This is a genomic window from Oribacterium sp. KHPX15, assembly GCF_900107835.1.
Lineage (GTDB): Bacteria > Bacillota > Clostridia > Lachnospirales > Lachnospiraceae > Oribacterium.
This window is the reverse complement of the sequence record NZ_FNRG01000026.1, coordinates 1-56,918: the sequence shown is the minus strand read 5'-3', so window position 1 is coordinate 56,918 and position 56,918 is coordinate 1. Positions and strand designations below refer to the sequence as shown.

The 56,918-nt window shown below is 42.0% G+C and carries 49 protein-coding genes and 1 riboswitch; of the genes, 27 read left to right on the top strand and 22 right to left on the bottom strand.

Annotation, left to right across the window (positions count from 1 at the left end; genetic code table 11):
- The 3 genes from BLV86_RS13725 to tnpA all read right to left on the bottom strand — a co-directional run.
- Window positions 1-228, bottom strand: a 228-nt coding sequence (locus BLV86_RS13725) for a helix-turn-helix domain-containing protein (protein ID WP_175456564.1), incomplete at its 3' end; no start/stop codon positions are given.
- Window positions 206-397: a helix-turn-helix domain-containing protein gene (locus tag BLV86_RS13720; RefSeq protein WP_044915878.1), complete on the bottom strand. Its 192-nt coding sequence runs from the start codon at window positions 395-397 to the stop codon at window positions 206-208. The genes BLV86_RS13720 and BLV86_RS13725, both read right to left, overlap by 23 nt.
- Before the next feature lie 44 nt (window positions 398-441).
- A complete protein-coding gene (gene tnpA, locus BLV86_RS18695; protein WP_090818533.1) occupies window positions 442-858 on the bottom strand; it encodes an IS200/IS605 family transposase in 417 nt (138 codons plus the stop codon).
- Between the two features lie 263 nt (window positions 859-1,121).
- Here tnpA and BLV86_RS13710 point away from each other — a divergent pair, with 263 nt between their 5' ends.
- Both BLV86_RS13710 and BLV86_RS13705 read left to right on the top strand, forming a co-directional pair.
- The gene (locus BLV86_RS13710) at window positions 1,122-1,871 is read left to right on the top strand and encodes an SDR family NAD(P)-dependent oxidoreductase (protein WP_090818529.1); all 750 of its coding nucleotides are present in this window, start codon (window positions 1,122-1,124) and stop codon (window positions 1,869-1,871) included.
- A gap of 186 nt (window positions 1,872-2,057) precedes the next feature.
- Complete coding sequence (locus tag BLV86_RS13705) at window positions 2,058-4,478, top strand: ribonucleoside triphosphate reductase (protein WP_090818526.1); 2,421 nt, start codon at window positions 2,058-2,060, stop codon at window positions 4,476-4,478.
- 192 nt (window positions 4,479-4,670) lie between these two features.
- On the opposite strand, the gene citF is transcribed toward BLV86_RS13705, so the two are convergent.
- Both citF and BLV86_RS13695 read right to left on the bottom strand, forming a co-directional pair.
- Window positions 4,671-6,245, bottom strand: coding sequence for a citrate lyase subunit alpha (citF, locus tag BLV86_RS13700; protein WP_090818523.1), 1,575 nt, complete (start codon window positions 6,243-6,245; stop codon window positions 4,671-4,673).
- Between the two features lie 127 nt (window positions 6,246-6,372).
- Window positions 6,373-7,290 carry a magnesium transporter CorA family protein gene (locus BLV86_RS13695; protein ID WP_090818521.1) on the bottom strand — a complete coding sequence of 306 codons (918 nt, stop codon included), beginning with the start codon at window positions 7,288-7,290 and terminating at the stop codon, window positions 6,373-6,375.
- 174 nt (window positions 7,291-7,464) lie between these two features.
- Here BLV86_RS13695 and BLV86_RS13690 point away from each other — a divergent pair, with 174 nt between their 5' ends.
- The gene (locus BLV86_RS13690) at window positions 7,465-7,785 is read left to right on the top strand and encodes a TIGR04076 family protein (RefSeq protein WP_090818518.1); all 321 of its coding nucleotides are present in this window, start codon (window positions 7,465-7,467) and stop codon (window positions 7,783-7,785) included.
- Between the two features lie 71 nt (window positions 7,786-7,856).
- Here the strand turns inward: BLV86_RS13690 and BLV86_RS13685 are convergent, their stop codons facing one another.
- Window positions 7,857-8,435 carry a hypothetical protein gene (locus BLV86_RS13685; RefSeq protein WP_090818515.1) on the bottom strand — a complete coding sequence of 193 codons (579 nt, stop codon included), beginning with the start codon at window positions 8,433-8,435 and terminating at the stop codon, window positions 7,857-7,859.
- A complete protein-coding gene (locus BLV86_RS13680) occupies window positions 8,436-8,627 on the bottom strand; it encodes a hypothetical protein (RefSeq protein ID WP_090818512.1) in 192 nt (63 codons plus the stop codon). It lies immediately after the preceding gene.
- A gap of 174 nt (window positions 8,628-8,801) precedes the next feature.
- Between BLV86_RS13680 and BLV86_RS18690 the strand changes: the two genes are divergently transcribed.
- Window positions 8,802-9,065 (top strand): TIGR04076 family protein, encoded by a 264-nt coding sequence (locus tag BLV86_RS18690; RefSeq protein ID WP_334292867.1) that lies wholly within the window; start codon window positions 8,802-8,804, stop codon window positions 9,063-9,065.
- 43 nt (window positions 9,066-9,108) lie between these two features.
- Here BLV86_RS18690 and BLV86_RS13670 read toward each other — a convergent pair whose 3' ends face one another.
- The 3 genes from BLV86_RS13670 to BLV86_RS13660 form a co-directional block, all read right to left on the bottom strand.
- Window positions 9,109-10,260, bottom strand: a complete 1,152-nt coding sequence (locus BLV86_RS13670; protein WP_090818506.1) for a hypothetical protein — start codon at window positions 10,258-10,260, stop codon at window positions 9,109-9,111.
- A 109-nt stretch (window positions 10,261-10,369) separates the two neighbouring features.
- The gene (gene fliB / locus BLV86_RS13665) at window positions 10,370-11,530 is read right to left on the bottom strand and encodes a flagellin lysine-N-methylase (protein ID WP_139297928.1); all 1,161 of its coding nucleotides are present in this window, start codon (window positions 11,528-11,530) and stop codon (window positions 10,370-10,372) included.
- Window positions 11,531-11,643: 113 nt separating this feature from the next.
- On the bottom strand, window positions 11,644-12,255 hold the full coding sequence (locus BLV86_RS13660) for a DUF6935 domain-containing protein (protein ID WP_242873317.1): 612 nt from the start codon (window positions 12,253-12,255) through the stop codon (window positions 11,644-11,646).
- A gap of 205 nt (window positions 12,256-12,460) precedes the next feature.
- Here BLV86_RS13660 and BLV86_RS13655 point away from each other — a divergent pair, with 205 nt between their 5' ends.
- A complete protein-coding gene (locus BLV86_RS13655) occupies window positions 12,461-13,462 on the top strand; it encodes an amidohydrolase family protein (RefSeq protein ID WP_090818501.1) in 1,002 nt (333 codons plus the stop codon).
- 34 nt (window positions 13,463-13,496) lie between these two features.
- Entirely contained in the window at window positions 13,497-13,796 is a 300-nt protein-coding gene (locus BLV86_RS13650) for a hypothetical protein (RefSeq protein ID WP_207647476.1), read from the top strand.
- Between the two features lie 88 nt (window positions 13,797-13,884).
- On the opposite strand, the gene ribH is transcribed toward BLV86_RS13650, so the two are convergent.
- The 5 genes from ribH to BLV86_RS13625 form a co-directional block, all read right to left on the bottom strand.
- Window positions 13,885-14,358, bottom strand: coding sequence for a 6,7-dimethyl-8-ribityllumazine synthase (gene ribH, locus BLV86_RS13645; protein ID WP_090818498.1), 474 nt, complete (start codon window positions 14,356-14,358; stop codon window positions 13,885-13,887).
- Between the two features lie 141 nt (window positions 14,359-14,499).
- On the bottom strand, window positions 14,500-15,729 hold the full coding sequence (locus BLV86_RS13640) for a bifunctional 3,4-dihydroxy-2-butanone-4-phosphate synthase/GTP cyclohydrolase II (RefSeq protein WP_090818496.1): 1,230 nt from the start codon (window positions 15,727-15,729) through the stop codon (window positions 14,500-14,502).
- A gap of 120 nt (window positions 15,730-15,849) precedes the next feature.
- Window positions 15,850-16,575: a riboflavin synthase gene (ribE, locus tag BLV86_RS13635; protein ID WP_090818493.1), complete on the bottom strand. Its 726-nt coding sequence runs from the start codon at window positions 16,573-16,575 to the stop codon at window positions 15,850-15,852.
- A gap of 145 nt (window positions 16,576-16,720) precedes the next feature.
- Window positions 16,721-17,950: a bifunctional diaminohydroxyphosphoribosylaminopyrimidine deaminase/5-amino-6-(5-phosphoribosylamino)uracil reductase RibD gene (gene ribD / locus BLV86_RS13630; protein ID WP_090818490.1), complete on the bottom strand. Its 1,230-nt coding sequence runs from the start codon at window positions 17,948-17,950 to the stop codon at window positions 16,721-16,723.
- 281 nt (window positions 17,951-18,231) lie between these two features.
- A riboswitch (FMN riboswitch) is annotated at window positions 18,232-18,345 on the bottom strand.
- Window positions 18,346-18,512: 167 nt separating this feature from the next.
- Window positions 18,513-19,055, bottom strand: a complete 543-nt coding sequence (locus BLV86_RS13625) for a prolyl-tRNA synthetase associated domain-containing protein (RefSeq protein WP_031550240.1) — start codon at window positions 19,053-19,055, stop codon at window positions 18,513-18,515.
- A 246-nt stretch (window positions 19,056-19,301) separates the two neighbouring features.
- Here BLV86_RS13625 and BLV86_RS13620 point away from each other — a divergent pair, with 246 nt between their 5' ends.
- Window positions 19,302-19,577 carry a DUF1292 domain-containing protein gene (locus tag BLV86_RS13620; protein ID WP_031550244.1) on the top strand — a complete coding sequence of 92 codons (276 nt, stop codon included), beginning with the start codon at window positions 19,302-19,304 and terminating at the stop codon, window positions 19,575-19,577.
- A 53-nt stretch (window positions 19,578-19,630) separates the two neighbouring features.
- On the opposite strand, the gene recQ is transcribed toward BLV86_RS13620, so the two are convergent.
- A complete protein-coding gene (recQ, locus tag BLV86_RS13615; RefSeq protein ID WP_242873316.1) occupies window positions 19,631-22,009 on the bottom strand; it encodes a DNA helicase RecQ in 2,379 nt (792 codons plus the stop codon).
- A 275-nt stretch (window positions 22,010-22,284) separates the two neighbouring features.
- Between recQ and BLV86_RS13610 the strand changes: the two genes are divergently transcribed.
- Window positions 22,285-23,013 carry a GNAT family N-acetyltransferase gene (locus BLV86_RS13610; protein ID WP_090818487.1) on the top strand — a complete coding sequence of 243 codons (729 nt, stop codon included), beginning with the start codon at window positions 22,285-22,287 and terminating at the stop codon, window positions 23,011-23,013.
- A gap of 46 nt (window positions 23,014-23,059) precedes the next feature.
- Here the strand turns inward: BLV86_RS13610 and BLV86_RS13605 are convergent, their stop codons facing one another.
- The gene (locus tag BLV86_RS13605; protein WP_090818483.1) at window positions 23,060-24,460 is read right to left on the bottom strand and encodes an ATP-binding protein; all 1,401 of its coding nucleotides are present in this window, start codon (window positions 24,458-24,460) and stop codon (window positions 23,060-23,062) included.
- Between the two features lie 347 nt (window positions 24,461-24,807).
- Here BLV86_RS13605 and BLV86_RS13600 point away from each other — a divergent pair, with 347 nt between their 5' ends.
- On the top strand, window positions 24,808-26,475 hold the full coding sequence (locus BLV86_RS13600; protein ID WP_175456563.1) for an autotransporter outer membrane beta-barrel domain-containing protein: 1,668 nt from the start codon (window positions 24,808-24,810) through the stop codon (window positions 26,473-26,475).
- Window positions 26,476-26,820: 345 nt separating this feature from the next.
- On the opposite strand, the gene BLV86_RS13590 is transcribed toward BLV86_RS13600, so the two are convergent.
- The 4 genes from BLV86_RS13590 to BLV86_RS13575 all read right to left on the bottom strand — a co-directional run bounded on the left by BLV86_RS13590 (window position 26,821) and on the right by BLV86_RS13575 (window position 30,381).
- Window positions 26,821-27,216, bottom strand: a complete 396-nt coding sequence (locus BLV86_RS13590) for a hypothetical protein (RefSeq protein ID WP_031550263.1) — start codon at window positions 27,214-27,216, stop codon at window positions 26,821-26,823.
- A gap of 39 nt (window positions 27,217-27,255) precedes the next feature.
- Window positions 27,256-27,519, bottom strand: coding sequence for a DUF1294 domain-containing protein (locus BLV86_RS13585; protein WP_175456562.1), 264 nt, complete (start codon window positions 27,517-27,519; stop codon window positions 27,256-27,258).
- 81 nt (window positions 27,520-27,600) lie between these two features.
- Window positions 27,601-29,526: a carboxylesterase family protein gene (locus tag BLV86_RS13580; protein WP_090818477.1), complete on the bottom strand. Its 1,926-nt coding sequence runs from the start codon at window positions 29,524-29,526 to the stop codon at window positions 27,601-27,603.
- A gap of 3 nt (window positions 29,527-29,529) precedes the next feature.
- Complete coding sequence (locus BLV86_RS13575; protein ID WP_090818474.1) at window positions 29,530-30,381, bottom strand: SDR family NAD(P)-dependent oxidoreductase; 852 nt, start codon at window positions 30,379-30,381, stop codon at window positions 29,530-29,532.
- A 266-nt stretch (window positions 30,382-30,647) separates the two neighbouring features.
- On the opposite strand from BLV86_RS13575, the gene BLV86_RS13570 reads away from it, so the two are divergent.
- From BLV86_RS13570 to BLV86_RS13545, 6 genes are all read left to right on the top strand, one after another.
- On the top strand, window positions 30,648-33,752 hold the full coding sequence (locus tag BLV86_RS13570; protein WP_090818471.1) for an amino acid adenylation domain-containing protein: 3,105 nt from the start codon (window positions 30,648-30,650) through the stop codon (window positions 33,750-33,752).
- The gene (locus tag BLV86_RS13565; protein ID WP_090818470.1) at window positions 33,739-35,097 is read left to right on the top strand and encodes an MATE family efflux transporter; all 1,359 of its coding nucleotides are present in this window, start codon (window positions 33,739-33,741) and stop codon (window positions 35,095-35,097) included. Before BLV86_RS13570 ends, BLV86_RS13565 begins: the two co-directional genes overlap by 14 nt.
- A gap of 1,235 nt (window positions 35,098-36,332) precedes the next feature.
- Window positions 36,333-37,163 (top strand): ParA family protein, encoded by an 831-nt coding sequence (locus BLV86_RS13560; protein ID WP_090818467.1) that lies wholly within the window; start codon window positions 36,333-36,335, stop codon window positions 37,161-37,163.
- A 114-nt stretch (window positions 37,164-37,277) separates the two neighbouring features.
- On the top strand, window positions 37,278-38,498 hold the full coding sequence (locus tag BLV86_RS13555; RefSeq protein ID WP_031550283.1) for a coiled-coil domain-containing protein: 1,221 nt from the start codon (window positions 37,278-37,280) through the stop codon (window positions 38,496-38,498).
- Window positions 38,499-39,848: 1,350 nt separating this feature from the next.
- On the top strand, window positions 39,849-41,138 hold the full coding sequence (locus BLV86_RS13550; RefSeq protein ID WP_090818464.1) for a replication initiation protein: 1,290 nt from the start codon (window positions 39,849-39,851) through the stop codon (window positions 41,136-41,138).
- A 1-nt stretch (window position 41,139) separates the two neighbouring features.
- On the top strand, window positions 41,140-41,493 hold the full coding sequence (locus BLV86_RS13545) for a hypothetical protein (RefSeq protein WP_090818462.1): 354 nt from the start codon (window positions 41,140-41,142) through the stop codon (window positions 41,491-41,493).
- Between the two features lie 67 nt (window positions 41,494-41,560).
- Here BLV86_RS13545 and BLV86_RS13540 read toward each other — a convergent pair whose 3' ends face one another.
- Window positions 41,561-42,037 (bottom strand): hypothetical protein, encoded by a 477-nt coding sequence (locus BLV86_RS13540; RefSeq protein WP_031550291.1) that lies wholly within the window; start codon window positions 42,035-42,037, stop codon window positions 41,561-41,563.
- Window positions 42,038-42,311: 274 nt separating this feature from the next.
- On the opposite strand from BLV86_RS13540, the gene yfbR reads away from it, so the two are divergent.
- The 12 genes from yfbR to BLV86_RS13480 all read left to right on the top strand — a co-directional run bounded on the left by yfbR (window position 42,312) and on the right by BLV86_RS13480 (window position 56,462).
- Window positions 42,312-42,914, top strand: coding sequence for a 5'-deoxynucleotidase (gene yfbR / locus BLV86_RS13535; protein WP_090818459.1), 603 nt, complete (start codon window positions 42,312-42,314; stop codon window positions 42,912-42,914).
- Between the two features lie 122 nt (window positions 42,915-43,036).
- A complete protein-coding gene (locus BLV86_RS13530) occupies window positions 43,037-45,511 on the top strand; it encodes an amidohydrolase family protein (protein WP_090818456.1) in 2,475 nt (824 codons plus the stop codon).
- A 99-nt stretch (window positions 45,512-45,610) separates the two neighbouring features.
- On the top strand, window positions 45,611-46,510 hold the full coding sequence (locus BLV86_RS13525; protein WP_090818454.1) for a L,D-transpeptidase: 900 nt from the start codon (window positions 45,611-45,613) through the stop codon (window positions 46,508-46,510).
- A gap of 67 nt (window positions 46,511-46,577) precedes the next feature.
- Window positions 46,578-47,672, top strand: coding sequence for a polysaccharide deacetylase family protein (locus tag BLV86_RS13520; RefSeq protein WP_139297927.1), 1,095 nt, complete (start codon window positions 46,578-46,580; stop codon window positions 47,670-47,672).
- Window positions 47,673-47,955: 283 nt separating this feature from the next.
- Entirely contained in the window at window positions 47,956-49,248 is a 1,293-nt protein-coding gene (locus BLV86_RS13515) for a DUF3798 domain-containing protein (RefSeq protein ID WP_031550314.1), read from the top strand.
- Window positions 49,249-49,411: 163 nt separating this feature from the next.
- Entirely contained in the window at window positions 49,412-50,998 is a 1,587-nt protein-coding gene (locus BLV86_RS13510) for a sugar ABC transporter ATP-binding protein (RefSeq protein ID WP_031550317.1), read from the top strand.
- A gap of 13 nt (window positions 50,999-51,011) precedes the next feature.
- Entirely contained in the window at window positions 51,012-52,082 is a 1,071-nt protein-coding gene (locus BLV86_RS13505; RefSeq protein WP_090818448.1) for an ABC transporter permease, read from the top strand.
- Entirely contained in the window at window positions 52,079-53,182 is a 1,104-nt protein-coding gene (locus BLV86_RS13500) for an ABC transporter permease (RefSeq protein ID WP_090818445.1), read from the top strand. Before BLV86_RS13505 ends, BLV86_RS13500 begins: the two co-directional genes overlap by 4 nt.
- Complete coding sequence (locus BLV86_RS13495) at window positions 53,175-53,666, top strand: DUF6672 family protein (RefSeq protein ID WP_044916397.1); 492 nt, start codon at window positions 53,175-53,177, stop codon at window positions 53,664-53,666. The genes BLV86_RS13500 and BLV86_RS13495 overlap by 8 nt, the downstream gene beginning before the upstream one ends.
- A gap of 282 nt (window positions 53,667-53,948) precedes the next feature.
- Window positions 53,949-54,806 carry a DUF3737 family protein gene (locus BLV86_RS13490; protein WP_090818442.1) on the top strand — a complete coding sequence of 286 codons (858 nt, stop codon included), beginning with the start codon at window positions 53,949-53,951 and terminating at the stop codon, window positions 54,804-54,806.
- Window positions 54,807-54,903: 97 nt separating this feature from the next.
- Window positions 54,904-55,278, top strand: a complete 375-nt coding sequence (locus BLV86_RS13485; protein WP_031550334.1) for a MerR family transcriptional regulator — start codon at window positions 54,904-54,906, stop codon at window positions 55,276-55,278.
- A 17-nt stretch (window positions 55,279-55,295) separates the two neighbouring features.
- On the top strand, window positions 55,296-56,462 hold the full coding sequence (locus BLV86_RS13480; RefSeq protein ID WP_031550337.1) for an iron-containing alcohol dehydrogenase: 1,167 nt from the start codon (window positions 55,296-55,298) through the stop codon (window positions 56,460-56,462).
- Window positions 56,463-56,918 lie beyond the last annotated feature (456 nt).

Here is a 56,918-nt window from a genome sequence, read left to right as displayed (position 1 = left end):
CAAGGCAATAGAATCAACTTCTTTAAGCCATGAATACTCTTCAGTTTTCTTCATGGAAGTGAGCATGGAATTAGTTTCTTTATATCCAACAGAATTACCATTCTTGTATTCTTCAATACGAAGAGCAAGACCTGAGTTATATACAACTCTTGAGCAGCCAAATGTTTTTTGGATAATGGTTTCTTGTATTCTGTTTGGATAGATTCTAAATTCCATCCCTTTTGGCATTTACTATTTCCTCCAATTCAATCACTTTAGTTATTAGCCATATTACATAATCCGGCGTTTTACGAGTACCTTGTTCCCATGTTTGTACTGTGCGCACATTAAGATGGAAACGTTTAGCAAATTGACTTTGTGAAAGTCCTGTTTTTTGACGTAACTCTAAAATTGTCATAAGTATTACCTCTTGAGATCATCATACAACATTGTTGTATATTATCAAGTGTTCTTTCCTTGATTCTCTATGTAATGTTTAAGAGTATCACTACTCACTTCACCAATACTACTTATGAAATATCCATCTGACCAAAATGTTTTCTCTTTCCAAAAGCATTTGCCGAGATAGGGAGAATATTTCTTCCAAATGTGAAATGTAGTGTACGATTTTAAAGTTCTTACATAATCTGACAAATTAATATTAGGTGTTGTTTCTATCATCATATGTAAGTGATCTTTGTCAACTTCCATATAATGTATCAGAACATTATGTTTGTTAGAGATGGTTTTAGTAAGTGTCTTCATATCTGAAGAGATATTATTAGCACTTAGCAAATGTCTGCGATATTTACATACTAAAATTAAGTGGTAACGAAGTAGATATTTATTTCGATTTCCATGTTTATATCCTTTATTCATGGGATAGAATTATATCTTGTTTATCTCGCTTAGGCGAGATGTTAATTTAGCAAAGCGGCTTTCATCCTCGGAGCTAAAGCTCCAAGGTTTTCAGCCGTGGGAGATTTTATAAATCTTTTCAGATCAAGAAATATGCAGTCATTATAACATAGAGAATTTTAATTATTAAAGTAACCTTATCTTTTGTCTGTGGCACAGCGTAATAATCCAAAACGTGCCGCCATATAAAATACATCATTCGCAAATCAGGAGGTAATTAAATCATGGGTGAACTTACAGGATATGCCGGAATCGTAACAGGCGGTTCAAGCGGCATCGGTCTTGACATTGCAAATATGCTGGCTTTTCAGGGTGCGACGGTCTACATAATTTCCAGAACCGGCAAAGTTAAGGATGGTTTCCCTGACAGTGTGGCCGGCACCATACATATCAAAGGTGACATTAACGATAAAGCCGCCATGACAAAGATTATTGCAGAACTTGCAGATAAACACGAAGGACATCTTGATTTCCTCGTCAACAACGCAGGAACCACTTATAAGTGTGTTGCTCAGGAAGTACCCGAAGAAGAATTTGATCGTGTTCTGGATACTAATGTTAAATGCGTCTTCACCATGTCACAGCTCTGTTATCCTTATCTGAAAAAAAGTCCTTTCAAAGGCAGGATCATCAATATCTCCAGCATGAGTGCACATCTTGGATTCTCACTGGTTGTCCCCTACTGTACAAGTAAAGCTGCAGTTTGTGGATTAACAAGAGGTCTTGCCATAGAATGGGCAAACGATAACATCTGTGTAAACTCCATTGCTCCCGGCTGGTTCCACTCCAAGATGCTGGATGAGGTTATGGATGACAAACGAAGACAACAGATCCTGAACCGCATCCCTGTACATGATTTCGGTGACACCAAAGACTTAGGTGCAATGGCAGCTTTCCTGATCGGCCCTCACGGAAAATATATCACAGGACAGGACTATGCACTCGACGGCGGCGCACTTGCATTCGGATACTAAAGATGACCGGATATGATACACATTTTTTGCGTATCATATCCGCTTTTTTATGTCTTTTTCCATCTGATCAAAATGTCGTTAACCACAATATCTTGCGTTTTACTTACAATGCACTTCTACATATTGAACCTTCGATCCCTTTGTGTTATCGTTAAATTATCACAAAAACACAGGGGGAGGGATCCTATGTATCAGGTAGTTAAAAGAGATGGCGCTATAGTTGAGTTCAATATTTCCAAAATATCAGCAGCCATCACAAAGGCATTTGAAGCTTTAGAGAAGGAATATCATTCAAGCGTTATTGACCTTATATCACTTAGAGTAGCTTCAGATTTCGAGACCAAGGTCAGGGATGGCAAGATCACCGTGGAAGAGATTCAGGACAGTGTAGAGAAGGTTCTCTCCGAGTCCGGTTACTCCGATGTTGCAAAGGCATATATTCTCTATCGTAAGCAGCGTGAGAAGGTACGTAATGTCAATTCCACCCTCCTTAACTACAAGGATATCGTGGATGACTATTTAAAGATCAATGACTGGCGAGTAAAAGAGAATTCAACTGTCACCTATTCTGTTGGCGGTCTCATTCTTTCAAATTCAGGTGCCATCACGGCCAATTACTGGCTTTCAGAAGTATACGATGATGAAATTGCCAAGGCTCACAGAAGCGCTGCCATTCATATCCACGATCTCTCCATGCTGACCGGCTATTGCGCAGGATGGTCACTGAAACAGCTTATTATGGAAGGTCTCGGCGGTATTCCGGGTAAGATCACATCTTCACCTGCAAACCATCTTTCTACTCTCTGCAATCAGATGGTTAACTTCCTTGGAATCATGCAGAACGAGTGGGCAGGCGCACAGGCTTTCTCATCATTCGATACTTATCTGGCTCCTTTTGTAAAGGTGGATAATCTTTCCCAGAAGGAAGTCAAGCAGTGCATACAGTCCTTTGTTTATGGCGTAAATACTCCAAGCCGCTGGGGAACACAGGCTCCTTTCACAAATATCACTTTGGACTGGACAGTTCCTTCCGATCTCAGAAACCTTAACGCCATTGTTGGCGGAAAAGAACTTGATTTCACCTACGGCGACTGTCAGAAGGAAATGGATATGGTAAACAAGGCATTTATCGAGATCATGATCGAGGGCGATGCCAACGGACGCGGTTTCCAGTATCCTATCCCGACATATTCCATCACACGTGATTTCGACTGGTCTGAGACAGAGAACAACAAGCTTCTGTTTGAAATGACTGCCAAATACGGAACACCTTATTTTTCAAACTACATAAACTCTGATATGGAGCCTTCAGATGTCCGTTCAATGTGCTGCAGACTCCGCTTGGATCTGAGAGAGCTTCGTAAAAAGAGCGGCGGTTTCTTTGGTTCCGGAGAGTCAACAGGCTCTATAGGAGTTGTTACTATCAATATGCCGCGTATAGCATATCTTGCCTCTGACGAAGCAGACTTTTATAAGAGACTCGATCATCTTATGGATATCGCAGCAAGATCACTCCACACCAAGAGACAGGTCATCACAAAGCTTCTGGAGCAGGGTCTGTACCCATACACCAAGAGATATCTCGGCACATTTGCAAACCACTTCTCTACCATAGGTCTTATCGGTATGAACGAAGTCGGCCTCAACGCAAACTGGATCGGTGCAGATATGACTGATGAACGTACACAGATGTTCTCACAGGATGTTCTCAACCACATGAGAAACCGCCTGTCAGAGTATCAGGTTCAGTATGACGGTGAGCTCTACAACCTGGAAGCAACTCCTGCAGAGTCCACAACCTATCGTTTTGCAAAGCATGACAAGGAGCTTTATCCTGAGATCATCACAGCAAACATGGACGGAACTCCTTACTACACCAACTCATCACACCTTCCTGTTGGATATACTGAGGACATTTTCTCAGCACTTGATATCCAGGATGAGCTGCAGACTCTTTACACCTCAGGAACCGTGTTCCACGCATTCCTTGGTGAGAAGCTTCCTGACTGGAAAGCAGCTGCCAGCCTTGTAAGAAAGATTGCAGAGAACTACAAACTACCTTACTACACCATGTCACCGACATATTCAGTATGCAAGGAGCATGGTTACCTTACAGGCGAACAGACAGTATGTCCTCACTGCGGTGCAAAGACAGAGGTTTACAGCCGTATCACCGGCTACTACAGACCTATCGCCAACTGGAATGACGGAAAGGCTCAGGAGTACAAAGACCGCAAGGTTTATAATCTCGGAAATTCCAAGCTGACTCACGAAGGACTTAAGATGAAGCCAAAGGCTGAGACCAATGCTATCAAGCCGGAAAATGAAACAAACACAATTTCATCTCCTGCTGCCGAAGATACCATCATGCTGTTCAAGACTCCTACATGTCCTAACTGCAAGATTGCCGGATCACTTCTTGACGAAGCAGGCGTACATTATGAGATCATGGATGCAATGGAAAATCCTACACTTGTAGAAAAGTTTGGAATCAAACAGGCTCCTACTCTTGTTATCTCATCCGGCAACAGCTACGAGAAACTTCTCGGAGTATCAGACATCAGAAGCTGGTTAAGCAGCGGCAAGGTATTTAAGGCCGGGGCTTAAAACGGTTTCTACCAGGCAGAGTTTATACAATCTTTTAAAATCATTAATCACGAATCGTTTCATATTCTTTGAAACACTTAAAGCCACCCCCCGTTTCTTCTGATTAAGAAGAAACGGGGGGGTGGCTTTTATTTCACTTCCGAGAATTCCGACACTATATTAATGGTCCTTACATATTCACCGTTTGCCCTATCACCCTATGATCTCATGTATCTCTGTTTGCGGTTTTATGCGTCTGACCACATCCATTATTGTACCATCCCGGCTTTCAATTATTCCTACTATATCATCTTCAAAATGAATGGGTTCAGGTTTCCCGACGATGTTTAATGCAGTCGAAAGCAATTCCTGAATAGTCATGATATGAAGCCCTGACGCAGAAAGACATTCTATAAGATCCTTCCTTTTTGGATTAATGGCTACACCATAATCCGTAACCAGAACATCAACGGCTTCACCCGGGGTGGTGACATTGACAACCCTTTCAACCACTGTGGGTATGCGTCCTCTTATAAGAGGCGCAACAATGATTGAACATCTGCTTCCGGCTGCCGTATCCGGATGTCCTCCCGGTGCCCCTCGCAGCACACCATCTGAGCCTGTTGTGACATTTACATTAAAACCGGTATCTATCTCCAGGGCTCCAAGGATCACAAAATCCAGCTTATTGACGAAGGCTCCCTTGTTAAGAGGATTTGCGTACTCTGAGGTTGAAATCTCATAATGCCTCGGATCATTTTTTACCGATTCTATAGCTGTTTTATCAAAACACTGGGCATCGACAACGGTTCTGATATAACCCTTTTCCAAAAGGTCACACATGGGCTTCGTTATACCGCCGATGGCAAAAGACATTTTAATGTTTCTCTCCTCCATCAGTGGCTCCAGGAATCGTGTAACCGCAAGGGAAGCTCCGCCTCCTCCGGTCTGGAAAGAAAAACCATCTTTAAAAAACGGCGTTGCTGCCATGACCTTTGCACAGTCTTCCGCCATCATAAGTTCTCTTACATCCTGAGTCATCCGGATAACATTGCTGGCTATTTTTGCAGGATTTCCTATCTCATCCACCACGCAGACATAGTCCACATCAGTCATTGGGATAGATGGCGGATAATTGGGGAACGGTACAAGAGTGTCTGTAATTGCCACAGTGTAGTCTGCATATTTTGCATCCACCATAGAGTATGACAGAACACCGCAGTCACTCTTTCCGCCTACTGCCCTTAAATTCCCGTATTCATCCGCTGTAGGAGCCCCGATAAATGCGATGTCTATATGTACATCACCTTCCTCAATAGCTCTCACACGTCCACCGTGAGAACGGATAATGGCAGGCGTCTTAAGCTTTCCATATGATACGGCCTCTCCTATACGGTCCCTGATTCCGGAAGTCTGTATGCCTGTGACGATGCCTTTTTCGATTAGATCCGCAACCACACTATGGGCAGCGCCAATGGAACTGGCACAGACTGTCAGATCCTTAAGTCCCATTTCAAAGGCAGTCTGCATCACCATATTGACTATATGATCCCCATCCCGGAAATGATGATGAAATGAGAAAACCATGCCATCATGGGCGTTGCATTTTTCCATCGCTTCCCTTATGGATGACACCATCTTGTTTCTCATTGGATCAACCATGCCACAAGCCGTAACTTCAGCCTTTTTATATGGCTTATTGTCTCTGTAATGAACTCCGTTAAACGGTTCTTTTCCGTACTCTCTGAGTATCTCATCAGGTATTTCCCTGCCGACAGCATTGATCATAACTCACCTCCGTTTTTCTCATATAAATATACTTAGTTCCCCTGTAAATCCCTAAAGATGATCCTGCTTCAATAATAGATGGTTTTCATCATGTATTGATAAAGCTCTGGAGCACCATCCTGTTTAACTACAACCACTTTTTCTTTTTAAAGAACAGTAAACAACCCACAGCAATCAGAATGCTTACAACAATTATTAAAGGATATCCCCACCTCCATTCAAGTTCAGGCATGTATCGGAAATTCATCCCGTACCATCCTACTATAAGCGTAAGCGGCATAAAGATCGTTGTAACAACCGTCAGTATCGTCATGATGCTGTTTTGTTTGATATCCAGATGTGCCTTGTACTGGTCTCTCAGCTGCATAGTATAATCCCGTAACGAAGCCGAATAGTCATGAAGTCTTGACACACGATTTAAAAACAGCCTGAAGTATCTCAGGTTTTTTTGCTTAAAGAAATTGTTTTCATTCTCTTCAAGTTCCTGACCTAGATCCAGGAGCTGTTCATAATGGATACGAAGATTTCGTATATCGTTTCTGATATCATTCAGTCTGACTGATGGAAACGAGTCCTTACCGTCCATGATAGTCTTTTCCATGGAATCCAGCTCACACTCGTATTTTTCCATGAGCCTTAAATCATCTATCACTATCTGATCCAGAAAATCATATATAAATCTTTCAAGACTCGGAAACTTCCACTTTTTCACACGCAGGATATTGGTTATCAGTTCTTCTGCCTTACCGCTGTCATCGATAAACACTATTCCTTTTTCGTCAAGTACGAAGGCAAACTTGCTGTCCGTTCCCGAAAGATCATTTCTGTTTGGAATAGAAAATGAACCTGTAAGAGAATCATAGTTCACTTCTGCTTTTGTAGTGAATATCTCAGAGAGATCAGGGCCTATATCTATACCCATTTCAAACATATCCAAATCCTGTTTCCATTCATCGGAGGACAACACGGCAACATATTGCTTGTCCGTGGTTTTTAAATCTTCCTTTTTGATTTCTTTCAATGTTTCTTCAATCAGATAAAACATTTAACTCCTCCGTAAATTGTCCTTATAGATATTTCATTTGCTTTATAATAATCATAAAGCATTCCGTCATGTATAATATCTTGTATGATGTAGAAATTAGTCTTTGCTCATAATGTATAAAAGCAAAGAATTATATACTCTAATAGTATATCATACAAGCAAAGGAGACTACCCATGAAAAAGGTCCGTATTACAGTAAAGAAAATTGCCCACTATGACGATCTGATAGAGCAGTATGAGAATCCCCTGGAACATGCCTGTTCAATGGAGCTTGGGCAGACTTTTATATGCAATGGTTGGGAAAAACCTGAAGGTTTTTGCTCAAGTGCCTGGGATACGGTGTCGGCATTTGTAATGGCTTTGGCTCACGGTGGGGAAAACTTCTATGACGGTTGGATGAAGAATCCGAAATCAGCTATGATTTCATGTAACGACGGTTTCAGACCGGTCAGTTTTCTGTTGGAAACCATGGATGAAGACTGTGATATTGTTTGAAAATCCCAGAAAGGAAAGGCTATCTATTGATTTTAGAAGAAAGAAATTAGGGGATCCTATTGTTGCACATCTCAGAAGAATCTCATAAACTGAATATATTTCTGATTGTCTTTTGATGAAAATCGATCATCAAATTCTTTGAAATTTTGCTTCTTATAAAACGATATAAGAGCTTCATTATCTTCACAGTCAAGATAAACTATTCCTCCACCTATCTGACGCTGAATGTTTATTAGCACATCCGTAGCTAGACGCATAAGATCTGAACCATCTATCCGATCTGTTTTTTCTAATGCATAGTTTTTTCCAAACTGAGCCAGAAGGAAAGATGAAGCCATGTAATTTCCTGTAGAAGCATCCATCCGGGAATACCTTGCTAGCTTTTTCTTGGTTGTGGAGGATAAGTTATCTCCATTTATGATAATAGACTTATGTGTAATGGAAAAATATCCCAGGATATTTCCTGTCTGATCATCATTCACAAGATATGTTATTGATAGCTTTCCTATAGCAAAGCTTATCGCCCTATATTTTATAAAATTTTCAATTTCGGGATTTTTAGGCGACGAAAAGGTGGCAAGCTTGTGTTCTATTACATCGCTGCCACCAATGTCGATCAAATCAAGTATGTTGAAAACAATTGGAGTCATTTACTTAACAGTCTCCTTTTTCCAAAGGTCGATTAAATGACTGATCTTACCAGGATCAGACTCAACTTTGGTCTCAGGCTTTTCTGATGTCTTGTATGGATCTGCTATAGATGCTTCAATCGCTGAAATGAAAGCATCTGCTTTTTTTGAATCATTAATTACTACGTTATGAAAAATGCTTGATGTAGCCATGTCCGCACCTCCTTTACTTTTATATCAGCATATTTACATACTATTTCATATTGTTCCATATCTGCTCCTAAAGTACAGCGAGAAAAATATGAACCTCTCGCCTTGATTATATATCAGTTCTGCGCAAAGCTGATAATAAAATTTGTATAATTAGGAATGATCATTCTGAAATGAATTTTCAAGATTATAATCGTTGAATGTCTACCAGACTTTAGAAGCATACCACAACACAAAAGATTTGCATATTATCTAATTTTAGACCATATTACAGTAAAGAAAATTGCCCACTATGACGACCTGATAGATGAATATGAGAATCCTCTAGAGCATGCCTGTTCAATGGAACTTGGGCAGACTTTTATATGCAATGGTTGGGAAAAGCCTGAAGGTTTTTGCTCAAGTGCCTGGGATACGGTGTCGGCATTTGTAATGCTTTAGCCAGTGTCACTAATCCCGTCCCCATGGTCCACCGACTTAAGAGTTACTCGTTAGCTGCCGTCATGAACAGCGACATAAGTTCATAGTATGCACTCGCCGCTCCGGGCATATCGTCTGTAGAAGCTCCAACCATCTTTTCTCCGTCCCAGAAGCTGACTGACTGATAACCTCCAGCGATTCCCGGCATGAGGCTTTTATTCTTCTCCTTATTATCGATGCCGTATTTTCTGATGATTTCCAATGCAGGTTCAATGACGGTAGCCGGTATGAACCGGAAACGACTACCCCTCTGCATTATGAGTTGGGTATCCGAAAACTTCCACACCTGAACACCATCATACTGGGGAGGATTGGTGGACTTATATTCCGATAACGAAAAAAGCAGTTCTTTAGTTATCTCCGCTCCGCATTTGGTGCATGTATCTCCGGTCTGAAGATCGGCTCCACATTTTGAACATGTCCAACCGGCTTGCTGCTCCTGTTCAGAATTATCGGTTCCATCATCATACACCGGCTCTATTGTGCCATCATCAGTAATCCTGAAGGCAACAGGAGGTATCGCAGAAGCGGGTGAAGGTGATGGAGTTATTTTCTGCAATTGTGATGAAACAGGCTTACCGCATTCCGGACAGAAATTGCTGATGGGGCCGGTATATCCGCACTCACAAACGAATGTATTTTCCTCTTTACGCTGTGCTCCGCAGTTCGGGCAAAACTTACCGGAAAAAATCTGCCCGCATTCACATTGAACTTCGCCATCTTTCAGTGTTACAGCAGAAGCTGCTGCGTCACGGGACAGAACGAAACTTATCTTTTCTCCTGTGAAAGCATTGATCAAGTCGATGTGAAGCTTGTCTTCAATATCATGCCATGCTGAAGCAATGTTGTAGATCGTCTCATTACCTTTTTTGAGAGCTGTATCACCAAGCTTTATTCTGAGATCCTCACCGAAGTTATGCTGATATGAAAAACCATCAGAACTCCCCATCATTCCCAGGCCCATAAATCCCTGCATTGATGTTGCCATATCAAGACCTGCCGGAACCACATCGTAATAACCATCAATTACTGCATCCCCATATTTTACAGTGATATGCACGGTATCAGTAAGGACGGCTGTGATGGAACCGTCAGCACTCTTCCATGTATCTGCCAACTGCTTATAGTACATATAGTTAGGATTTTGAATCGTCATCAGAGTTCTCCTTATAATCATCCTGTAGAACAATCATACTGCAACTATAACACAAAATGGTCTTCGGATAATTTGTTTTTTAATAATGATAGTCTTCTGTCAGAAGAAATCATCCCAGCAGAAAAACCGCATATCCAAAGTCCCATATAGCATCCTCAAAGCTGTTAACAAGGTACTCTTCGATGTCATCCATCCCATATCCGGTAAGCCTTGAAATAAGTACCATCATGTCACGAACCGTTTCGTAAGGGACTGTTTTATCCGGGCATGAACGCCATTTGAGATATATCGCATGCTCCATAAGGGCATATTCCATCATAATCCACTCAAACTGCATGACTAGATCCGGAATATCCGCTTCAGGAAAAAGAAGGCTTGAAAAGGTCTCGGATATAAGATAGTTTCTCATGAGTTTTTCATATTCTTTGTTTTTTTCACGGAAGACAGCATAGTCCGGACAATCCTTCAGTCGCTCTGCTTCATCTATCATAGGACCAAGGAACTCTGCATATCTTCCTTCTTTTACATAGTTCTCTGTGATATCAAGAAACAACTCGTTACGTTCTTTCACTGATTCTTCCGGTTCCTCAAACAGTGTTTCTATTGTTTCTTCCAGCTCCACTAAAGTACTTTCAGAAAAATACTCCTCCGGATCCCTGATGCCATTTTTGGAATATATATCCAGAAGAACAAAGAAAGCCTTTAAAAGGTTTATCCTGTTACTCACTCTGTCATCGGCCAGATAATACATCATGAGATCTCTGACCTGCCTATATACATTTTTTTGATTTTTGATCACGGAAACATCTTTGTAATCAAATCCGGTGAAACTCAAACTGTCAATGTCTTTCCACCTGTCAACAACCTCAGGACAACAGGAAACCAAAGCTCTTTCCACGCGGTCAGAATAGACATGACTCTCTCTTGGAAAAGTATGGCAGGTTTTTGAAAGAACCTCTTCTCCGTGATTCTTCACAAGTATGCATAACCGGTCTTCTTCCAGAAAAGGACACTTCATATTTGGAAGCAGTCCGATCACTTCCGAGTCATCTGCTTTTACTATGAAAGCATCCAACATATCGCTTTCACTGACAGATTCCGGGAGTCTGCCCTGTTCTTTCATTCCTTCCGGAGTCTTTATGGATTTCCATTTCTTTTTTGTGTCCGGATCCACAGCAATCTTCCATTCTTTACAGCATGTGAAAGAGCAATCCCCTCCTATGCATCTGAAATCTTTATAGTATTCCGGCTCAATAATATCTTTTGACATATTTGTATTTACTCTGTTTTTGCATGCGCTAAATCCGTATAGATTTTTCTGCGGCTTCGGCATCTTCAGCTGCTTTTTCCGCTGCCTTCATATTCGATAAAGCCATTTTTGTTTTAAGCCCACGGATCCGCCGCTACAGGTGTGCGTATATCCGACAGGCATTGAATTTCATTTAAAAACCACTGTCCTGTGGAAGGTTTCTTACGTAGTTTGATCGGTCTCGGTGAATCCGCTCCACCACTGGTAACATACATTACAGCCCAGTTTTCGTTATCAAAAGAATACGGATTTTCACTAACCTTTAACGTATAAGGAACCGTCGGCTGATAATTGTTCCCGGGGATTGCACCATCAAAGAACGACATTGTTTTATAGGTTGCTCCCGACAAACGGTCCTTTAAAAATTGTTTTTCAAACTCACTTAACGGTTCCGGTCCTTTTAAGAAGTTAAGCATTTCAAAACATGCAGCCGTATCCTGTTCATACATTGTAAGTGCCACTATAACAAGAGCTGCCGTCTTAAACGCACTGTCTAATGATGCCTCCGGCAAAGACTGAAGTTCTGACAGATTTTGCGGGAGAACATTAAATTGAAAAGTCTCTGTATGATTGCGTCCCTTTCCAATGTTCTGCATCGCACCATTCACTGCATTATTAACTGCACTGCCTGCTTCTTTTCTTATTGTGGATATAGCCTGTGATTTTAATGAATCAAATAATCCCATAGTCAAAACTCCTTTTAAGATTCCTTTTCAAGATTCTATTAGCCATTTTAAAATAATTTTTATTTTTGGCCAATAGAAAAAATCCCGTGCATTCACTATTCAGCCTTAAGAACAGGATTTATACAAATGATATTCTCTGTCGATATTATGGGATACCTGGACATATTTATGTTTTGTTAATTACAGAAAGGTTATATGCAAGGATATGATTTTCGATAAAAAAACAGATATTCAAACTGTCACAAACGATCTTAAATACAAAATTGTAGATTCCCATCTGCATTTTCTTGATTTTACCCAGAATTCGGACGGGTTCCCTGAACTCGCCCGTGCCATGGACATGAGTGGTGTCTCCGAGGCTATCATTTTTGGGATGCCTCTGGTCAAGAAATGGAATAATGATATGAAAAAACCACCCCTCTACTATCTGAGCGACGACAGCAGATGCTACTATTATTCGGGAACCGATCACATTCTCGCCCATGAACTTATGTGTCAGCCGGAAGAAATCAGAAGAAGATTTCATCCCTTCTGCTGTGGTGTTGACTGCACAGACAAATATGCTGCTGACCAGATAGAGCGTCTTTTGGATATGTATCCGGATTTCTGGCAAGGCATAGGTGAGATCATGAGCAGACATGACGACCTTACTGCATTGACCTACGGAGAAGGTCTTCGAATTAACAATCCGACTTTCAAAAGGATTTTTGACCTGGCCGCAGACCGTGGTTTGCCCGTGCTGGTTCATCATAACATCTCTCCTCAAAATGCCACTGAACCTGAATACAGATATGAACTGGAGGAGGCTCTTTCCTTCAACAGGAACTGTAAAATCATCTGGGCTCATATAGGTATTTCACGTAGAATCGAGATTGAAGAACTGCTGATAATTGCGGGAGAACTTCTTCACAATCATCCTAATCTCTACGTTGATATATCCTGGGTATTCTTTGAGAATTATGTAAAAGGAGACCTGATGAGCAAAATGGAACATTTTAATAATTCAACGACTATATTTTCGGAAATGTGGGCTGTGCTCATTGAGAAATATCCCGATCGTTTTATGATAGGTACAGACAAGGTAGGTCACTGGTCTAACTACCCTGCCGAAGTAACAAAATATTACTCCCTCTTAGACAAGCTCTCTCCCGAAACTGCTGAAAAGGTCTGTCGTGGTAATGCATTAAATCTTATAAAAAAATATTAATTGGTTTTATATCAAGGTTAAGGAGATAATATCTATGGATATAGTAGTATTGTGCGAAATAATTATGCTGATCATCTTCGGCTGTTCATGGCCCATCAACATACTGAAATCGCTAAAAAGTAAAACCACCCTCGGAAAAAGCGTGATGTACGAATATCTTGTAGTCATCGGATATTTGTTCGGAATATCCGCAAAGATAATAGTATATCTGAGAACCGGAGAACTTCTTCACTCCTTCTGGTTCTACCTGGCAGATATACTACTGGTATCAATAGACATAGCGCTTTACTACAGAAATTTAAAATATGACAAAGAAGCAGGCAGACTACCATAGGTCAAAAAAGGAACCGTGTCAGTTCAACACGGTTCCTTCTTTCTATTGTTTTCCTTAATCCAGTTCTACAGTGTCAGAGTCTGATTCGTCAGATCTGCTCCATCACATTCACCATTTCTATGGCACCAACAGCGCAGTCATAGCCCTTGTTTCCTGCCTTGCTTCCGGCTCTTGAGATAGCCTGCTCTATGTTGTCGGTTGTCAGAATTCCGAACATAACGGGAATCCCTGTTTCCAATGAAACCTGTGCAACTCCCTTGGAAACTTCATTACAAACGTAATCATAATGACTGGTCTGTCCCCTTATCACCGCACCAAGAGCTATCACTGCATCGTACTTTCCGCTCTTCGCCATACGCTTCACAACTGCAGGTATCTCAAAGGCACCGGGTACCCAGGCGGCGGTAATGTTCCCGTCCTCCACTCCGTGGCGGACAAGTCCGTCAATGGCTCCGCCAAGCAGTTTATTCACAATGATCTCATTGAATCTGGCCGCCACGATACCAACCTTCATTCCCTCTTTTGCAACAAGCTTTCCTTCCAAAACATTGATCTCTCTCATTTTCCTTCTCCTTTGTTCTTATATCCATCTACCTATAATTTTCTGTATTTCCCAATAACTGATAACTCTTATCTGATTTAATGATGATTCTTAAGTCTTCTTCTGAAAGCAACGTACACGGAATCACCTTTAGGTTTTGCCTCAGGCTGTTTCATCTTCTTTCAGATCTATGGCATTAAATATATGCCCCATCTTTATTTTCTTTGTCCTGAGATACCTTATATCGTACCTCTGTGCCGGGATCTCAATCGGAACCCGCTCGCTGATGGTCAGACCGAAATCCTCAAGGGAATAAACCTTATCCGGATTATTGGTCAGAAGCCTCAGGGACTTCACTCCCAGATCTCTCAGTATCTGCGCGCCCACCCAGTACTCCCGCATGTCCGGTGCAAAACCGAGCTTAACATTGGCCTCCACAGTGTCATAACCTTCTTCCTGAAGTGCATAGGCTTTTATCTTATTGATGAGTCCGATCCCGCGGCCCTCCTGCCTCATATAGAGCAGTATCCCACGGCCTTCTTTTTCTATCATCTCCATGGATTTTTCCAGCTGAAGTCCGCAGTCACATCTCAGGGAACCGAATGCATCACCAGTGAGACACTCCGAATGAACCCTGCACAGCACATCTTCACCCGTTCCGATGTCACCCTTTACAAGTGCAACGTGATGCTCACCGGTGATGTCATTAACATAACCGCACATCCTGAACTCGCCGAATTTTGTGGGGAGCTTTGCCGAGGCTTCCTGCACCACATGCTTCTCATGGATGCGGATATAGGTTTGCAGATCCTTTATGGTGATAAATGTAAGGTCATACTTCTCCGCCATCTCCCAGATTTCCGAGGTCATCATCATGGTTCCGTCCGCTGCCATGATCTCGCAGCAAACGCCGCACTCCGTAAGTCCCGCGAGCCTCATGAGGTCAACGGTAGCCTCTGTGTGGCCGTTTCTCACCAGTACTCCCCCGCGCCTTGCAGTAAGCGGGAAAACGTGACCTGGACGTCTGAAATCTGTACCATTTGATTCTCCTGCTGCCAGCTTCCGCATAGTGAGTCCACGCTCCTTTGCAGAAATCCCGGTTGTTGTGTCTATATGATCAACCGATACCGTGAATGCCGTCTCGTGGTTGTCCGTATTCTCGGAAACCATAGGCGGAAGCAGAAGTCTGTTTGCGATTTCCAAACTCATGGGTGTACATATAAGTCCCTTCGCAAAACTTGCCATAAAATTGATATTCTCCTGGGTTGCAAATTCTGCCGCACATATCATGTCGCATTCGTTTTCCCTGTCCGGGTCGTCCGAACAAAGGATGATCTTTCCCTGTCTGAGATCCTCCAGTGCCTTCTCGATACTTGCATATTTTCGTTCCATTTTTTCCTCCATCCCGCTTTTTGATCAGCTTAATGTTTCTTTATCAGATTGTTCCGATCCCACTTCGGATTCTATCTGCCTATTTCTTCAAGTTTCCGGCCTCAAGTCGGTCCGCCCATTCTATAAATACGTTTCCAGAAACTCCATGGTCATCCCGCCGTTTGAGCTGCCGGCATATCCTGTTATTCCGTTTGTTTCGTCCACCCACTTTGTTTCGGAAACGTTTCTCTCCTCATTCTGTTTATTCAGATTTCCGGTTTTCATTCCCAGGAGCTTGCCAACATATTTCCCGATGACATCACACTCCAGATTCACCGGACTTCCGACCTTCTTTGATGCCAATGCTGTCTCCCTGAGAGTATGTGGTATGACCGATACTTTAAATATCTCTTCACCAACATAAGCCACCGTCAGACTTATCCCATCTATCGCTATGGATCCCTTTTCGATAACATATTTAAGAATCGAAGCCGTCGCCCCGATGCTGAACCAGACCGCATTTTCTTCTTTTCTTATATCCCGTACCACTCCGGTTCCGTCGATATGTCCGGATACTATATGTCCGCCAAATCTTCCGTTAGCCGCCATGGCTCTTTCCAGATTGACAGGATCTCCCGGTCTTGCCCGGGACAGAGAGCTTCTTCTGACAGTTTCCGCCATGACATCTGCCGCGAATGCATCCTCATGAAGTTCCGTAACAGTCAGACAGATTCCATTCACCGCTATGCTGTCTCCGGTTTTTGTTCCTTCCAGAACCTTTCTGCAGTTGATGATGGTCCGTCCGGAACTTCCGTTTATATCAAAGTTCCTGATCAACCCCTTCTCTTCGATTATCCCTGTAAACACTTATTCCTCCCTCATCTATAAATGCATGTTTTTCGCCGTTTATTTCTGACATACAGATGCAGATCTATCCGGCTCCCTCTCCTTATCCACCGGGAACGATTCTCGCCGGCAAGAACCGTCCCCGGTGGAATTCTAAAACGTCTGTCTATCTGACAGTTTTACCTGAAACTACATATCTGATCAGAATGTCTTCACCGAGTTGTTCCACATCTTTTATCTCGCATCTGTAGGCGTCCTCTAAATTATCCACTCCCAAACCCATGACCGGAGTTTTTGCATTACCGGCAAAAATCTTTGGTGCGATAAAAGCATCAATTTCATTTACGATTCCTGCCTTCAATGCGCTTTCGTTGAGTGTTCCTCCGCCCTCCAGAAGTATGCTGTCGATTCCTCTTTCACCAAGGATAGTCATCAGTTTTTGGAGATCAACACCGGACTCGGTTATCCTTTCTTCCGGACAACAATTGATGACCGTGATCCCGGCTTTACCAAGCTCCTTTAGTTTGAAAGCTATATCTCTTAAACACAGATCTTCATGAAATCCTGAATCCTCATGACTATCATCCATGATCAGGTTTTCAGATATATCATGGGAAAAATCGTGCTCCGGATCTAACTCGCCAACGGGAATCCCGGGAAAACAACAAGCCACGATGGTGCTGTAATCATCAGCTGTCTTTACAATTTCAGAATCAAGCGGAATTCTCAATTGACTGTCACAAATGATCCTCACAGGTGACCTTCCTCTGGGTATCCGGCAATTCAGCATAGGATCATCTGCCAAAACAGTTCCTATTCCCACCATTATCCCCATATGAGCATGTCTCATTTCCTGAACCCGCCTTCTCGCCTCTTCCCCCGTGATCCATTTGGATCTGCCGGTTTTTGTTGCGATTTTTCCGTCCATGGTCATGGCATACTTCATAGTGACATAAGGCTTTTTTGTGGTTATAAAATGAAAGAAAACAGGATTCAGTTCATCACACTCATCCTTTAGAAAATCCTCCACCACTTCGATCCCATTCTCTTTCAGGAACCTTACTCCTTTTCCTGCCACCTTCGGATTTGGATCCCGGGAACCTATCACCACCTTCTTTATCCCGCTCTCCAGAACAACTTCGGTACATGGCGGCTGCTTCCCGTGATGACAGCAGGGCTCCAATGTCACATACAGTGTTGCACCTTCCGCACTCTCAGACAGATTTTTTATAGCATTACGCTCTGCGTGAAGACTTCCGTACCGTTCATGAAACCCTTCTCCGATAATGTTTCCGTCCTTTATAATTACCGCTCCGACCAAAGGATTTGGATGGCACCATCCTTCTCCCAGCCTTGCCAGCTCAATTGCACGACGCATATATTTTTCATTTTCCAATGGGACTCCTCTCTGATCCTGGGAACTGCCTATTCTTAAGACATAAAATATTTTTTATTAGCCAATAAGCTTACATCTGAATGTCAGATATTAAGACTCGAAAAACAGCATTAAGAGGTGATGAGAAGGAAGAAGAAATATTGAAATCCTGAAGCATTTCAATATTATTTGAACATTCATTTATAAGAGCTAAAGTAAATCGTTTTTTCATAAAAAAACCCCGAAACATAACTGTTTCGGGGTTGATATACCTAGCAAAAAGAAAACCGATATTTCGATTTCTCTATCTTCTTCCATCCAGACTATACTGTCGGCCCCGGAATCTAACCGGATCCTGCCATAAGGCTCGCGGGCTTTACCGCCGATAAGGAATTTCACCTTCCCCGAAGATCATATTCATTTTTAAAGATGATCAAGTCATCTCTTTTCTTTTGGAATCATATATCATTATTCCGTTTATGTAAAGCAAATTATGAAAATTATTTTCTTTTGTTTTCATTTGCCGGAACCATCGGAAAAATTGAACCGGGTTCAATTTTTCGTAATTACGATTCTGTTTTATTTATTCTCCCACCAAATGAACCGTCATGTATTCATGCTCTACAGCAGGAAGAAACTTCTTTATCACATCATCAGTGCGCATCTTCAGACTGGCCGTGTTCACACATGGATGACATCCGATATACTCGTCCTTCAGCACATCCTCGTCTATCAGAAGCTGTACTGCATGATCTTTATCATTCATCAGACCCATAACGCTGACAGCCCCCGGTTCTATGTCAAGATACTTCAGCATGTCCTCCGATTCCGCGAAAGAAAGTCTTGCAGAATTTATCTGAGAAGACAATTCCTTTGTCTTAAACTTCTTATCTCCGGGCATCATCAAAAGATAAAATGCTGTCTTCTGTCGATTGCACAAAAACAGATTCTTGCACATCACAACATCCATGATTTTATCTATCTCCTCGCAAGCCTCCATTGTTTCCGCATGCTCGTGATCCATTCTTTTATATTTTATTCCCAAAGAATCCAGAAACTCATAAGTGCGTACCTCTCTTGGCAGCCGCCCCTCAACATTCTCCGGCCTTCCGTCAAATAATTCCATTGTTTTTCCTCCATCCACTCATCGAATCCTGATATATCATAGTTTATCCAACATCCTCATAACCATTATGTTCTGTGGCTCCGGATGCAGAATCAGCTGCATATCCGGAATCTACAAATGTTATTATATCCATGATTTCTGCTCAAATAGTATTATAATGGATTTGTTGAATTATCAACAAGGAAAAACCCGCACCCTGATTACTCTCGTGTAGAATTATAAGCATTGGCAAAGGAGATATAATATATGAAATTCAGAGGAAAGAATTTAGAGGATCTTGTTGTTACACTTTCGTTTCAGGACGGAACTTCGACAGATTATGGTGTACATAAGTATTTTACATTTAAAGAAAAAGAGTACTTTGCCATGCTTCCGGTAAATGAAAAAAAAGAACTTGATCATTCAAAAAAATGCGTCCTTTATGAAGTGCAGGAAGATGCTGAACATAACCCTGTTGTGGTTTACATTGAGGATGACAGGGAATACGAAGAAGCAGCGGACTACTACTCAAGATTAGAATAAAAAACTCTCGACCGGTTACAGATTGTAACCGGTCGAGAGTTTTTTCATCATTTTCACTCAACATAATGCTGAACCAAAATACTTTGTATATCAGGCGAATATTTCAGAACGTGGTACTCATTTCCTTTTTGACTGATTCTGTCTTCAACGATCACACCAAGTTTTTTTCCTTTTTCTGTCGGTATTTTTGAGTATGTATCGTCTGAATCAAAATCACCTGATATGATACCTTCCTCCAGCAAAATCTCTGTGAGTCTGGTAGCAGGAAGCCTTTTGACATTTTCCCGCTCACATATCCGGTTCATCTCATCGCGAATTTCCGATACCGTTTTATATCCGTCATAATTATAGTTTTCAGCTTCCTCCGGAAAGAGACTGAATTCCTGCTTGGTTTCCTTTTTTCTGACTTTCGAAACAGAAACCGTTGTTTCCTGTTCCGGTAAAACCCTGTCGGTAAGAAGATCTGGATATAATTCAGTATATTCCCTGATAGTCTCTAGGAACCTCTCACCGTACTTTCCGAATTTATGATCACCGACACCCGAAACTCTCAGCATTTCCATCTCTGACATCGGTACCTTTACTGACATTTCGATCAATGTCTTGTCATTAAAAATGATATAAGGCGGCATGTTTTCTTCACGTGCAATCTCAAGTCTAAGCTCGCGAAGTTTGTCGAACAGCTTGAATCCTGAGGATGTAAGTGAATTGATTCCGACAGATTTCTTCTCTGTCTTTATCTTAACAGCCGGACGCTTATCTTCATCTGTGATCTTTACAAGAACCCTGTTCTCGGGATTTTTTAGCCTTTTTATATCCCCCATTTTCAGAACCTGATATGCACCGACCTGAAGATAACCTTCGAGGATAAGCTGCTCCACCAGTCTCAGGAGAAGGCTTTTGTTTGACGATGAAAGAGCTCCGTAGGATTTATATTCATCTGCACCTATCTGCTTTAGTCTTGCGGTCTTTGCTCCCAATACGGCATCAACGATGATAGTTCTTCCGAATCTTTCCTTTGCCTCGTAAACACAATTGATGATCTTTTTTGCGGCCTCGGTCATATCGATGGTTTCAAATTCCCTGAGACAGTTTCCGCAATCACCGCAAGGTTCCTTTGGCTGCTCCCCGAAGTATTTAAGTATATAATTTCGAAGGCACTCCGTGGTATAGCAGTACCTTTCCATGGACTGCAGTCTCTGATTATCCCGCTCCCTTATGTTTTCAAGATCCATGGGATCAATGTCGGTTGTTTCCTTTTTCTCCAGCAAAAATTTGTTAATGACTACATCCTGCGCCGAATACAATAGGATACACTTTGACTCAAGTCCGTCTCTTCCCGCTCTTCCGGCTTCCTGATAGTAGTTCTCCATGCTTTGGGGCATATTGTAATGGATGACGAATCTTACATTGGACTTGTCTATGCCCATTCCGAAAGCATTGGTGGCAACAATGATACTTGTATAATCATAAACAAAATCATTCTGCATTTTCTTTCTGTCTGTTGGATTCATACCGGCATGATATTTGCCAACGGATATCCCTTTTTTGAACAGCATCTCAAAAACACTGTCTACATTCTTTCTTGTAGAACAGTAAATGATTCCGCTCTCACCCGGATGGTCTGCAATGAAATCCAAAAGGTATTTATCTTTGTCTTTGGGCTTATCCACCTGGAAGAAAAGATTCTCTCTGTCAAATCCCAAAACCAGAGTATAGGGATTCCTGAGTACCAGGATGCATACTATATCTTCCCTGACGTTCTTTGTGGCAGTTGCCGTAAAAGCACTGATGATCGGTCTCTCATCAAGAAGCTTTACGAACTCTACGATCTTCATGTAGCTTGGACGGAAATCCTGTCCCCATTGGGAGATACAGTGGGCTTCATCTACTGTAAGCATTGAAATCCTTATGGATTTTGCAAGATCTACAAACTCATCTGTCATGAGACGTTCCGGTGCCACATATATGATCTTGTAAGCCCCTTCTCTTACACTGCGTAAGGTTTCATAAAAGTCACCTCTGGAAAGGGAACTGTTTATGAAAGCAGAAGGTATCCCGGCTTCGTTCAATGACTTCACCTGATCCTGCATGAGAGAAATGAGCGGGGATATGACCAGAGTAATCCCCGGCAAAAGCATTGCCGGAATCTGATAGCATACAGATTTACCGGCACCTGTGGGCATAACCGCAAATACATCCTGCCCCTTAAGAATGGAATCTATGATTCCCTTCTGGCCCGGTCTGAAATCATCATAACCGAATAATGTTTTCAGTGCCTCTTCGGGAGTTTTGAATTTCCTTATGGCCGGAGGATCAATGATATTTGAGGATGCCTCGTAATAATCCTCATAGTCATCCTGCTCTTCATAATCTTTTGCCATTTCAAACAAACTATTCCATTGTGAATCATCTAGGTCTCTATCGTTCATCCAATCGGATCTCCTGTTATTGAATATAGTCAGTACAACCTAATCAAAAGGTAGTACAGAATTAGCCTATTATTCTAAGCCGTTAGAATCATAACATAGCTCAACAGATTTTCATATGGTCTGAATTCAGACCATATAGTAGCGGAAGATTTTATACTTGCAGCTTTGATGTATAATTATCAAAAAAGGGTTCAGAACCGATGGTTCAAAGGAAATATCGGATGGCATAAAAAACGGGAAATAGCGCTGATGGCGATTATAAATGGAGTAGAACAATGGAGCTGTTGAATTACGATGGAAAGCACGTCCGCCTTAAGGACATATATGGTGAAACCTATACAGGCATAGCGGGATACGGCGGGTATGAGTTCCTGATGCACGAGTACGGTGGAGATGAAGACGGACTTTTCATAGAGGACAATCTTATTTACAATTCGCAGATTGCCGCTATAGATGAAATTGAGGTACATGGTACTGTTGAATTGTGGACAGAACGGCTTACCTTGCGCAGATACCATCCGGAAGACGCTGGGCAGCTGCACCAGTATCTGGGAAAAGATCCGGCGATGTCCCAATACTCAGGATGGAATCCTTATGCTACGTTGGAAATGACGCAGGAAACAGTGCGACGGTTTATCGCCGATTATGATGATGAACACACCTATTCGTGGGTGATGGATATTGACGATGTCGTGGTGGGAACCATCGGAGCCTACGATTATCAGGATGACCGGATCGAAATCGGCTTCAGTATTGTAAAGGACTGGCAGGGGAAAGGCCTTGCGACGGAGGCTTTGAGAAAAGTACTGGAGTATCTGACGGAAAATGAAGGAATTCCCTGTGTGACAGCCTGGTCCGCATCTGAGAACATCGGATCGTGCCAGGTGCTTGAAAAGGCAGGAATGCATCTTGTTCTCACTGAGAAAGATGGTCTCACGGTTGGCGATAGAAAATATGACAAGCTCATATATGAGTATAGGAGTGTATTTGACCCTGTATTATAAAAAAGTGTCCTCAGGCTTTTTCAGCCTGAAGACACTTTTTTAAATTTCAGTCTTCAGGAACTTGCAGATTTTTGACCTCGACCGGTGAAATAATATTGTCTTTAATATTTCGTTCGATAAATCCTATCGCATACAAAGGAAATGTGCAGAACCCCTTACCTTCACCAACATTGGTGTCTGCAAATTTTATGGCCGGATGAACACCATATTTTTTTTGATGTTCAAGAACAAATTTCATGCTTGTTGCTCTATTATTGGTTGCTTTGCATTCAACTATGGTTGTTTCACCTTCCTTTTCGAACAGGAAATCTAATTCCGGAGAACCACTGGGAGCATGATAATAATACAACCCTATACTATTTGCGGCGAAGGCTGAAGCAACCATATTTTCCGCTATTGCACCTTTATAGGAGCTGATGTCCCCGGCGAGAATTTTCTGAGGCAACTCATCACCGAGCTGTGACACCAATAATCCGGTATCTATGAAGAAAGCCTTAAATTCTTTAGCTATCTTAACCCCTTCAAGAGGATATGAAATCTCCAGGGTATTAAAAGAACGAACAACCAAACCTACATCCACCAGATATTGCAATCCATCTGCTTTCTCAGGAGAGTTTCCTTTAACATTAACAAGACTATATTTAAACTTCTTATATTCCTTTGACAGTTGTGATGGCAAGGAATCGAGACAGGCTTCCGCTCTAAGCTTTAATACTTCGTTTATCTTGTCATTGCCTTCTGAGTTTTTATATCTTCCAAAATCATCTCTTATTGAGCTTAGAATTCTTTTTTGAATGCTTTTCACTAAATTTAAGTCATGAGTCTCAAAGAAAGAATTCACTGCTTCAGGCATACCACCGACGATAAGATACTGTAAATACAGTGATCGCAGACTTTCGTGTATGGTCTTTTCAACACTCTCATGTTTCTTAAAGCATTTGGAAACATATTCCATGATCTCGGGACTAATGCCGGTATTGAAGAGAAATTCTTTAAATGTGAGTGGATACATATCCAACTGCTCTTCGTAGCCCACAGGAATTCCCCTCACATAGGGTTCTCGAAATCCTTTAACACCCAAAAAGCTTCCGGTAGCGATAACATCATACCTTCCATCTATATCCCAATACTTTAGTGAACTTCTGGCATTCGGGCAGTCCTGGATCTCATCCAATATCAGAAGAGTTTTTCCGGCCACAAATCTGGCGGTGGTATCTACAGCGGTTATAGACATTACCATCCTGTCCACATTGAAATCACCTTCAAAGGCACTATGTATCGTTTGATTGGCTCTTAAATCTATGTATATACAATTCTCGTAGAATTCCGCTCCAAACTGTTTTACTATGTATGTCTTACCTGTCTGACGTAATCCCTTGATAACAAGGGGATGATGTTCACGGTTTTTCCATTCTTTTAATAAGTTATAAATATCTCTTTTCAGCATGAAACCACCTCTCTTGTATTAAAGTATAATCAATACATTTACATTTTTCAAAGGATATACAGGGATATTTTTGATTTTTTTCAAAGGATAATAGATATTGAATTTGATTTTTTTCAAATGTTACATTGAATAATTGCATACTCAAAAATACCAACAGAAAAAGAACATCTTCGAAAGGGAACCGCTTTATTAAACGATCAGATAAATTTCAGACTCATTTAAGCTTTTAGGGGTATTATGCGTCATGTAAGAAGTGAATATCAGATCCTACAAACACTTAAATCGTTATGGATCAGATCACACAACGTCCATATGGGATTCATCCCAACAGAAATGAGGATACTACTATGAAGAAGAAAATACTTATGCTTATGGCAGCATCTATGCTTGCCACAAATGTTGTTGGCTGTAGTGCAGGGACAGAAATTCCTGTTGCTTCATCGGAAGGTTCAGCGGAGAACACCGAAACATTAACTGAATCTGATACAGAAGCTGACACTACAAAAGCTGAGGAGGCTGCAGATAAGACAGAAGAAAAAAACACCTACGAGAACAGCGAAGATGGCGGCCATGCCATACATGCAGACGGCGAAGACATTAGCTACGAAAATATCTCGGTAAATAAGACCGGCGAATCCGGAAGTGAGGAAGCTGATTTCTATGGTGACAATGCTGCCGTATTTGCTGAAAACGGCGCAACCTTAAACATTAAGAATGCCGAGATCACAACCGATGGCGGGCATGCCAATGCTGTCTTTAGTTACGGTGAAGGCACCACGGTCAATATTTCCGATTCTACCATAAGAACCAACTCCAACAACTCCGGAGGACTCATGACAACCGGTGGCGGAACCATGAATGCAGAGAACCTCGACATCATCACCCAGGGTGGATCATCGGCGGCTATACGTTCTGACAGAGGCGGCGGAACTGTAAACGTGGACGGCGGTTACTATGAAACCAACGGTTCCGGTTCTCCGGCTATTTATTCAACAGCTGATATCACAGTAAAGAATGCTGAGCTTGTTTCAAATGTGGCACAGGGTGTTGTTGTGGAGGGTAAAAACTCTGTCACCCTTGAAAATGTCAACATGACTGCAAACAACACAAAGAAGAACAGCAAGAAATCCGATGTTTACCAGGCTGTAATGCTCTACCAGTCAATGTCCGGCGATGCCGATGAAGGCACTGCTGTATTTAAGATGACAGGCGGATCACTCATAAACAAGAATGGCGGTATATTCTATGTTAACAACACAACTGCCGAGATAGATATCGAAAATGTTGACTTCACTTATGCAAGTGATGACTTCCTTCGCATCGAAGCCGCCGGCTGGGGTTCCGAAGGCTCAAACGGCGGACAGGTTACATTCACTGCAGCAAAGCAGGCATTTGAAGGTAACACTGTTGTCGACAGCATTTCCACCCTCAATATGTACCTTAATGACGGCACTCTTTACTCAGGTGCTATCAATACCGACGGTGCCGCAGGTGCGGTTTACGTAGAGATTTCCGAGGACTCCACATGGAAGCTGACAGGTGATTCATATATCACAAGCCTTTCCTGTGATGAAGATGCCATCGACCTTAACGGCTTTACACTTTATGTTAACGGAACTGCATATGAAGAAGGAACAAGTTCAACCGGAACAGCCGTTGAAGCCTACAAGAGTTCTTCTTCCGACAGGAACGGCAAGTCAGGCAAGGCTGAAAAACCCGACATGAAAGATAAATCCGGCAAGGGCGAAAAAGGATCCAAGCCTGATGGCGATCATGCGAAGTCAGGCAATAGTGAAAAACCTTCAGGAAAGCCATCCGGAAAACCTGATGGTAACAACTCAAAATCCGAAAGCGGTAAAAAGGATTCAAAGGCTGACGGCAATCATTCGAAATCTGAAAACGGCGAAAAGCCTTCAGGAAAACCTGACAGAAAGCCCGGTACATCTTCTGAGTCCGGAGATCAGTCATCAGCTAACAGTGATAAAGCAGCTCAGGATAATTCTTCAAAGAATTAATCCGTGAAACAATTCCATCTTTTTGCAATTTCTCCTACCTCAGTTCAAAAAGGCGGTTCCCTTTCGGGAACCGCCTTTCTCATATTCTATTCACTTTTAATTTAATTTTTAAATCATACCTTTAAGCAGCGTGAACAGGATGGCAATCACAATTATCGTGAAAATAATGTGAATGACTTTTTTGGTGATTTTATAAACTACAAAGCAACATAACAACATACAGATAAGCGCTGGTGCGATTCCCATACCTGTAGAATCTGAAATATTTGTTGCTGTATCACTAATTGTTTTACTTAAAATGCTTAATTGCATTATGTTGATTACCTCCACTAACTATTCTCGCTCTCAGGATTCTGGCGTATTATTTTCTCTCCTTTTGCGCCTCTGTTCCCGGTTGTTTTTTTCAGATTCAAAAATCTCTACCGCCGCATCCGTGAGTTCATCCGGCCATACTTTACCGCTCGAGATAACATTTGCCCATGGACATAGTTTCTCGTAATCGTGATCGAATACTACCGTATATGGTGGGCCGCATCTGTCATCCACATCCATATACAGATGCCTTCCCTCAGTGATCAGCTTATAAACATCAATTTCTCTTGCGCCATCTTCCAGCTGATCATATATTTCCTTTGTGATTTCATATAAATTGTAGGCGCCCGGTCCACCACGTTCGGCTGTATAAAGATTTCTTTCTTCATCATAGCAGGCTTTCCAACCTAATCCTTTTTTAAATTCCATGATCATCCTCCTTACGACATGCTCCAACGGTTAAAAGTATTATTTCTTTAGAACTGTAATCAATATAATCTGCAGAATAACTATCGCCGGTATACCATATCTAAAATACCAATGCCTGGTTTTATGATGGAAAAAATGCATCCCGAAAAATGCTCCGACACTGCCTCCGATTACCGCCACAAGAATAAGCTCTTTCTCACTGATACGCCATTTTCCTTTTCGTGCCTTTTCCTTATCGATACCGTACAACAGGAAGGCAATGACATTTATCACAATCAGATATGGAATTGATACATCGATCATTGTTAACGTATTTCCTTTTTATAATCACTGATTCATAAAACCTGGTACCATAATTCCCTGACTGCCTACGTTGTTGTGGGCTTAATCACACATGATCTTTCCGTCCGATACGGTAAGATCCTCGGGAAATGCCTTCCATTTAAGCGCATCAACCCCCTTGATCTCGTTAGTATACAGCTGCATGGACTCTCCTTTTATAAATTTGAGTAAAAATGTCTGAAGTATCAATGACAAATCTTTGTTCATCACACTGCCATACATACGTAAAGCCTCACTGTTTCCCAGGAGTGTCGCCACTGCATCAACCGACCCCGAACCCAGCTTTTCGAGTACCGGTTTCTCATCCCAGTACATAACATATACTCTGCTTCCGCCCTCGGAAAGACTTACCGCAACCCGGTAAATACTAAGGGCGAGCCACTCTTCTACAAGCTTTGACTTTGTATCAAGTTTAGCTGAAGCATCCGCCTGTGTCCGGATATATTCCTGTACCGCATCAACTATCGGACCATTAATGCTGCTTTTGATCTCGGACATAGTTTCGGATATAAGAACTTCATAATTCTTTTTCCCGACAAATGAGCGAAAAACTGAAGTTTCATTACTGGGAATGCCAATGATGAAATCTATGTCTGAAGCATATCCTTCCCGATAGGCATGGTACAGATCAGCAGGAAAACATGTTCCGTCGCAGACAGGTCCGCAAAAGTCCTTCCAAAGCTTTTGTGATGCATCCTTCAATGATCTCGTATCAAGCCGGACAAGCTCATCCATCGTCTTTGTACTTGTCTCTTTTAACAGATTCTCTGCCAGGATTCGTGATCCGTCCGGCGTGTCATATACCATTTCAGGACTGCCAAAAAATACAAAAGCTTTATTAAACAGCCCCGTAACACGCTTATCAGCTGTGAGCATACAGATAGATGCCGCTCCGGACTCAAATCCAATTACCGAAATCTTTTTAGGATCACCTCCGAATGCAGCTATATTTTCTTTGATCCATTTAAGTGCCGCAATCTGATCAAGAAGCCCCAGATTTAATGCGTCAGGGTAAGCCTCTCCTCCCGGGACAGTTGAAAAATCGATAAATCCGAATATACCAAGGCGGTAATTGAAGCTGATAAATACAACATCCGGATGGGATCCGGCATAGTTGTAACCATCAAGCAGTGGATTGGCAGATCCTCCACAAGTAAAATCACCATGGTGGAACATCACAAGAACAGGCTTTTTTGCTTCCGTCTTTTTTGCTCCGGTAAAGATATTTAAATAAAGACAGTCTTCACTCTGCCTGTGAAGCTTTAAGATCACTCCACTATGCTCGACCTGTATGGCCGAAGCTCCGAAATTTACAGCTTCAAATACATTCTCCGATGAAGGAAGCGATTCGGGAGCCTTCCATCTGAGTTCACCAACCGGTGGCTTTGCATAAGGAATCCCAAGATAACGGATTACGTTCTTTTGCTTTTCTCCGATGAAGATACCGGTTCTTGTCTTTACTGCGCAGTCTTTATCGTATTCACCAGTTATAGCCCGGTTCTGCATGTTTGTTTCTTCGATATCTTCTTTTTTCACATCGAATATAAACCCTTCACTTCCATCCCCGTAAAGCTTTCGGATCTTCCGTATGTGGTATGCACGTAAGAGAAGATTTATTACAAAGCCGATAACGGGAAGCCCGATGACAAATGCGGACTCTTCCATTATGTAAGCAAGCATTGATACACCCATCCATCTTACAGAAATACACTGGGCAGTCACAACAATCAGAAAGATCACCACAAAAGTAATGACACGGTTTATTGGCTTTTTCTGGACAGCCTTACTGAAGACGATTGCGCTTATGAGCTCTTCAAGAGCAATTCCCAGAACAAAGCATGCCGCTATACATGCGGGTTGCGGCCAGCCAAGAAGGTATGCGATGTTTTCGCCAAAGCCATAACCAAGCGCAGCAATTAATGCGACCATGAAATCATCAATAGTAAATAATCTTTTCATAATAATCATAAATTACAGTGCTTTTCCACCGGACACCTTTATCACCTGTCCAGTGATCATTCGTGCCTGTTCGCTTGAAAGAAACAGTATGGTTTCCGCAATATCCTGTGGCTGTATAAGTTTTCCCATAGGAATCAGAGGAATGACCACCTTTTCAAAATCCTCATCTATCCATCCGGTTTGAGTGGGTCCAGGAGCAACACAGTTTACTGTGATTCCATATTTTGCTACTTCAAGAGCAATGCTTCTGGTCAGAGCTTCCAATGTTGCCTTACTTGCACCATAAGTGATCTGACCTGCAAAAATCTGGGCGGCATCGGTAGAGATATTGATGATTCTTCCATAATCACCATGGTGCCTTACAAATTCCCGGATCATCAAAATACTTCCACGAACGTTAACTGCAAATGTATCATCAATCACATTTTGTGTAATCGTTTCGATCGTGTCACATCCGGTTTCATCATCAGTTGCAGCATTATTCAGCAAAATATCTACCCGGCCATATTTTTCTATGGCTGCAGAATAGATATCCTTTACCGCTTCCTCATTTGAAATATCACTTTCCAAAACAAGGTAGTCAGCATTCATTTCCTTAAGTCTATCTTCCACCGCTTCTGCGGTTCCTGCATTTGCTCCGTAGTATCTGTCTGCGCCGTTTTTATCCATCTTTGCCGCATCAAATGGTCTGAAGACTTTTTTATAAACCAGGACAAGCTTTGCCTCTTCACGGGCAAATGCAAGCGCAGTCGTCGCTCCGATTCCCCATGGGTTATTGGCTCCGGTAATTATTGCTACTCTGTCTTTTAGGCCGTAATCTACCATATTGTCACCTCTGGAAACCACGTTTTCTATATATGCCATAACTCTTTTAACAACACTATAATATCACAGATTTTTCCTGACCGGATAAATCCTCCGGTTATCATTAAAGCTATAAGAAAATACCCTTTTTTAAAAAAATGGCATCTTCAAACTCCCTTATGGGCTGTCTCTTTAGATAATTATAAGAATAATGCTCTCCTGTAAAATTGACGGAAGGTTGACCACATTGGTATCATGTTATTATCTCGGGCTAAAAAGCCTTGAAGTATTGTGCGTGTTTAAATCAGAAAGGAATTAGTTTCACTATGACAACCATAAAAAAGAATGAAACACAGTCCCTTATTGAACGGACAAATCAGACAGATCTGGTTTTTCCTTTTATTCCGGTATCCGAACAGATCCATGCTCACGCGCTTCTCTCGCCTGATAAAACTGCAGTTATCTGCATGGGAAAAGCACTCAGCTATGGCAGGCTGGATTGTCTCTCCAACATAGTAGCCAATTTACTTATCAAAAAAGGTGTTGGCCGTGACGTTCTGGTAGGCATATTGCTGGAACGTACAGAATTTGCCTATGTAGCGGAGCAAGGCGTGTTGAAGGCACACGGGGCTTTTCTTCCCTTTACTGTTTCCTATCCGGATGAACGAATTCTGTTTAGCATGGAAGATGCCTCCGCCACCATTCTGCTGACAAGCAGAAACCTGTGCGAAGAACGGACGGCTCTGTCCGAAGGCGGCTTTGAAGTCCTGGCTGTGGAGGACATCCTTGAAACACAGACTGATGACACCTATCCCTCGGCGGAGGGAATCGCGTCCGGCGATCTGGCCTACTGCATCTATACCTCCGGCTCCACTGGACGTCCCAAGGGCGTCATGATCGAACAGGGAAATCTTGCTAATTACGTGCATCGAAACGAAAAATCCGTTGAAATCATGCACTACGCCCAACCCGGCAGCATCACACTGGCGATGGCCGCATTCTCCTTTGATGTTTCGATCGTGGAACAATTTGTACCGCTATGCAATGGGAATACCGTGTGCCTTGCGACATCAGAGGAAATCCATGATCCCTTCCTTCTGGCAAAGACAATCCAAGACAACCACGTCAACGGCATCACCTGCACCCCAACGTTTCTCTCCAATATCGTGGGGATACCTGCGTGCGCTCAGGCGCTCAGACAGATTGAGTTCTACGATGTCGGTTCGGAGGCCTTCCCGAAGAATCTGTACATGAAGCTGCGCGCCCTGCGGGAAGACAGCGTGATTATGAACGTATACGGACCGACCGAGTGTGCCATGGGGTGTGCGGCCGTCGTAATGAGGCCGGATGAAGAGGTTACCATTGGTGGCCCCATCGTTAACACGCAATTCTTTGTCATGGATGCCGATGGAAACAGCCTTGACGTCGGTGAGAAGGGCGAGCTGATTATCTGCGGAGCCTGCGTCGGGCGCGGCTATGTAAATCTGCCGGACAAAACAGCTAAGGCATTTTTTACCTATCGAGGTATGCGCGCCTATCACAGTGGTGATCTCGCCTCATGGACGGAGGACGGACGTATCTGTATCTTGGGTCGAATCGACAATCAAGTTAAGCTGAGAGGCTTTCGCATCGAGCTTGACGAAATCGAACGTGTCATGGGCAGCTACCCCGATATCAAGGGTAGTGCCGTTAAGCTCTGCCATGGCGACACGGATTACCTTGCGGGTTATATTACCTCTGCGGATTCAGTCAATCTGGACGAGCTAAAGGCCTTTATGGGCAAACGACTGCCGGATTACATGATCCCGTCGGTCATTATACAGATGGACAGACTCCCGGAGACTGTAAACGGTAAGGTAGACAAAAAGGCTCTTCCCGATCCACAGCCAACTCAGAATGAACGGAATGTGACCGCTCCGCGGAATGATACTGAGCGCATGCTGCTGGATACCTTTGCTGAGGTTCTGAACCTGAAGCCTGATCAGATCAGTGTAGAAGATGATTTCTTTGAGCTGGGCGGAGATTCGCTGCGAAGCATGGTCCTGACTTCAAAACTTATGGATTACGGCGTGACCAGTGCAGACATCTATTCGCTGCGAAGCATCGAACGCATCGCCGCCATGCTTCTGAAAACGGAAAAAGGGATGAGTCTGGATGAAATCGAAGCACAGGCGCGGAAAAAACCTCACTATCTCAGCGCCATGCAGACAAAGCTTATTGATTATCAGTTTGCAAAGACCCATTCCACTATGTGGAACAATATGTACTATCTGTTCCGCTTTAATCGAAAGATAGATCCTGAACGCCTGCGGAAAGCGGTCAATCAGGCCATTCATCATCATCCTGCTCTGTCGATGAAAATTGGATTTGACGAGCAAGGGGAACTGATCCAGACCTATTGCCCGGATATGCTTCCCGAAATTCAGTTTGAAACGTGCACCGATATGGACATTATCCACATGAAGGACGAATTGGTTAAGCCCTTCCCTATGTTCAACTCACCACTGCTGCGGGTACGCATGTTCCTTACCGGACGATACAGCTATCTCTTCTATGATGTCCACCACCTGGCAATGGACGGGGCCTGTATCGGTCTAATCATGTCCAGTATAGTCAAAGCTTATCACGGCGAGCCGCTACCCCCCGACTATTACTGTGCATACCTTAACAATGAAGACAATATTCGCAAGTCGCCGAAGTATCTGGAGGACAAGGATTATTTTGAGAAAAAATATGACGGATATGACTGGTGCCATATTCCCGAACCGGATAGGGAGGAATCCGTTCCCACGGCGGCAGGCCGCGTAATCCGTTTCCCCTTTGACGCTTCTGATCTTGAGGAGGCTGAAAAACGGCTGAACACCACAAGAAGTGTCATAGCTATTGCTGCGGCCATTTTAACCCTGCATGAGACCAGCGGCAGGAATGACATCATGACCAACTGGATCTTCAACAATCGTCTCGGCAGCTTTGCGTCCGATTCCGTAGGAATGCTGATAAAAAATCTGCCGGTTGGTGTCCACATGAATCAGATACACAGCCTGGAGGAGCTGATTGTCGAAATAAAACGGCAGGTAGCGGATGGTATCTCCCACTGCAGCTATGACTATTTTGCCGCTCAGGATTCCGCATTTTACAACGATCCTATGGAGGTTAACTACCAGCAGAACATGAATGCCGACGAGCTTGCATCTCTGTATCCATTGCAGATTGAACTGGAAAACCGTCACCATGCTCCCGGTGCGCGTCTGGAGTTGGAATTCCTGGAAAACGACGATAACAGCGGCCTTTTTGATTCCGAAATAGAATGGGCTGCCAATTGCTTCTCGGAAGAAAAAATACGAGATTTCCATGACCGTTATATAGACCATTTTGAACGTATAGTGCTGGAAGGTGCAGACGAGTGGGAGGAAAAAGATGAAAGAGATTAAGCTATCCGATCATTTTACCTACACAAAGCTGCTGCTCTTTGCCATGCCGACCATCGGCATGATCTTGATCTCCATAACCTATGATGTGGTTGACGGTTACTTTGTCTCAAACTACATAGGCAAGACAGGTTTTTCCGCTATAAATATCATCTATCCATTTCAGCTGCTTCTGTCCATGGTCGGCTATATGTTCGGTTCGGGAGGAAGCGCGCTGATTGCAGCTGAGCTGGGCAACGGAAAGCCGGAGAACGCCAATCGTTATTTCACCGCAATCATCAAGACAGCGGTCATAATAGGTGTCTTGATGACCGTGCTCGGCATATGGTTTTTGCGCCCGGTAGCAGTGCTGATCGGCGCAACACCGGAGATTCTGGAATACGGACTTCCTTACGGCCATACCCTCTTCCTGTTTCTGCCCATCATGATTTTAGGTTACACCTTTCAGAGCATCCTGATCACAGCTGAAAAGCCGAAACTAGGATTTTACATCTCTCTTGGGAACCTGTTCAGCAATCTGTTGTTCGATTGGCTCTTTGTGGCCGTTTTTCATTGGGGAATGGTAGGTGCTGCCGTAGCCACCGGAATCGGTGCCTGTCTGAACGGCCTGATTCCCCTGATTTACTTTGCAAGACCGAATTCGAGTTCCATTCACTTTTGCAAGGGACGAGTTCAGCTTATACCGCTTTTGAAAGCCTGTGGAAACGGATCCTCCGAGATGGTTAATGACATGTCGACATCGCTGATTTTTGCCCTTTACAATTTTCAGCTGCTCAGAATGCTGGGCGAGGATGGTGTTGCAGCTTATGGTGTGACAATCTTTGTCGAGGGGATTTTCGCCTCTGTATTTTATGGTCTGGCAATGCAAACCACCTCCATCGTAGGTTACCACTTTGGCGCGCAAAATTACCCGGAACTGAAAAACCTGCTGAAAAAGGGACTCATACTGAACATTGTTTTCGGCATGTTGATGTTTGTCCTGGCACGGGTCACCGCGCCTGCGATCTCCAAAATTTACGTCGGCTATGATGAGACGGTCTATAGACTGTCAATCCACGCACTGAGTATGTATGCCTTTGCTTTTCTGCTCCAGGGCTTTAACGAATATGCTTCCGCTTATTTTACCGGACTCAATAATGGATTAGTATCCGGGCTCCTGGCTTTTTTCAGAACCTTTATTATTCAGACGGTGTTGATTTTAGTCTTGCCTGAGTTTCTCGGTACAGACGGCTTATGGCTTGCTCAGGCGGTCACAGAGCTTTTGGCAGCTATGATTGCGATTTTTTTCTTTATCACACGCAAAAACGAATACTGCGGCCCCTCACCAGAGCTATCGAAGAATCGTTAACTGAATATGTAAGCTTGCTGCTCATAAAAACAAAATTGTCGTATTCTTATTTGATAATGGACCAGGGAGACGGAAAAATGCTATTTGATATGACTTTTCCGTCCCCCAGGCTCATCAGATCTGCCCCATCACATTAACCATTTCGATGGCTCCTACAGCGCAGTCATAACCTTTGTTTCACGCAATGGATAAAAATGTTTCACAGTTTTCTTAAACACTATATATTGTATCATGAACCTTTTTAATATCATTATATTGTGCTTTGATTCTTCTTATTCTCTTCAATATTTCTATGTTTCACGCTACTGTCATCCATCATTTTACGCTAAATATTTTATAAACTTTATAATTATTTTACATTTATAACATATGTGTTTAATTATATTCAGAACGCTCGTTTGTGAACCGGGTTCAAACTTGTCACATCTCTCTTCTCTATTATTATATATATTTATTTGATCACTATACATTTATATTACTAATATATTTATTTGAAGAAAATCTGTTTGTAATATATTATTCGAATATTATGTTGCAGACATAGAGATTAAAGGTGAAATAATCACATCGTCATTCAGTGTTTATTTAATCTAAACTTATCATATTTATATTGATCAATTTCGAATTCATTTTTGTGTTAAAGTTGTTTTGACTCAATATCCGGCAAACCGAGTGTGAACCGAGTTCACGAACGCATGTTCTTGAACTCGGTTCACATAGTTTAGTCGATCACCTACCTTCACTCATCCCGAAATATAATTAAATCATCACACAAAAATCAAATCACTCTTAAACAGCAATTATGTAAAACAACATCAGGATAATAAGAAAACAAAAACGCTGATCTTTAAACTAAATATTAATCGGTTTTTAAAACCAACAATTTAATATTAATACATTCAGACCTTTATTGTTATCCACTTAAGATTTAATACAACCTAAGATTAAATACAAACATATCAAAACAAAATAATATAATCACAAATTAATCCAGATAAATACAAATCAATATAATGACTATATTCAAAAATGAAAAATCAGAAACGTTTATAATCAAAATCTATTCCTGCAGAATATCTAGAAAATAAATAATTGTATATAAACAGGTATAGGACTAAATCTCAACAGAAATAGAACAATCAAAATATTTATACCAAAAATATTTCATTTATGCAAAAAATATAGTACAATAAATGTGATATGTTATTTTATAGAACGTTTGTACGGAGGAATAAATGAGCATTATTTGTGCATTCAATAAAAAGGGCGGCGTAGGTAAGACAACCAGCTGTGTAGAACTTGCGTGTGTACCCACACTTGTAGGAAAGAAATCCCTCATAGTCGATATGGACTGCCAGGGAAATTCAAGCCAGGTATACAGAGCTTTTAACGAAGAAAATCCTGACATAACAGATTTGCTTTTCGGTGATGCCACACTTGAAGAAGTGCTGGTACATTCAGAATTCGGAGTAGATGTACTTCCCAATAACAAGCATGTAAAAAGACCGGACCAGTTCTTTTATTCAAACGGCTATCAGGAAAAGGATCTTTTCAGACTTAAAGAAGTTCTGGATAAGATAAAAGGAGAATACGACACCATAATCATTGACAATAACCCTGCAGCCGACAGCTTTTCGGATATGTCATTGATAGCATCTGATTACGTACTTATCCCGGTTGACTCTGCAAACTTCTCTTATGACGGAATTTCAGACGTAATCCAGGACTATTACAGAATTCAGGCAGATTATAACAGTGAACTACAGATCATAGGTGTACTCCTTGCCCATGTAAAGGCAAGAACCACTCTGGTACGTCAGAAGTATTCAGCATATGATGCAATGTTCCAGAATATAGCATTAAAATCAGTTATAAGAGACGATAACAATATCGCAGAATCACTTTCCAGATATATGCCTATTTACTATTACGATAAAAAGACCAATGCAGGAACCGACTACATAAATGTCGCTCAGCAGTTGTCTTTGATCGACCTGGATGACTACAAGAAACTCCTCAGAAAATACTCAAATGCCAAAACAAGATTTGAGATGGATAAGCGTTAAAAATTCTTCGAAACAAGAATGGCATTACAGTCTTTAACAAGGTTGATCGCATCTGCATCTTAGTTTCGGATATTAAGGCTCAAAAAAAAGTATTTACAAATTAGGAGGAGTTAAATGGCAGCAAAAAAAGATGCCGCACCCCTTGGATATAACAACGCGGCTATATTATTTCAAAATACACAAAAGAAGCTTGATACAGTAAGTCTTGACCTCGGTAACGGTTCAAAGATTGAAATGATCCAGTACGAAAAACTGGTCACCTTCCCTAACAACAGAGATATTGACGATACAGATATTGATATATTCTCGGAAAACATCGAAAGAAACGGATTTCAGTCAGCCATCGTTGTAGCAAGAGAGTTTGACGGCGGAGAGGAGAGAACAGGTAAGGCAACCGGTAACTATATAATCATTTCCGGACACAGAAGATATGCGGCATTTTCTCTTATTCTTGAAAGAAACCCTTCTTTCATGCACAGAAAGCTTCCGGCATTGATCCTCAGGGACGATATCCCCTGGACAGAACTTGAGGAGTTAAATCTCCTTATGAACTATGATGCTGTATCAGAGTCTTCACATCCGGGAGATATGAGAAAAAGAGTTTCCAGACTTATGGAACTCCTTCAGAGCAGAGGCATCGAAAAAAAGCTGTATGACAGGATAGCAGAGAAACTCTCAATTTCTTCAAGACAGATAAGAAAGTATGATTCCATCAACAAGAATCTCATCGTCGGTCTCCAGACATTGCTTGATGAAGAAAAGATTTCTATTAATCAAGCAAACCAGTATGCATCACGAAGCATAGATGTTCAGAACTATATATTGAATTATATTAATGAACATGGCGAAGCAGTAACCGAAGACGAATATCAGCAGTTAAAATCTCAGGATGAAGAACGTCAGGCCGCACAGAAAGCTACAGAAGAAAAACTTCGCGAAAATGAGCAAAAGCTCAAGGAACAGGAGAACGAAATCCTGAGGTTGAAGAACAAAACCCTGGAACTAGAATCTCTGGTTAACAGCGATCAGGAAACCGACGAAAGCTCTTCACTTGAACTTATCAATACTCAGGCACAGCTGAGAAGAGCTAAGGAAAAAGCTGATAAATACCATAAGATCCTTAAAGAAGCCAAAGAAGCCGATGAGGAACAGCTCAATAAATCCATAGGTATTTCAGCTCCAATAGCTGTAAATGAAATGATATCCAAAATAAATGACAACGTTATAAAACTGGTAAAACGTAAAGAGAAGAGAGGATATCAGTTCAGTAAGAATGATGTACAAAAGATCAGAACCATAATTGATGATCTGCAGTCCCTGATTTCTGATGTATAGGAATTTGTATTCCGGCCATGATGAGGTTCAGGTTTATGCATTACCCGAATTCACAAAATAATTGATTCAGGTACAGAAGTTTCAAAACATAGAACACCAATGAAAGAAGACAGACTTCGTTCATTGGTGTTTTTTTAATCAGAGGATTGAGTCAAAACAGTATAATCCTTGTTCGATTACAGAATTTAAAGAAACAATATACGTGTAAGACAACTACTACAACTACATAGCCTTGAAAGTTAAGTAAATTTACGGTCTGAGAACCATATTGTAGTAGTAGATAATATTAATATATATATATTTTATTTATTTTATTATCTTATAGAAGAAATACCGTCAGAGTTGAGTATACGTACGTTGAAAAGAGAGTAGATATACGGAGAAAAGAGAGTATAAATACGTTAAACAGTGAGTGATAGTACGTAAATATTGAGTTTTTATACGGTAAAAAGCTTGAAATTACGGTAAAGTTGAGGAATTATACGGTATCTTTTCTATATATAAAGCAGCTGAAAAGCCGGACATCAATATAAAAGGTGAGTAAATTTACGGAAACATATTATGAAATGTGATTTGTTTTACGGTAAACCTGTAAAAGACAGATAAAAAAGGTTGAGTGATTATACGGTTCCTTAAACTATAAGAAAAAAGCACGTAAAATCACGGGTTTTTCAGATAAAGAATATGTCTGGAGTTGAGTAAATGTACGGTATCTTCCATAGTCAGGAAGTAACCAAAATGTCTGAAATCATTAGAAAAGTTGAGTAAATTTACGGGAATTAAATAGAAGATTGATTAAGTTTACGGTGAATCAGAATAAACCCGGTATAAAAAGTTGAGTGATTTTACGGAAGTGTTGGCAAATATTACGGAATACCCTGCCTGAAATTGAGAGATTTGACGGTAGATTTATAGCAAAAGTTGAGTTATTATACGGCAATAGTGTTTTTGAACTGATGAAAGTATAGTAAATTTACGGTAAATAATATCCGCAGCGCTCGAAATTCTGAAGGTTGAGTAAATATACGGAGAAGATACGCCTTTAGGAGTACAGCATCAAGTGAAAGTTGAGTTCGCATACGGAAATTAAAGAGAATTTACGTAAAAAGCCTGCCGAAAAGTGAGTGAAATTACGGAAGGTTGAGCAAAAATACGTAAAAGTTGAGTTAACTTACGGTATCAGAATCATTGAAATACACTTTATCTTATTTTACAATAGAATTTAATTAATAAGAGAGAATAATCCGTACGATCACTCAACTTTCCGAGAAGAACACTAATGGTATGTTAAACGAAGGTTGAGTAAAATTCCGTTCAGGAATTCAACGAATTACAGGAGTTTTTATTTTTATGGGTCACAGTATAGAAAAAGCTCGAAAGCAAAAGGTTGCCAAAAGCACAAAGATGGTTCAGGAGGGAAAATTCTCGCTTACATTGGTTGAAAGTAAAGCCGTAAATTACCTCATCTCCAAGATAAAACCCACGGATGATATCAACACGGTATATACCTTTAACTGCAGCGAGTTTCAGCAGATCATACATCGCAGTGCATCAGCCAATAAGCTGAGCTATACCAATACAAAGGCAATACTCAATGATATAGGACAGAAAACCTGGTGGATAACATTGGAAAGCGGTAAGGAAGCAATGGTCCACTGGCTTAATGTTGTGCATATGGATCCCGGAAGCGGTGATGTTGAGATAAAGTTCCATGAGGATATGTTTCCGTTTCTCTATAACCTTATGACAGACAAGGAAAAGTATTACATTGCCCCCCGTCTTGAAGAGACTTCTCTTATGACACATAAGTACAGTCCGAGAATCTTTGATCTTTTGAGATCCTATCAGTTCAATAATAAGACCTGGACATTTGAGCTTGGAACAGGTACGGACAATGACTTTATGAGGAAGATAGCGGATTGGGAACCGGATCCGAATAAAAAAGGAAAAAATGTAGCGAAGATCCCTAAGAGCTGGTCTAAGTTCTCATTTTTTGAAAGAGATGTACTTGCTCCTGCGAGGGAAGAGATAAATCATTATACAGATATAAAAATTGCGTACGAAGCGTTGAAAACCGATGCCATGGGAAAAAAATACCGTCGTCCTGTGCGTATTAAATTCCTGATGCTTGCAAAGACCAGTGGAGAGTTGAAGGAAACCCAGAGCATACTGGATTCAGAGTATAATGGTAACTTTGACAACATCATCGATGATACAGAACCTCATCAGATGACCCTTGAAGAGTCATTTTTCTCTCAGGATATCATGGATATGGATAAGGAAGAAGAGGTCTTTACCGTTGATGAAGTGGTAGAAGAAGCCGCTAATGCTGAAGAGCTTGCCGAAAAGAGAGCTGATGAGACGGTTTATCCGATCTTTTACATGGCAACTTACAAGGATTTTACAGAGGCCCAGATTGAAAATCTTTATCATGCATGTATAAAGAATCTTGAGCCGGGACAAATCCGGGTTGATGCTTATGATGCCTGGGCTACAGACTACATGTCTCACTACTTTGACTGGATAAAAGCAACACCGGATGATACAAAAACTACAACCTATAAGCGGCTGCTGGCAAGCCTTGTAAATGATTACGAACAGATAGCACAGAAGCCAACAATGTGGGATAAGAAGGGATAAAATGGCAAAGTTTAAAGAATATAAAAACGGAATAGTCGGAAAAAGACATGGTATTTACTATGTTGTGTCAGGTGATGGAGTATCCTTTGACATCATAGACAAGGAAAAAAACTTAATAGAAGGTGGTTTTGCCAGTGTCGGGGATGCCGAGTGGAGGATTGAAAAGATTACTGCGGATGATGAACTTCTGAAGTATATTGATGATGCGTCACAGATGACCATAGGGCAGCTTACCGGAAAGATGATGGAGATTTTTAATACCTGGGATGGCAAGGTGATGCCGAAGGAAGAAAAAAGAAAGCTTTCCATAGTTGAAACAATAAGAAATAGAAAAGCTAAGAAAATGGCTATATAAAAAGAAGGGGAGCTTGCTCCCCTTCTCAATTATCGGGTCTCGATTATAAAAACTGTATGGAATCTTTCTACTGATCATTTACCTGACCGATGATCACGCAATTCTCTGAATTTTCTGTTTTGCTGATGGCTTCAGGATCATCCTTGATCTTGAAGTGTTCGCTTAGCGGCATGGCCATGATCTTTGTGGTTTTGCTGAATTCGTTGTAGGAAAGAAATACAAAGAAGTCATCAATTTCCATCTTTTCGGGATCCGGAATGCTTTTATACAAAACAAGTTCATGAATAGCCAGAAGCAGGATGAAGAAAGGACAGGCAGTGAAAAAAAACTGATACAGATCATAAGCCTCAAAGAATCTGAACTTCTCATAATTAAGGGAAATCTGGTAGGCTCCGTACATCATCAGGAGAATAAAAGCATAGGCACAAAGGTAACGCTTTTTAATCTTATGAAATTCTTTGTGCATGTCGGTACGGACTTTGTACTCTTCTTTCCATTTTTTATAAAGCTGGTTTCGTTGTTCGGCGTTGATCTGTAGTTGCATATGTTATCCCCCTCCCAAAAACCGATCCTAAAGGTGACAAATCATAAATCATAGAATGCATAATCGTTAAAAATAAAACGAATAATGCATAGAAATGAAGTATATTTATAATAGCGTCAAAACCAAACGAAATATTACGAAATTAGAAAAATTTCATAATAATATAATCTCTCGTTTATCATTTTCGGGGATATTCGGGAGATCGGTATTAAGAACGGAAAATCAGGGATAAAAAATAATAAAAATACAAAAACATCTGATTATCGGAGTAACAATGAATAATTATACTTTTTTTGCAACTATATCCAGAATGAAATATATCGAGAGATGGGCACTTATGAGGAACTCCCGTCCGGAAAATCTCAGTGAACATGCAGTCGAAGTTTCTATGATCGCCCATGCATTATGTATAATAGGTAATGTAAGATACGGGAGACATCTTGACGGCGAAAGAGCTGCACTAATCGGCATCTATCACGATGCCTCTGAGATCATTACCGGAGATATGCCCACTCCTGTAAAGTATTATAATGAAGAAATAAAGCATGCTTACAAAACGGTTGAACGTATAGCAGAGGATCATCTTCTGGAAAGACTTCCCGATGATCTGAGACCGGCGTTCAGCAGCATTTTCAAGCCAAATAAAGATGATGAAGATGAAATGTATATGCGTAAGCTGGTGAAAGCAGCCGATAAATTATCGGCACTGATCAAGTGCATTGAAGAAGAAAGATCCGGCAATAAAGAGTTCATTACAGCACAAAAGTCAACATTGAAAGCCCTGGATAAAATGAAGGAAGAGTGTCCTGAAGTAAAGGATTTTATGGATGAATTTTTGAACTCCTATGGCAATACACTGGATGAACTGGCACTGTGAGTGATGACATTTCCCGTGTTTAAGCTTTGCGGCGATACATCATCGAGGTTTTAGTCGTGTGAAGTTTCAACGGCAGGCATGGGGATCCAAACTGTAGTTTTCACATTAAAAAGGTATCTGATATGGCATATTTTGGAAAATTTTATCTGGATAAGGAAAAGGATGTTATCGTAACTTTAAGCATGAATGACGATGTGATGTCCTACATACTTGAGACACCAAACCACGGCACCGGAAATCTGATAACAAATTTTGCCAAGGTGTGTGATCTTCCCATTACTTATAATTCAGAGGGACTTAAGGTGATCGAAGGCATGGTCCCTTGTTATTTTAATGGAGAAAATGAAAAGGTCTACATACTCAGGATGGGAGATACCAAGGTTGCCAATATCTATCCCGACGGGACTATCGAGAGAAAGGCCTATGTGCCTGCCATCGCAAAAACTCTTATGAGTCAGACAAAGGGATATCTTCTGGATATCAGAAAGACTCTGGTAAAGACCTACATCAGGGAGGATGTGAAATTCCATACGGATCTTCATACCCACAGAAGTGCAAACCTGAGCCCGGATATTCTCATCGCCATGGGCATCCATCATCAGATAAGGTATCCTTACTATTACATCAAAAAGCTGGGCTTGAAGATCACTCCCGAGCAGCGTGAAGCTCTGGAGGAGCAGAGAAAGAAGGTCGCTGTAAAATTTAAAAACAGCGGTCTTCAGGGTAAATATCTCGAAAGAAAAATAGATGACAACACGGAGATCAATTTTGCGGATCTGATCCTTAACAATATTTCCGGAAGCCGTTATAACATTCCGAAGATAAGGGCATCCCTTGCGGTGATGAAGGATGGTCAGGCAGTCTTCACAAATCTTGAGAAGGTATACATTTACAGGTATGTATTCACAAAGGGAGTGGAAGCCCGGAAGAAAATAAAGATCAAGGATATTGAGTCTGTACCGGATAAAGATATCGTTAATGCTCTTAAGCAGATGGAGCAGGACAGGAGAAATCCGGATTACGCTGACAACACTCTGTATCAGGATAAGCTTCTCTGGACTGCAAGAGCTTACCAGAAAAACGGAATCGTTTATGCCGAAATTTCGGATACCGCCCTTGTGAAGAAAGAGGAAGCGGCAGAGACCTTACAGCAGATACATGAGGTTATGCCGAAGATCACCAGAGAAACCGGCGTAACACTGAGATTCCTTGCCGCTCTCAGGCGTATCCCTCTTACTATTTTGAAGGACCAGGTAGCCCGCGGTAATTATTTCACGGAGAATCTTCAGGTGCTGAAGGCCGTGGCTGTGGATCCGTATATTGCGGGCAGCGATTTTGTAGGCGAGGAGATCAATGATATCCTTGAACTGAAATCGGTTATCGGAGCCATCGTTAAAATCGCGAAGGATATTCCGTCCTATGTTGTCAGGATTCATGCGGGTGAAAATGACTCCCTTCCGGATAATGTTTTCAACAGTATTAAATGTGTTGAGGAAGCATTGGCAGAGGATCAGAATTTTCCTCATATGAGAATAGGTCACGGACTTTATACTGCGGATCTTGATACGGAAAAGGGAAGGGAGCTTATCAGAAAGCTTTGCGAGCTGAAGGTTGTGCTTGAATTCCAGATCACTTCCAATGTTCGTCTCAATAACCTTTCAACACTGGATACCCACCCGTTAAAACAGTATTTAAACAGCGGTATAGCATGTATCCAGGGAACAGACGGCGGAGCACTTTACGGAACGGATTCCATTGACGAACAGCTGTCTCTTGAGCGTATGCTGGACCTTAACCATAAGGACTTTTTAAAGATGCGTAAGGCGGAAGATGCCATACTCAGTAAGTCTATGTTTGAGTTTAATGAAAAGATCCAGAAATTCTATGCAATGTGCAAGGGTATGTCACCGGAAGAATTCCTGAAGGAAAGGATCGATGCCGAGTCAGAGTCGTTTATGGACCTTGACGGCGGAGAAAGAAAATATGACAGCGCCCTTGAATTCAAGGATAAGATAAAGGAGATGCCGGAGGACCTCATTCCTGTAGTTATTGCCGGAGGAAGTTTCAATAATGCACACCACGTGACAAAGCTCCGTGAACAGGAATGCGCCTTTCTTAATGACCTTATAAATAAGGGAGATCCCGGCAAGATGTTTTTCGTTGTGGGACCTTCCATGACTGGCTATGAAAAGTATGTGCTGGAACAAGCCGGTGACAGATATCAGATTTTTGTTTTTGTGCCTGCTACGACCACCGAAGAAGAGATGAATAAGCTGAGGGAAGCCAATGTCGGAATCCGGGTGTCCATAGAATCATCGCCACTTGGTACCTACAAGAGCTTTGCCTATGAAATATTCAAGCGTCGCCAGTCCGTAATGATAGCTCTGGATGGAAACAGTGCAGCATGCAATCTCATGCAGGATGCGAGAAACAGCAAGTATGAAAGCAGGATATTTGTTGATTCCCGTGCCAAAGTTCTGAAGGCAAAGGCGGATTCGCTGCAAGGATACATTACCTATATAAAAGATGGAGATAATGCTGACGAGATACTTGGATATGTTGACAGGTATCTGGGAGCATTGGAAGAATTAGATTAAGGCTTTAAATGGAAGTATGAATACTCAACCTTTAGAATATAGATCATTTAGCAGTGATTGTGAAGGTTGAGTGATTTTACGGTTAAAAGGGGTGATAGTATGATCAGGCATCTTGCGTGTGCTAAAAACAAAAAAAGAAAGAAATCCCGGTTTCATATGTTAGCTGCCCTTCTTTCCCTGACCATCATTTCCGGATGTATGACATTGTCATCATACGCTGTGGAGGACGAGGATGATCCAAATTATGACGGAGTCGTAGATGTAGCGGCGCTGGGCGGTGCAGCCAGATTCGGCAGCCCGGTGTCTAATCCTGCACATGCCGCGGGCATCCTGGAAGCACAGGAAGCTGCGGTTTTGCATGGAGTAAGAAACAGATACATGATATGTCCTGATGGGCTTGAAAGGTATTTTGATGAGAACGGGGAGATGGTGAGAGACCGTCTCGTTCCGGACAGAACTGCCTATGTTGACATTGACGGTGTAAAGCTTAATCCTCAGGACAACAACATTAACAAGACCTTTATGAAATATGCCAGCCATGGAAGAAGAGCTATTGCCTATGACAAGTCTTCCCACTACCTGGAGGTTTGGGAAAACGGAAATGTTATAAAATCCTATATGGCAACTGCGGGGGCGGGTGAAGGCAACAAGGAAAAACAGGGGGATTATAAAACTCCTGTGGGATACTATTACATATGTGAAATGAAAGTGTCTGATGCCCTGAAAGAGGAAATGAAGGTAAACTATCCGAACATAGTGGATGCAGAGAATGGACTGAAAAAAGGCATCATAGGGCAGTCAACATTTACTGAGCTCCTGAATGAAAACCGGAATCTGGAGAAACCTTCCGGAAAGACAGGACTCGGTGGAGGTATCGAGATCCATGGTAACGGCCAGCTCATGGATGCCACCCGGGGGTGTATCGGAGTTAAGAACGAGTGGGTCAGAGACATCTATGATGTGATGGAGCTTGGGGACAGAGTTTATATAGTTGAGTGACAGGAAAGAGTTAAAAACAGAGACATCTGTATGTCAGATTAAAAAACAAAGGGGTAATGGAATAAGTATGAAGAGGCTGAACATTTTTTTGATTTTGGCAGCAGCGGGAGCATTGATGGCAGAAGCTGCCGCCTGCAATGCAGCGGGGATTCCTGAGGTAAATGGGAAGACAGAAACAACAGCCGAGGAGACGGCTGTTACTTCGGAAGAGTCTGATGGAACATCTGACGGAGCTTCAGGCGAGCAGGAAAAGATCGTAATCGAGAGCGATAAGATAGAGAGAGCAAAATTTGAGTTCCCTTATACTTCGAGAGTACTGACGGCTGTAAACGTTCACGCCGATTCTGAAAGTGATTCTGAAGTTCTGGGAATACTTGATGAAAACGCTGAAGTGGTGGTAGAGCGAAATATCGAAGGTTGGGAACAGTTCAGTTTTGACGGAAAAACCGGATATGTTCTTAAGAAATATCTGATACCTGATCAGTATGTGGCCATGAACAATCAGTTCCTGGAGTCACCGGTGGATATAAGCTGGATCGATCCCTCAAAGCCTATGATAGCTCTGACCTTTGATGACGGACCCAAAGCTGATGTTACAAACCGCATACTGGATTCCATTCAGAATAACGGAGGTCATGTGACTTTCTTTATGCAGGGAAGCAGAGTTGTGGGTGAAAACAATGACTGTGTAAAGAGGATGGTGGAGCTTGGATGCGAGCTCGGAAACCATACCTATACACATAATTACCTTGATACCATCCCTCTTGAGGATATAAGAACCGTCATCCGGCAATGTGACTATATGGTGGAGGAGACCGTGAAAGTCGCGCCCACAGTTTTCAGACCACCGGGAGGAAACCGTACCGCTGAGATCAATGCCAAGGTAGGAGAGCTGGGACTTCCCATGATCATATGGTCAGTGGATACGCTTGATTATTCAACCAAGGACCCGGATAACACCATAAAGGTAGTGCTTGAACAGGCTAAGGACGGAGACATTGTACTCATGCATGACACCTATGCTGAAACGGCCACAGCAGCCGAGTATCTCATTCCTGCTCTTCAGGAGAAGGGGTTCCAGCTTGTGACTGTAAGTGAAATGGCTAAGGCAAAAGGATATGATATGGTTCCAGGTACTGAAGTATATCATATGAGGGGATAACATTATCCCATATATTTAAGTTAAGCAGAAAAGGTGGTCAAATTTGTGGCCATCTTTTTTTATTTTATGAAATCAGTAAGATATTCGTTGAGGTTATGAATAAAAAAATTTTTATGTTAAAAATAACTAATTGTAATACTTTATATTGTTTGAGGAAATATAGTTTGCTATACTCGTGTTATGCGGCGTTAAAGCATAAAAGTGCTAAAGTGCGTGTGGATACTACATATGGCTGAAATATGTATATATATAGTATCTATTCACAAAAGAAGGAGGAAATTGTATGAAAAGAATTGCAAAAGTCATGGCATCTGTTCTTTTGCTCTCAACAGTTCTCACAGCCTGCGGAAGCAGTAACGGAGGAGCAACTATTGAGACAGTAGCAAAGACAGAGGCTGCAACAGAGGCTGCCAAGGATGACAAGGCAGAGACTGAAGCTGCAACTGAAGCTGCTGAAGCAGATTCAGACTACCACATCGGTATCGTAACCGGTTCAGTTTCACAGTCAGAGGATGACAGAAGAGGAGCTGAAGCATTCCAGGCTAAGTATGGTGAGGACAGAGTTATCCTTGCTACATATCCTGATAACTTCACAGAGGAGCTTGAGACAACTGTTCAGACCATCGTTAACCTTTCTGATGATCCTGAAATGAAGGCAATCATTGTTAACCAGGCTATCCCGGGAACAACAGAGGCATTCCGTCAGATCAAGGAAAGAAGACCTGACATCATCTGTATCGCAGGTGAGTCACATGAGGATCTTCCTGAGATCGGAAGCGCGGCAGACCTTGTATGTAACAACGATTTCGTAGCACGTGGATATCTCATTATCCGTACAGCTCACGAGCTTGGCTGCGATACTTTCGTTCACATCTCATTCCCTCGTCACCTTTCATACGAGACCATGAGCCGTCGTGTTGCTATCATGAAGGCTGCTTGTGAAGAGTTTGGTATGAATTTCGTAATGGAGTCCGCTCCGGATCCTACAACTGACGTTGGTGTACCTGGTGCACAGGCTTACATCGCTGAGCACGTTCCTGAGTGGGTTGAGAAGTATGGTCAGAATTCAGCTTACTTCTGTACAAATGATGCTCACACAGAGCCGCTTCTCAGAGGACTTCTCGAGAACGGCGGATACTTCATCGAGGCTGATCTTCCATCACCTCTTATGGGATATCCGGGAGCACTTGGACTTGACCTTACAGAGGAAGCAGGAGATTTCACAAAGATCCTTGCAAAGGTTGAGAGTGCAGTTGTTGAAAAAGGCGGTGCAGGCAGATTCGGAACATGGGCTTATTCATATGGCTACACAGTTTCTGCAGGTCTTGCACAGCACGCTATGAACGTTATAGACGGAAACAGCGAGCTTACAGATATCGACGATATCTCAAAGGCTTATGAGGAGTTCTCACCTGGAGCAGCTTGGAACGGTTCAAACTATACAAATGCTGATACAGGTGTTAAGGCTGACAATACATTCCTTATCTATCAGGATACATACATCATGGGCGATCCTGGTAAGTACATGGGATCAACAGAGATTGAGGTTCCTGAGAAGTACTTTACTACTAAGTAATTATTCAAAGGATGCTTTCAGATTGCGTCGCAAATAGGTTAGACCATTGTGGGGAGATATCCATATCTCCCCACATTTTTGGGCTAAACCATATCAGTATTCCAATAAGAAAGCATATTGTGAAAAGCTGATAGAAATCTCATTTTAGAAAGGTATTATAACAATGAGTAAAGCACCACTACTTGAAATGAAAAACATTAAGAAGGACTTTTTCGGGAATCAGGTTCTTTCAGACATTAACCTTACAATAGAAGAAGGTGAGGTTGTAGGTCTTTGCGGAGAAAATGGTGCAGGTAAGTCTACGCTGATGAAGATACTCTTCGGAGCGGATGTGATCCGTGAAACCGGAGGATACGGGGGAGAGATTATACTGGATTCCCAAAAGGTGTCATTTCAATCACCCTTTGACGCCATTGCTGCCGGAATTGGCATGGTTCATCAGGAATTTTCACTTATTCCGGGTTTTACTGCAACAGAAAACATATTACTGAACAGAGAATCAAAGAAAAAGAGCGTGCTGTCAGACCTTTTCAGTGACCGTATGGATACACTGGACAGAAAGGATATGGACAGACGTGCCATCGAATCCATTGAAAAAATGGGTGTCACCATAGATAAGAATATGCTTATAAGCAACATGCCTGTGGGACACAAACAGTTTACGGAAATTGCAAGAGAGCTTTCAAAAGAACAGTTGAAGCTGCTTATACTCGATGAGCCTACAGCAGTTCTTACAGAAAAGGAAGCGGAAGCTCTTCTTGATTCTATAAGGGGAATGTCCAAGAGAGGCATTGCCGTCATCTTTATCACACACAGACTTGGAGAGATCCTCGCGGTATGTGACAAAGTAGTAACTATGAGAGACGGTTACGTAGTAAATGAATCAGCTACAAAGGACACCAGCGTTCAGGACATCACTAAATGGATGGTTGGACGTGATGTTGCGGATTCAGATGTATCTTATGTAACTGAGGATACCGGTGCGGACAAAAACATTATCATGTCCATAAAAAATCTTTGGGTAGATATGCCGGGAGAGACTGTAAGGAATGTAAGCCTTGATGTAAGAGAGGGAGAAATCCTCGGAATCGGAGGACTTGCAGGACAAGGTAAGCTGGGTATCCCCAACGGAGTTATGGGACTTTATCAGTCAGGCGGATCGGTAACCTTTGAGGGTAAGGATATACCTCTTAACAATCCGAGAAAATGTCTCGATTCTTCTTTCGCATTTGTATCGGAAGACAGACGAGGCGTTGGACTTCTGCTGGATGAATCACTGGAGTGGAATGTTTCCTTCCCTGCCATGCAGATACAGGATAAATTCCTCAAAAAGTATCTTGGCGGACTTCTCAAGTGGAGAGATGATGCAGCCATCAGAGAAGTTACCGATAAGTACATAGAAGAGTTCAAGATAAAGTGCACCGGTTCAACACAGAAAGCAAAAGAGCTGTCAGGTGGAAACCAGCAGAAAATCTGTCTTGCCAAGGCATTTGCGCTTGAACCCAAACTTCTTTTTGTAAGCGAACCTACAAGAGGTATCGACGTTGGAGCCAAGGCACTGGTTCTTGATGCATTAAAGAAGTTTAATAAGGAGCAGGGAGTCACCATCGTCATGGTTTCTTCGGAGCTTGAAGAGCTGAGAAGAACCTGTGACAGAATAGCCATCGTATCCGGCGGCAAGGTGGCAGGCATACTTCCGGCAGGAGAGCAACTTGAAAAATTCGGTGAGCTCATGCTGAAAAACTGTTAAGGAGTAAATTGTGATGACTGAAAAAACTAATACGATCACTCTTGGTGACAGGGTGAAGGATATAGCAAAGGATTTTGGGCTTCCGAGACTGATCATTACCGGATTTCTGGTCCTCCTTCTTGTGGTTTCACCTTTTGTAGGAGCTGATCTTCCTACACAGATCTCAAATATCATAAACCGTTTCAGCTGGAATGGAATCCTGGTGCTTGCGATGGTACCTATGGTTCATTCGGGCTGCGGTCTTAATTTCGGATTGCCTCTCGGAATCATTTCAGGACTTTTGGGAGCTACACTGTCCATTGAGCTTGGATTCACAGGAGCATTTTCTTTCCTTATGGCAATCCTTCTTGCAACACCTTTTGCACTTGTGTTTGGATGCATTTACGGATGGCTTCTCAATAAGATCAAGGGCGGAGAAATGATGATCGCAACCTATGTTGGTTTTTCATCGGTTTCTCTTATGTGTATGATGTGGCTGCTTCTTCCTTACCACAGTCCTAACATGGTTTGGGGTATGGCAGGAAAGGGTCTGAGAACAACTATTTCCCTTGAGGGTTACTACACACAGGCACTTGCAAAGATTCTTCAGATAAACATCGGAAATCTCTCTATTCCGACCGGTTCAATTCTTTTCTTTGCACTTCTGGCTTTCGGTATGTGGGCTTTCCTTCATACAAAGACAGGAACTGCAATGACTGCCGTAGGTTCAAACCCGGAATTTGCAAGATCTTCAGGTGTAAATGTTGACAAGATAAGACTTATCTCCGTTGTAATGTCTACATGGCTGGCAGCTATCGGAATCCTTGTATATGAGCAGGGCTTCGGATTCATTCAGCTTTATATGGCGCCATTCTACATGGCCCTTCCGGCGGTTTCTGCGATTCTCATCGGAGGTGCTTCCGTTAATAAGGCATCAGTTATGAATGTTATCATCGGAACCATCCTTTTCCAGGGTATCGTTACCATGACACCGACAGTTATGAATAATATGATTCATCTTGATATGAGTGAGGTTATCAGAATAATTGTTTCCAACGGAATGATTCTGTATGCACTTACAAGAAAAACGGAGGAAACAAAATGAATAAGATAAATTATGGTGATTTATTAAGACGTTTTTCCGTTCCACTCATGTTTGTTATCATTTGTGCTGTGTGTGCACCTATTTCGGGGCTTTCCCCAAGCTATCTTTGCAATGAGATAGTTACAAGAATGGGAAGAAATGCATTTCTTATACTGAGTCTTCTCATTCCTATCATGGCCGGAATGGGACTTAACTTCTCTATGACACTTGGTGCCATGGCTGGAGAAATCGGACTTATCCTGGTTAGCGACTGGCAGATAGTGGGCATCCCCGGAATGATACTGGCTATGATAGTTTCTGTTCCTATCTCAGCTCTCCTCGGACTTTTCTGCGGAAAGGTTCTCAATATGGCTAAGGGCCGTGAGATGATAACCAGTTACATCATCAGCTTTTTCATCAATGGTATCTACCAGCTTATCGTGCTTTATCTCATGGGACCTGTTATCCCGATTCAGCACAGCAACATTAAGCTTCCCAGAGGCTATGGTATCAGAAACACAGTTTCACTTCTTTCTATGAGACAGAAGCTTGATAACCTTATTCCTCTTAACATCGGGGGTGTTAAGATCCCTGTGGCAACATTTATCATCATATTCCTTCTTTGCCTCGTTATCATCTGGTTCAGAAAGACAAAGCTTGGTCAGGATATGAGAGCAGTAGGTCAGGATATGGGTGTTGCCAGAGATTCAGGTATCGATGTTGAACGTACCAGAATCATATCCATGGTTCTCTCAACAGTATTTGCGGGAATCGGAATGATCATTTACCTCCAGAACATGGGTAACATCGCAACCTACAGTTCACACTCTCAGATCGGTATGTTCTGTATCGCTGCACTTCTGGTTGGTGGTGCGTCAGTCGAAAAGGCATCCATCGGTAATGTTTTCCTCGGAATCATTCTCTTCCACACCATGTTTATCGTGGCGCCGAAGGCAGGAACTGTTATAACCGGTGACTCAATGATCGGTGAGTACTTCCGTGTATTTGTATCTTATGCGGTTATTACAGTGGCTCTTATCATGTATGAGACCAATAAGAGAAAGAACAAGTCAAAGGCCGGTGAGCAGCTGGCACTGGCTCAGGAGGAAGCAAATGAATAATTCGAAAAAGAAGACATTGATATATCGTATTGCAGCCTTTCTGGTTATCATGGCGATAGCAGCTGTTATGTTTGTTATCGGAAGAGGTCACACGGTTTACTTTGATAATAAATCTTCTGATCTGGTAGCCGAAGTTCCTTACAAAATCGAGGTCAAGGTGGATGGAAAGAAGGTTGCTTCTCTGAAGAAGAACGAGCGTGGTATGGTTGATGTAATGGGACAGAAGCTGACCATGGAGCTTGTGGTTACAGAAGAGAAGGGCGGCGATACAGTACAGATGAAGGTTACTCAGCCTCTTCCGTACAATATGGATGGTATCATCTTAAACATTCCCGCCATGCTTAAAGGGGCTTCTCAGGATCAGTACGTTTCAGAGTTTATTTCCGTACCTTCTGAGTCTGATGCAGCGGAAGAAGTTGTTGTAACGGATGATACAGCCGGACTTATGGATTTCGGTGAAGAGAGCGAAGCATCACAGGGTTAAAAAGACCGGAGCCGGAGCTTTGTTTTGACAATTTAATATATTTAAAGAAGCGGCGGCGAATAATTACCGGCTTCGATATCTCAGTAAACAAAAGCCTTCCGAAGAAGACGACGCAGAGTCATCCTTCTTCGGAAGGCTTATTCTCATTTTAGATTTTTTTTAGAATTAAAAATCAGAAAGCCTATTGACCTGGAGTGAACTCTAAGGTGTAGTATGACCTTACAGACACCGATATGAAAAAGTAACAAATGAGGACATTTATATAGAGGTAAGAAGAAATAAATGAGAGATATGGTTATAAAGAACGAAACTTTTGATGAAGAGAGAGCCCTTTATGGGAGCAGGGATATCATTGTGGAGGGCTGTAGGTTTGACGGCCCCGCAGATGGAGAGAGTGCTTTTAAAGAGAGCAGAAATGTTGTGGTGAAGGATAGCTATTTCAACCTCAGATATCCGTTTTGGCATGATGATGGGCTTTCGCTTGATGGCATTGAAATGACTGAAAACTGCAGGGCAGCTCTTTGGTATACAAATGATGCGAACATAAGAAATTCAAAAATGCACGGAATAAAGGCACTGAGAGAATGTTCCGATATAAATATTGAAAACTGTGACATCATTTCTCCTGAGTTTGGCTGGTCTGTGAAGAATATCAGTATGAAGGATACTGAAGTTCAGAGTGAATATTTCATGATGAGATCAGAGCGGCTTGATTTTTCGAATGTGACTCTCAAGGGCAAATATTCTTTCCAGTACATCACGGATTCTCTTTTTGAGAACTGCAATTTTGATACAAAAGATGCTTTCTGGCATGCGAAAAATGTTGTTGTGAGAAACAGTGTGGTAAAGGGTGAATACCTCGCTTGGTACTGTGAAAATGTCACTTTCGAAAATTGCACCATCATCGGGACTCAGCCACTTTGCTACTGCAAGGGACTAAAGCTTATAAACTGCAGGATGATCGATACAGATCTTGCCTTTGAAAAGTCAGATGTTGAAGCAACCATAACTACTCCGATGATCAGTATCAAGAATCCTCTTTCGGGTTCCATATCGGTTCCCGAGGTTTCAGAGATCATCAGGGATGATGAGAATTCCAACGGAAAGATTATAGTAGGCGGAAAGGAAAAGTGTGCCTGACCAGAGGACACAAGGAAATACAGGAGACAATCAGAAAGGCAACTGTATGTCAGATATTAAGACTCAAAAACAGCATCAATAGACGAGGAGAAAAGCCATGACCATCAAAGAAGTATGTGAAAAATACAATCTGACTCCGGATACGCTCCGTTATTATGAGAGAGTCGGTGTTATCCCTGAGGTTACAAGAACGGCCGGGGGAATCAGGGATTATCAGGAAGTTGACATCGGATGGGTGGAGAATGCCGTCTGTATGCGTGATGCCGGAGTTCCGGTGGAAATGCTGATAGAATATGTGAAGTTATTCCGGGAAGGCGATAACACCATAGATGCCAGAACAAATCTGCTTAAGGAAGTAAGAGAGCAGATCCTAGAAAACAGGAAGAAGTATGATATTGCACTGGAAAAACTTGAATACAAGATAGGCAGATACGAAATAGCACAAAAAACAGGAAAACTGACCTGGGAATAAATTTAGGAGGATAAAAAATGTTAGGAAATTTCAGTTACAAGAATGCAACAAAGCTCTATTTTGGAGATGATTCTTTAAAGTATTTAAATGAGGAACTTCCAAAATACGGGAAAAATGTACAGCTCATTTACGGTGGAGGATCTGTAAAGAAGAACGGTATCTATGATGCTGTTGTTGAAATTCTTAAAGCAAATGGGAAAAATATCATTGAGGATTCCGGGGTAATGCCTAACCCTACAGTAGCTAAGCTTCGCGAAGGTGTTAAGCTTGCCAAAGAGAATAATGTTGACCTGCTTTTGGCAATTGGCGGTGGTTCATGCTGTGACTATGCAAAAGCAGTGTCAGTGTCAGTCCACTGTGATGAAGATCCATGGGAGAAATATTATATTCGATTTGAGGAGCCGACCTGCGAGATCGTTCCTGTAGGCTGTATCCTCACAATGGCAGGTACCGGTTCGGAAATGAATGCCGGTTCTGTTATCACTAATCATGAGACTCATCAAAAGATAGGGCATGTATTCGGTGAGGAGGTCATGCCCAAATTCTCCATCCTTAATCCGAAATACACCATGAGTCTTCCGAAGAGACAGATGGTGGCAGGTATATATGATATTTTCAATCACATCTGCGAGCAGTACTTCTCAGGGGAAGACGACAATACCAGCGATTACATTGCTGAGGCTCTGATGAAGTCAGTTGTTCATTCTTCATTGATCGCTATCGAGAATCCTGAAGATTATGAAGCAAGATCAAATATTATGTGGACTGCAACCTGGGCTCTGAACACGCTTATTTCAAGAGGAAAGACCACTGACTGGATGGTGCATATGCTCGGACAGTCTGCCGGAGGATATACTGATGCAACGCATGGAATGACACTTTCCGCAGTATCACTGCCATATTACAGATTCATCATGCCTTATGGACTTCAGAAGTTTAAGCGATTTGCAATGGAAGTTTGGGATATATGCGCAGAAGGCAAGTCTGATGAGGAAGTTGCAAAGGCAGGTCTCGAAGCAATGGAAAACTGGATGAAGAAACTTGGTGTAGCCATGAGTCTTTCTGAACTCGGAGCTACAGAGGATATGATCGAAGGTATCGCTGACGGTACATTTATTCTTGAAGGCGGATACAAAGTACTTACCCGAGATGAGATTGTACAGATTCTGAAAGAGAGTCTGTAACGTAGAAGTAGTTCTCTCGATGATAAAGCTGTCTTGTTTCAGTTTCCTTTCAGCTAATGGTGATAATATATGACCATCAGATGAGATACATCTGAACCCTATAGAAGTTTTTCATACTAATTACCATTCCGCCGGCGAGCGGCGGCACAAATAGTGATGAAAGTATCGATTCCCCTCTATGCTGCATATATAATGAAAGCGAGAAGCTACACTACAAAGCACGATGAGGAGAGTCGTAAAAACTTTCTCGTTTTAGACAGCATACTAATCAGTGTAAGTTCCCACCTTTCAAGCACAAATAAGTGGCTCTATCAGACCGTACACTAAGAATTGTTTTAACTCTTGTTAAATGTGTGGTGGAATAGTCAATGGCTTCTCTCTATTTTTTAAGGAAAGGAGCATTGCCTATGAAAGTTGTTTATCAAACCTGTTGTGGCGTCGATGTTCACAAATCTT

Bases quoted from the DNA above. Each gene is read 5' to 3' on its own strand.
- BLV86_RS13720 (WP_044915878.1), bottom strand. From the start codon at position 397: ATGACAATTTTAGAGTTACGTCAAAAAACAGGACTTTCACAAAGTCAA.
- tnpA (WP_090818533.1), bottom strand. From the start codon at position 858: ATGAATAAAGGATATAAACATGGAAATCGAAATAAATATCTACTTCGT.
- BLV86_RS13710 (WP_090818529.1), top strand. From the start codon at position 1,122: ATGGGTGAACTTACAGGATATGCCGGAATCGTAACAGGCGGTTCAAGC.
- BLV86_RS13705 (WP_090818526.1), top strand. From the start codon at position 2,058: ATGTATCAGGTAGTTAAAAGAGATGGCGCTATAGTTGAGTTCAATATT.
- citF (WP_090818523.1), bottom strand. From the start codon at position 6,245: ATGATCAATGCTGTCGGCAGGGAAATACCTGATGAGATACTCAGAGAG.
- BLV86_RS13695 (WP_090818521.1), bottom strand. From the start codon at position 7,290: ATGTTTTATCTGATTGAAGAAACATTGAAAGAAATCAAAAAGGAAGAT.
- BLV86_RS13690 (WP_090818518.1), top strand. From the start codon at position 7,465: ATGAAAAAGGTCCGTATTACAGTAAAGAAAATTGCCCACTATGACGAT.
- BLV86_RS13685 (WP_090818515.1), bottom strand. From the start codon at position 8,435: ATGACTCCAATTGTTTTCAACATACTTGATTTGATCGACATTGGTGGC.
- BLV86_RS13680 (WP_090818512.1), bottom strand. From the start codon at position 8,627: ATGGCTACATCAAGCATTTTTCATAACGTAGTAATTAATGATTCAAAA.
- BLV86_RS13670 (WP_090818506.1), bottom strand. From the start codon at position 10,260: ATGACGATTCAAAATCCTAACTATATGTACTATAAGCAGTTGGCAGAT.
- fliB (WP_139297928.1), bottom strand. From the start codon at position 11,530: ATGTCAAAAGATATTATTGAGCCGGAATACTATAAAGATTTCAGATGC.
- BLV86_RS13660 (WP_242873317.1), bottom strand. From the start codon at position 12,255: ATGGGATTATTTGATTCATTAAAATCACAGGCTATATCCACAATAAGA.
- BLV86_RS13655 (WP_090818501.1), top strand. From the start codon at position 12,461: ATGATTTTCGATAAAAAAACAGATATTCAAACTGTCACAAACGATCTT.
- BLV86_RS13650 (WP_207647476.1), top strand. From the start codon at position 13,497: ATGGATATAGTAGTATTGTGCGAAATAATTATGCTGATCATCTTCGGC.
- ribH (WP_090818498.1), bottom strand. From the start codon at position 14,358: ATGAGAGAGATCAATGTTTTGGAAGGAAAGCTTGTTGCAAAAGAGGGA.
- BLV86_RS13640 (WP_090818496.1), bottom strand. From the start codon at position 15,729: ATGGAACGAAAATATGCAAGTATCGAGAAGGCACTGGAGGATCTCAGA.
- BLV86_RS13625 (WP_031550240.1), bottom strand. From the start codon at position 19,055: ATGGAATTATTTGACGGAAGGCCGGAGAATGTTGAGGGGCGGCTGCCA.
- BLV86_RS13620 (WP_031550244.1), top strand. From the start codon at position 19,302: ATGAAATTCAGAGGAAAGAATTTAGAGGATCTTGTTGTTACACTTTCG.
- recQ (WP_242873316.1), bottom strand. From the start codon at position 22,009: ATGAACGATAGAGACCTAGATGATTCACAATGGAATAGTTTGTTTGAA.
- BLV86_RS13610 (WP_090818487.1), top strand. From the start codon at position 22,285: ATGGAGCTGTTGAATTACGATGGAAAGCACGTCCGCCTTAAGGACATA.
- BLV86_RS13605 (WP_090818483.1), bottom strand. From the start codon at position 24,460: ATGCTGAAAAGAGATATTTATAACTTATTAAAAGAATGGAAAAACCGT.
- BLV86_RS13600 (WP_175456563.1), top strand. From the start codon at position 24,808: ATGAAGAAGAAAATACTTATGCTTATGGCAGCATCTATGCTTGCCACA.
- BLV86_RS13590 (WP_031550263.1), bottom strand. From the start codon at position 27,216: ATGGAATTTAAAAAAGGATTAGGTTGGAAAGCCTGCTATGATGAAGAA.
- BLV86_RS13585 (WP_175456562.1), bottom strand. From the start codon at position 27,519: ATGATCGATGTATCAATTCCATATCTGATTGTGATAAATGTCATTGCC.
- BLV86_RS13580 (WP_090818477.1), bottom strand. From the start codon at position 29,526: ATGATTATTATGAAAAGATTATTTACTATTGATGATTTCATGGTCGCA.
- BLV86_RS13575 (WP_090818474.1), bottom strand. From the start codon at position 30,381: ATGGCATATATAGAAAACGTGGTTTCCAGAGGTGACAATATGGTAGAT.
- BLV86_RS13570 (WP_090818471.1), top strand. From the start codon at position 30,648: ATGACAACCATAAAAAAGAATGAAACACAGTCCCTTATTGAACGGACA.
- BLV86_RS13565 (WP_090818470.1), top strand. From the start codon at position 33,739: ATGAAAGAGATTAAGCTATCCGATCATTTTACCTACACAAAGCTGCTG.
- BLV86_RS13560 (WP_090818467.1), top strand. From the start codon at position 36,333: ATGAGCATTATTTGTGCATTCAATAAAAAGGGCGGCGTAGGTAAGACA.
- BLV86_RS13555 (WP_031550283.1), top strand. From the start codon at position 37,278: ATGGCAGCAAAAAAAGATGCCGCACCCCTTGGATATAACAACGCGGCT.
- BLV86_RS13550 (WP_090818464.1), top strand. From the start codon at position 39,849: ATGGGTCACAGTATAGAAAAAGCTCGAAAGCAAAAGGTTGCCAAAAGC.
- BLV86_RS13545 (WP_090818462.1), top strand. From the start codon at position 41,140: ATGGCAAAGTTTAAAGAATATAAAAACGGAATAGTCGGAAAAAGACAT.
- BLV86_RS13540 (WP_031550291.1), bottom strand. From the start codon at position 42,037: ATGCAACTACAGATCAACGCCGAACAACGAAACCAGCTTTATAAAAAA.
- yfbR (WP_090818459.1), top strand. From the start codon at position 42,312: ATGAATAATTATACTTTTTTTGCAACTATATCCAGAATGAAATATATC.
- BLV86_RS13530 (WP_090818456.1), top strand. From the start codon at position 43,037: ATGGCATATTTTGGAAAATTTTATCTGGATAAGGAAAAGGATGTTATC.
- BLV86_RS13525 (WP_090818454.1), top strand. From the start codon at position 45,611: ATGATCAGGCATCTTGCGTGTGCTAAAAACAAAAAAAGAAAGAAATCC.
- BLV86_RS13520 (WP_139297927.1), top strand. From the start codon at position 46,578: ATGAAGAGGCTGAACATTTTTTTGATTTTGGCAGCAGCGGGAGCATTG.
- BLV86_RS13515 (WP_031550314.1), top strand. From the start codon at position 47,956: ATGAAAAGAATTGCAAAAGTCATGGCATCTGTTCTTTTGCTCTCAACA.
- BLV86_RS13510 (WP_031550317.1), top strand. From the start codon at position 49,412: ATGAGTAAAGCACCACTACTTGAAATGAAAAACATTAAGAAGGACTTT.
- BLV86_RS13505 (WP_090818448.1), top strand. From the start codon at position 51,012: ATGACTGAAAAAACTAATACGATCACTCTTGGTGACAGGGTGAAGGAT.
- BLV86_RS13500 (WP_090818445.1), top strand. From the start codon at position 52,079: ATGAATAAGATAAATTATGGTGATTTATTAAGACGTTTTTCCGTTCCA.
- BLV86_RS13495 (WP_044916397.1), top strand. From the start codon at position 53,175: ATGAATAATTCGAAAAAGAAGACATTGATATATCGTATTGCAGCCTTT.
- BLV86_RS13490 (WP_090818442.1), top strand. From the start codon at position 53,949: ATGAGAGATATGGTTATAAAGAACGAAACTTTTGATGAAGAGAGAGCC.
- BLV86_RS13485 (WP_031550334.1), top strand. From the start codon at position 54,904: ATGACCATCAAAGAAGTATGTGAAAAATACAATCTGACTCCGGATACG.
- BLV86_RS13480 (WP_031550337.1), top strand. From the start codon at position 55,296: ATGTTAGGAAATTTCAGTTACAAGAATGCAACAAAGCTCTATTTTGGA.